This is a genomic window from Salinivibrio sp. PR932 (genome assembly GCF_001996125.1).
GTDB classification, from domain to species: domain Bacteria; phylum Pseudomonadota; class Gammaproteobacteria; order Enterobacterales; family Vibrionaceae; genus Salinivibrio; species Salinivibrio proteolyticus.
The window spans coordinates 1-57671 of sequence record NZ_MUFM01000001.1 but is presented as its reverse complement, the minus strand read 5'-3'; the positions used below and the strand labels follow the sequence as shown (position 1 = coordinate 57671).

Annotated in this window: 47 protein-coding genes, 4 tRNA genes and 1 pseudogene (1 of these 52 running past the window's edge); 18 read left to right on the top strand and 34 right to left on the bottom strand. The window is 49.8% G+C overall.

The annotated features are described in order from the left end of the window. Both BZG84_RS00255 and BZG84_RS00250 read left to right on the top strand, forming a co-directional pair. Positions 1–2934 carry the 3' portion of a bifunctional diguanylate cyclase/phosphodiesterase gene (locus BZG84_RS00255; RefSeq protein WP_077479300.1) on the top strand. It extends 15 nt beyond the left edge of the window, so the window shows 2934 of its 2949 coding nt (coding positions 16–2949); its start codon lies off the left edge, out of view; its stop codon occupies positions 2932–2934. A gap of 118 nt (positions 2935–3052) precedes the next feature. Beyond that, the gene (locus tag BZG84_RS00250) at positions 3053–5125 is read left to right on the top strand and encodes an alpha-amylase (RefSeq protein WP_077479301.1); all 2073 of its coding nucleotides are present in this window, start codon (positions 3053–3055) and stop codon (positions 5123–5125) included. Between the two features lie 43 nt (positions 5126–5168). Here the strand turns inward: BZG84_RS00250 and BZG84_RS00245 are convergent. The 3 genes from BZG84_RS00245 to BZG84_RS00235 form a co-directional block, all read right to left on the bottom strand. Further along, positions 5169–5245, bottom strand: a tRNA-Pro gene (locus BZG84_RS00245). Positions 5246–5352: 107 nt separating this feature from the next. Further along, a complete protein-coding gene (locus BZG84_RS00240; RefSeq protein WP_077479302.1) occupies positions 5353–7227 on the bottom strand; it encodes a DUF3413 domain-containing protein in 1875 nt (624 codons plus the stop codon). A 42-nt stretch (positions 7228–7269) separates the two neighbouring features. Continuing rightward, positions 7270–7488, bottom strand: coding sequence for a YejL family protein (locus BZG84_RS00235; RefSeq protein WP_069590037.1), 219 nt, complete (start codon positions 7486–7488; stop codon positions 7270–7272). A gap of 77 nt (positions 7489–7565) precedes the next feature. Between BZG84_RS00235 and yejK the strand changes: the two genes are divergently transcribed. From yejK to BZG84_RS00215, 4 genes are all read left to right on the top strand, one after another. Beyond that, positions 7566–8582, top strand: coding sequence for a nucleoid-associated protein YejK (gene yejK, locus BZG84_RS00230; protein ID WP_077479303.1), 1017 nt, complete (start codon positions 7566–7568; stop codon positions 8580–8582). A gap of 218 nt (positions 8583–8800) precedes the next feature. Beyond that, on the top strand, positions 8801–9781 hold the full coding sequence (locus BZG84_RS00225) for a TRAP transporter substrate-binding protein (protein ID WP_077479304.1): 981 nt from the start codon (positions 8801–8803) through the stop codon (positions 9779–9781). A gap of 71 nt (positions 9782–9852) precedes the next feature. Beyond that, positions 9853–10425, top strand: coding sequence for a TRAP transporter small permease (locus tag BZG84_RS00220; RefSeq protein ID WP_077479305.1), 573 nt, complete (start codon positions 9853–9855; stop codon positions 10423–10425). Then, positions 10422–11813, top strand: coding sequence for a TRAP transporter large permease (locus BZG84_RS00215; RefSeq protein ID WP_077677911.1), 1392 nt, complete (start codon positions 10422–10424; stop codon positions 11811–11813). The genes BZG84_RS00220 and BZG84_RS00215 overlap by 4 nt, the downstream gene beginning before the upstream one ends. Before the next feature lie 100 nt (positions 11814–11913). Here BZG84_RS00215 and nhaC read toward each other — a convergent pair whose 3' ends face one another. Then, a complete protein-coding gene (gene nhaC / locus BZG84_RS00210; RefSeq protein WP_069590047.1) occupies positions 11914–13341 on the bottom strand; it encodes a Na+/H+ antiporter NhaC in 1428 nt (475 codons plus the stop codon). Positions 13342–13886: 545 nt separating this feature from the next. On the opposite strand from nhaC, the gene asd reads away from it, so the two are divergent. Beyond that, a complete protein-coding gene (gene asd / locus BZG84_RS00205; RefSeq protein ID WP_069590083.1) occupies positions 13887–15008 on the top strand; it encodes an aspartate-semialdehyde dehydrogenase in 1122 nt (373 codons plus the stop codon). A gap of 166 nt (positions 15009–15174) precedes the next feature. Here asd and sodB read toward each other — a convergent pair whose 3' ends face one another. Continuing rightward, positions 15175–15759, bottom strand: coding sequence for a superoxide dismutase [Fe] (gene sodB, locus BZG84_RS00200; protein WP_069590049.1), 585 nt, complete (start codon positions 15757–15759; stop codon positions 15175–15177). A gap of 283 nt (positions 15760–16042) precedes the next feature. Between sodB and BZG84_RS00195 the strand changes: the two genes are divergently transcribed. Further along, positions 16043–16381, top strand: coding sequence for a Grx4 family monothiol glutaredoxin (locus BZG84_RS00195; protein WP_069590051.1), 339 nt, complete (start codon positions 16043–16045; stop codon positions 16379–16381). Between the two features lie 84 nt (positions 16382–16465). On the opposite strand, the gene BZG84_RS00190 is transcribed toward BZG84_RS00195, so the two are convergent. The 3 genes from BZG84_RS00190 to rnt all read right to left on the bottom strand — a co-directional run bounded on the left by BZG84_RS00190 (position 16466) and on the right by rnt (position 20563). Then, positions 16466–17788, bottom strand: coding sequence for a Na+/H+ antiporter family protein (locus tag BZG84_RS00190; RefSeq protein WP_077479307.1), 1323 nt, complete (start codon positions 17786–17788; stop codon positions 16466–16468). Between the two features lie 313 nt (positions 17789–18101). After that, positions 18102–19409 (bottom strand): outer membrane protein transport protein, encoded by a 1308-nt coding sequence (locus BZG84_RS00185; RefSeq protein WP_077479308.1) that lies wholly within the window; start codon positions 19407–19409, stop codon positions 18102–18104. 476 nt (positions 19410–19885) lie between these two features. Continuing rightward, positions 19886–20563 (bottom strand): ribonuclease T, encoded by a 678-nt coding sequence (gene rnt / locus BZG84_RS00180; RefSeq protein ID WP_077479309.1) that lies wholly within the window; start codon positions 20561–20563, stop codon positions 19886–19888. Positions 20564–20740: 177 nt separating this feature from the next. Between rnt and motY the strand changes: the two genes are divergently transcribed. Then, entirely contained in the window at positions 20741–21598 is an 858-nt protein-coding gene (gene motY / locus BZG84_RS00175; protein WP_232112026.1) for a flagellar protein MotY, read from the top strand. An 86-nt stretch (positions 21599–21684) separates the two neighbouring features. On the opposite strand, the gene gloA is transcribed toward motY, so the two are convergent. From gloA to BZG84_RS00120, 11 genes are all read right to left on the bottom strand, one after another. Next, the gene (gene gloA, locus BZG84_RS00170) at positions 21685–22101 is read right to left on the bottom strand and encodes a lactoylglutathione lyase (protein WP_069590061.1); all 417 of its coding nucleotides are present in this window, start codon (positions 22099–22101) and stop codon (positions 21685–21687) included. A gap of 44 nt (positions 22102–22145) precedes the next feature. After that, on the bottom strand, positions 22146–22787 hold the full coding sequence (nth, locus tag BZG84_RS00165) for an endonuclease III (RefSeq protein WP_069590063.1): 642 nt from the start codon (positions 22785–22787) through the stop codon (positions 22146–22148). Positions 22788–22799: 12 nt separating this feature from the next. Then, positions 22800–23498 (bottom strand): electron transport complex subunit E, encoded by a 699-nt coding sequence (locus BZG84_RS00160; RefSeq protein WP_077674220.1) that lies wholly within the window; start codon positions 23496–23498, stop codon positions 22800–22802. Continuing rightward, the gene (rsxG, locus tag BZG84_RS00155; protein WP_077479312.1) at positions 23498–24133 is read right to left on the bottom strand and encodes an electron transport complex subunit RsxG; all 636 of its coding nucleotides are present in this window, start codon (positions 24131–24133) and stop codon (positions 23498–23500) included. Before rsxG ends, BZG84_RS00160 begins: the two co-directional genes overlap by 1 nt. After that, positions 24130–25209 (bottom strand): electron transport complex subunit RsxD, encoded by a 1080-nt coding sequence (gene rsxD / locus BZG84_RS00150; protein ID WP_077479313.1) that lies wholly within the window; start codon positions 25207–25209, stop codon positions 24130–24132. The genes rsxG and rsxD overlap by 4 nt, the downstream gene beginning before the upstream one ends. Before the next feature lie 5 nt (positions 25210–25214). Continuing rightward, positions 25215–27752, bottom strand: a complete 2538-nt coding sequence (rsxC, locus tag BZG84_RS00145; protein WP_077479314.1) for an electron transport complex subunit RsxC — start codon at positions 27750–27752, stop codon at positions 25215–25217. Beyond that, positions 27752–28327 (bottom strand): electron transport complex subunit RsxB, encoded by a 576-nt coding sequence (gene rsxB / locus BZG84_RS00140; protein WP_077479315.1) that lies wholly within the window; start codon positions 28325–28327, stop codon positions 27752–27754. The genes rsxC and rsxB overlap by 1 nt, the downstream gene beginning before the upstream one ends. Beyond that, positions 28324–28908 (bottom strand): electron transport complex subunit RsxA, encoded by a 585-nt coding sequence (rsxA, locus tag BZG84_RS00135; protein ID WP_069590073.1) that lies wholly within the window; start codon positions 28906–28908, stop codon positions 28324–28326. Before rsxA ends, rsxB begins: the two co-directional genes overlap by 4 nt. 696 nt (positions 28909–29604) lie before the next feature. Beyond that, a tRNA-Asn gene (locus BZG84_RS00130) sits at positions 29605–29680 on the bottom strand. 133 nt (positions 29681–29813) lie between these two features. Beyond that, positions 29814–29889: transfer RNA gene (locus BZG84_RS00125), tRNA-Asn, on the bottom strand. A 141-nt stretch (positions 29890–30030) separates the two neighbouring features. Beyond that, a tRNA-Asn gene (locus BZG84_RS00120) sits at positions 30031–30106 on the bottom strand. Between the two features lie 652 nt (positions 30107–30758). Here BZG84_RS00120 and uvrB point away from each other — a divergent pair. The 3 genes from uvrB to BZG84_RS00105 all read left to right on the top strand — a co-directional run bounded on the left by uvrB (position 30759) and on the right by BZG84_RS00105 (position 34914). Further along, positions 30759–32786 (top strand): excinuclease ABC subunit UvrB, encoded by a 2028-nt coding sequence (uvrB, locus tag BZG84_RS00115; RefSeq protein WP_077455456.1) that lies wholly within the window; start codon positions 30759–30761, stop codon positions 32784–32786. A gap of 305 nt (positions 32787–33091) precedes the next feature. Continuing rightward, entirely contained in the window at positions 33092–34537 is a 1446-nt protein-coding gene (gene luxO, locus BZG84_RS00110; protein ID WP_232112025.1) for a quorum-sensing sigma-54 dependent transcriptional regulator LuxO, read from the top strand. Between the two features lie 17 nt (positions 34538–34554). Beyond that, complete coding sequence (locus tag BZG84_RS00105) at positions 34555–34914, top strand: Hpt domain-containing protein (protein WP_069590917.1); 360 nt, start codon at positions 34555–34557, stop codon at positions 34912–34914. On the opposite strand, the gene BZG84_RS00100 is transcribed toward BZG84_RS00105, so the two are convergent. The 3 genes from BZG84_RS00100 to BZG84_RS00090 all read right to left on the bottom strand — a co-directional run bounded on the left by BZG84_RS00100 (position 34876) and on the right by BZG84_RS00090 (position 37187). Further along, positions 34876–35778, bottom strand: coding sequence for a YvcK family protein (locus BZG84_RS00100; protein WP_077479316.1), 903 nt, complete (start codon positions 35776–35778; stop codon positions 34876–34878). The genes BZG84_RS00105 and BZG84_RS00100 overlap by 39 nt on opposite strands. 241 nt (positions 35779–36019) lie before the next feature. After that, on the bottom strand, positions 36020–36592 hold the full coding sequence (locus BZG84_RS00095) for an LON peptidase substrate-binding domain-containing protein (protein ID WP_077677910.1): 573 nt from the start codon (positions 36590–36592) through the stop codon (positions 36020–36022). A gap of 190 nt (positions 36593–36782) precedes the next feature. After that, positions 36783–37187 (bottom strand): MerR family transcriptional regulator, encoded by a 405-nt coding sequence (locus BZG84_RS00090; protein WP_069590921.1) that lies wholly within the window; start codon positions 37185–37187, stop codon positions 36783–36785. Positions 37188–37773: 586 nt separating this feature from the next. Here BZG84_RS00090 and BZG84_RS16305 point away from each other — a divergent pair. From BZG84_RS16305 to BZG84_RS00070, 5 genes are all read left to right on the top strand, one after another. After that, entirely contained in the window at positions 37774–37938 is a 165-nt protein-coding gene (locus BZG84_RS16305; protein WP_157893162.1) for a hypothetical protein, read from the top strand. A 645-nt stretch (positions 37939–38583) separates the two neighbouring features. Continuing rightward, the gene (locus tag BZG84_RS00085) at positions 38584–40254 is read left to right on the top strand and encodes an ABC transporter substrate-binding protein (protein WP_077662214.1); all 1671 of its coding nucleotides are present in this window, start codon (positions 38584–38586) and stop codon (positions 40252–40254) included. A 121-nt stretch (positions 40255–40375) separates the two neighbouring features. Continuing rightward, on the top strand, positions 40376–41296 hold the full coding sequence (gene oppB, locus BZG84_RS00080; RefSeq protein WP_069590926.1) for an oligopeptide ABC transporter permease OppB: 921 nt from the start codon (positions 40376–40378) through the stop codon (positions 41294–41296). A gap of 10 nt (positions 41297–41306) precedes the next feature. Then, positions 41307–42218 (top strand): oligopeptide ABC transporter permease OppC, encoded by a 912-nt coding sequence (gene oppC / locus BZG84_RS00075; RefSeq protein ID WP_069590927.1) that lies wholly within the window; start codon positions 41307–41309, stop codon positions 42216–42218. Positions 42219–42368: 150 nt separating this feature from the next. Beyond that, positions 42369–44480 carry a methyl-accepting chemotaxis protein gene (locus BZG84_RS00070; RefSeq protein ID WP_077677909.1) on the top strand — a complete coding sequence of 704 codons (2112 nt, stop codon included), beginning with the start codon at positions 42369–42371 and terminating at the stop codon, positions 44478–44480. A 16-nt stretch (positions 44481–44496) separates the two neighbouring features. Here the strand turns inward: BZG84_RS00070 and BZG84_RS00065 are convergent, their stop codons facing one another. The 5 genes and pseudogenes from BZG84_RS00065 to BZG84_RS00045 all read right to left on the bottom strand — a co-directional run. Beyond that, the gene (locus BZG84_RS00065) at positions 44497–45645 is read right to left on the bottom strand and encodes a ribosomal protein uL16 3-hydroxylase (RefSeq protein ID WP_077662212.1); all 1149 of its coding nucleotides are present in this window, start codon (positions 45643–45645) and stop codon (positions 44497–44499) included. Positions 45646–45754: 109 nt separating this feature from the next. Beyond that, a complete protein-coding gene (purB, locus tag BZG84_RS00060; protein ID WP_077480783.1) occupies positions 45755–47122 on the bottom strand; it encodes an adenylosuccinate lyase in 1368 nt (455 codons plus the stop codon). Between the two features lie 25 nt (positions 47123–47147). Continuing rightward, on the bottom strand, positions 47148–47792 hold the full coding sequence (gene hflD, locus BZG84_RS00055) for a high frequency lysogenization protein HflD (RefSeq protein ID WP_069587346.1): 645 nt from the start codon (positions 47790–47792) through the stop codon (positions 47148–47150). 13 nt (positions 47793–47805) lie between these two features. Further along, complete coding sequence (mnmA, locus tag BZG84_RS00050) at positions 47806–48915, bottom strand: tRNA 2-thiouridine(34) synthase MnmA (protein WP_077480811.1); 1110 nt, start codon at positions 48913–48915, stop codon at positions 47806–47808. A 437-nt stretch (positions 48916–49352) separates the two neighbouring features. Further along, positions 49353–49985, bottom strand: a pseudogene (locus BZG84_RS00045) (pseudouridine synthase); the annotation flags it as partial. Positions 49986–50124: 139 nt separating this feature from the next. Between BZG84_RS00045 and icd the strand changes: the two are divergent. Further along, a complete protein-coding gene (icd, locus tag BZG84_RS00040; protein WP_069587345.1) occupies positions 50125–51375 on the top strand; it encodes an NADP-dependent isocitrate dehydrogenase in 1251 nt (416 codons plus the stop codon). A gap of 81 nt (positions 51376–51456) precedes the next feature. On the opposite strand, the gene pseI is transcribed toward icd, so the two are convergent. From pseI to BZG84_RS00005, 7 genes are all read right to left on the bottom strand, one after another. Next, the gene (gene pseI / locus BZG84_RS00035) at positions 51457–52506 is read right to left on the bottom strand and encodes a pseudaminic acid synthase (protein WP_077480787.1); all 1050 of its coding nucleotides are present in this window, start codon (positions 52504–52506) and stop codon (positions 51457–51459) included. Next, on the bottom strand, positions 52490–53068 hold the full coding sequence (gene pseH / locus BZG84_RS00030; RefSeq protein WP_077480789.1) for a UDP-4-amino-4,6-dideoxy-N-acetyl-beta-L-altrosamine N-acetyltransferase: 579 nt from the start codon (positions 53066–53068) through the stop codon (positions 52490–52492). The genes pseI and pseH overlap by 17 nt, the downstream gene beginning before the upstream one ends. Beyond that, positions 53059–54135 carry a UDP-2,4-diacetamido-2,4,6-trideoxy-beta-L-altropyranose hydrolase gene (gene pseG, locus BZG84_RS00025; RefSeq protein WP_077480791.1) on the bottom strand — a complete coding sequence of 359 codons (1077 nt, stop codon included), beginning with the start codon at positions 54133–54135 and terminating at the stop codon, positions 53059–53061. The genes pseH and pseG overlap by 10 nt, the downstream gene beginning before the upstream one ends. Continuing rightward, a complete protein-coding gene (gene pseF / locus BZG84_RS00020; RefSeq protein WP_077480793.1) occupies positions 54132–54836 on the bottom strand; it encodes a pseudaminic acid cytidylyltransferase in 705 nt (234 codons plus the stop codon). Before pseF ends, pseG begins: the two co-directional genes overlap by 4 nt. Positions 54837–54839: 3 nt before the next feature. After that, entirely contained in the window at positions 54840–55985 is a 1146-nt protein-coding gene (gene pseC / locus BZG84_RS00015; RefSeq protein WP_077480813.1) for a UDP-4-amino-4,6-dideoxy-N-acetyl-beta-L-altrosamine transaminase, read from the bottom strand. Positions 55986–55997: 12 nt separating this feature from the next. After that, positions 55998–56993: a UDP-N-acetylglucosamine 4,6-dehydratase (inverting) gene (gene pseB, locus BZG84_RS00010; RefSeq protein WP_077662204.1), complete on the bottom strand. Its 996-nt coding sequence runs from the start codon at positions 56991–56993 to the stop codon at positions 55998–56000. Between the two features lie 88 nt (positions 56994–57081). Continuing rightward, entirely contained in the window at positions 57082–57396 is a 315-nt protein-coding gene (locus BZG84_RS00005) for a HigA family addiction module antitoxin (RefSeq protein WP_077480797.1), read from the bottom strand. Positions 57397–57671 lie beyond the last annotated feature (275 nt).

Genomic DNA, 57671 nt, shown 5'->3' with positions numbered 1-57671 from the left:
CCCTCGGCGCTAGACTCTGTCGCCCGTCGTTCGGCCCGAGTAGGGTTTATATACAATATACTGATTTCTATTATGGTCTTCGTGCTTGTTGTCGCGTCAGTGGAGTTCTGGCTATACCAACAAGAGCATGATAAACAGATAGATAAAGTGCGCGCGGCATTATTGGCCTATCGGTCTCGTATAGAGCTTAACGTGACACAGAACATGGATTTAAGCTACGGCCTAGCAACCTATATCAGTTTAAATCCTGAGCTTACCCAAGAGGCATTTGCCGAGTTCGCGGCGCAATTGATGTCTCAATCTACCCATATTCTTAATTTTGGTGCCGCGCGAAATTGGGTGATTAGTCATGTCTATCCGGAGTCGGTGGGCGAAACTCTGCTTGGTACGGATTATCATGATATCCCGGCACAACTGGAAAGCGTGCGTAACGCCCATGCCTCTGATAAACCCGTCATCTCAGGGCCTGTTGAGCTGCTGCAAGGTGGAACAGCCTTAATCGCGCGACAAAGCATTACCAATGCCCGTAAAAACCTGCCGTGGGGCGTGCTTTCCACGGTGCTAGACATTGAGGCGTTGTTTACCGATAGCTTTACTCAAGGGGAGCGGTTACCCGTTCAAGTTGCCTTAGAAGGGCGCCGACGGCTGACTGAGCCTTTCAAACCTATTTATGGTACGCCGCAAATACATACCCAAGATCCGGTTATCTTGACGATGAGTTTACCATCAGGTCAATGGCGTTTACTTGGGATCCCTGAAGATGGCTGGCACGGTGTGCGTTGGCACCCGAAAGTCTGGCTAATGGGAGTGATTGTACTCGGCTTTTGGCTAGGAGGACTCTACGGTCGTTATAATGCTGGCCGCAGCTTTGCACAGTCAATTGGTCGGGTTGTAGATGATAGCCATCGTTTCCGCAGTATCTTCAAGCGTCATGATGCCGTGATGCTACTGCTGGATGCCAAAAGTGGCGACATTGTCGATGCCAACGACAGTGCGCAACAGTTTTACGGCTATGATCATGCGACGCTGACATCCATGCGGATCAGCGATATTAATACCCATACCGAGAGTGCGTTGCGTCAAAGCCTTTCCCAAGCGCGTCAGCGTGATAAAAACTACTTTATCTTCTCTCACCGTTTGAAAAGCGGTGAGGTGCGTCAGGTTGAGGTGCACTCTTCACCCATCACCATAGGTCATGTCAAATTACTCTTTTCCGTGATCCATGATGTTTCAGAGCGACTTGAGGTTGAGCGTAAGCTGATGCTCAACGCAAAAATCTTCGAACAATCGAGCGAAGGGGTACTGGTGACGGATGCAGACGCCAAGATTGTGGCAGTCAATGGCGGCTTTAGCGCCATTACCGGCTATCAAGAAGAAGATGTTCTAGGAAATGATCCGTCCATTCTTAACTCGGGGCGTCATGATAAAGCCTTTTTCCGCGCAATGTGGGAAGAGGTTGCCCAACAAGGCCGATGGAAAGGAGAAATATGGAATCGGCGCAAAGATGGGGTGGTATATCCACAACTGCTTTCTATCAGTGTGGTGAAGAACGACGCCGGTGAGGTGGTGAATTATGTTGGCGTCTTTTCAGATATCTCCAAGCTGAAAGATTCAGAGAAAAAGCTGATTGATCTCGCGCACTATGATGCACTGACCGGCTTGCCAAATCGCTTACTATTGGCATCTCGCACTAGACAAGCACTCAAGATGCCCATGGGGGCTCATGGCAAACTGGCTCTGATGTTCCTCGACCTTGACCAGTTTAAATTTGTTAATGATAGCCACGGACACGCCGTGGGCGATGAGCTGCTAAAGCTGGTGAGTCAACGCTTGTATGGTTTGTTAAGAGAAGGGGACACCTTAGCGCGACTGGGCGGGGATGAGTTCGTGGTCCTGCGTTTAATTCACAGTGACAAAGCCGCATGCGTCAGTTTGTCCGAAGACATTATTCAGGCGATGAACCGCTTGTTTGTGCTCAGCGGGGGGATTGATGCTCAGATCGGTGTCAGTATCGGTATTGCCCAATACCCAGACAATGCTGCTAATACCGAAGAGCTGCTGACCTTTGCCGATTCTGCGATGTACTTCGCCAAAAAATCGGGTCGCAACACGTATGCGTTTTACAATGATGCGCTAACCGTCGAAGCCAACAATAAATTGCGCTTGGCGGTCGAGCTACGGCAATGCGTGCAAAACGAAGAACTTGAGCTTTTCTATCAGCCACAAGTGGATCTTGTGACCGGTAACATTATTGGTGTCGAGGCACTATTGCGTTGGCACCATCCTGAACGGGGCGTGCTTTCGCCGTTTCATTTTATTGATGTGGCTGAAGAGCGCTCGATTATTCACGACATCACGCAGTGGGTGGTGGAAACCGGGTGTCGTCAGTTAAAACAGTGGCAAGATGCGGGATTGATGGTCTCGTTGGCGGTAAATATCTCACCACGCAATCTGGCCGATATTACCTTTACGCAGGTCGTTGCCGAAGCACTGGAAAAAACGGGCGCCGATCCGCGCTTTCTCGAGTTGGAGATCACCGAAAACACCCTGATTGAAAATCAAGCCAGTGCACTGAAAGTGTTAGAGCAGTTGCGAGAAAAAGGGGTGGGGATTGCGATTGATGATTTCGGGACTGGGTATTCGTCGATGGCCTATTTAAAACGATACCCGATCTCTAAGTTGAAAATCGACCGACACTTTATCAAAGATATCCAAAGTGAAGCACCGGATGAAGAGGAAGTGGCGATCGTGTCTGCGATGATCGCGATGGCCGATAGTCTCGGCATGGGCGTGGTGGCAGAAGGGATTGAAACCACTCACCAACAAGCGATATTGCGTGAGCTAGGCTGTACCTTCGGACAAGGCTTTCTGTATAGCCGCCCGGTGCCCGCAGACGAGATCGCCGAGCTATTCGGCATTGATGAGAGTCTCTGAAAACCGATTAACTCCGCCCTCTATGGTTAGCCCTCACACTTTTGGGGTTGAGAGCCAAGAATGATGTTATGACCTTGCTGTTTTTTTACCCTATGAGAAAACGGCAAGGAGCACGATCATGATCCCCTTATTCTCTTGGCGGCGCATTGCACTGGCTGTGTCGGTTGCCTGTTCAGCTTCGGTGTCTGCAGCGCCACATATCACAGTTTCAACCTCAACCACGCAAACGGATGGGCCGCTTACTGACCAGCATCCCACTGTTTTCTCATTGGGTAAAAATATTTACAAGGTCTCGGTCAGTGGGCTTGATGGTGAATGTGAGGCGACCTCACCCACGCGTGTAAAGTTTAACACGCCAATTCCTTTGTCGTGCCAAGCGGAGAGCCACTTTGAGGTCAATATTCGCTTTGCCGGTGACTATGGTTTCTATTTTGAGCCTAGCACCCACACACTGAGTATTAAGCGAGAACCTAAAAAAACCGCGACCGTGTTTAAACGGCCTTTGCCCGATGTGCAATGCCAAGTTTATCGCGGTGGCCCTGTCACCCTTTCTGTTGGTGAGGCATTCGCGGATGGCACACAACTGACAGAAGCGCTCAGTGGTCAGGTTGTTCGTGTTCGTGACCATCAGGTGACGCTGACCCCAGCATCAAATAGCGGTGGATTGATATTGTTAGCGCCGACCGAGCGCGAACCTCAGGCATTTACCTACCGCAATGCCAATATTTACTTTGTGATGGTTGATCGCTTTCACAATGGCGATCCAAGCAATGATCACAGCTATGGTCGCCATTCCGATAATCAACAGAACATTGGTACTTTCCATGGCGGTGATTTGCAGGGAGTGCTCGAGAAGCTCGATTATATTCAATCACTGGGTACTGACGTGATTTGGCTGTCACCTATTGTCGAGCAGGTACACGGCTTTGTTGGGGGTGGCAGTAAAGGCGCGTTTCCTTTTTATGCTTATCACGGCTACTGGGCGCGAGACTTTACCCAAGTAGACCAAAACTTTGGCGATGATGCGGTGCTGAAAAAACTGGTAGAGGCCGCACATCAACGTGGCATGAAGGTCTTTCTTGATGCAGTGCTTAACCATCCTGGTTACGCCACTTTAGCGGACTTACAACAAGATGGTATTAAGGTGGTCAATGCGGATGCATTACCGGCAAAATGGCAAGATTGGCACCCCAAAAAAGGGCAAAGTTGGCATGACTTTCACCAAGCGGTGGATTATCAAAGCGCAAACTGGCAGCACTGGTGGGGTAAAGATTGGGTACGCGCGGGACTACCGGGCTATGATGCACCGGGCTCCAGCGATCAAACCCTGACCTTGGCAGGGCTTCCCGATTTTAAAACCGAATCGACCAAGTCAGTGACGCCGCCTCAGTGGTTGCTCGACAATCCTGGCACACGTGTAAAAGTCCAAGATGGCTATACGGTTAGTGATTATTTACTTGAGTGGCAAACTCAGTGGGTTGAACGCTTTGGGATAGATGGGTTTCGTGTCGATACGGTTAAACATGTCGACGGTGAGATCTGGCGAGCGCTTAAGCAAAAAGCCAGTGCCGCTTTGGCATCTTGGCGACAGAAGCATCAGCAGTCCGGTGCGCCTTTTTGGATGATGGGAGAAGTGTGGGGCCACAGTGCTTATCGTAGCCCTTATTTCGATCAAGGCTTTGATGCGCTCATCAACTTTGACCTGCAAAAACAGATGGACAAAGGCGCGTACTGTCTCAGCCAAATGGAAGAGACGTATAATGCTTACGCCCAAACGATGCAAAACGAAGCGGATTTTATTCCAGTGAGCTATATGTCGTCACATGATACCGAGCTGTTCTTCAGTCGCTTCAAAGATATGGCGATGCAACGCGGCGCGGCCAATGCACTCTTGCTCTCACCTGGGGCTATTCAAGTGTATTACGGCGATGAGGTTGGCCGAGACTTGGGTCCCTATGGAGATGATTTCCATCAAGGCACGCGTTCTGACATGGTGTGGTCACGTACTCCAGAGCAACAGCGTTTGTTAGCCCATTGGCGTAAGGTCGCTCAGTTTAGGCAGCAGCATCCCGCCGTAGGCGCAGGGATACATCGGGCCATTGCCCAAGACAATGCTTATGTCTTTTCCCGACAGCTAGGTGATGACACCATCGTTGCCGCCTTTGTCGGTCGAACCACAAGCCAACCGTAGAAATGAAAAAGCCCGCCACTCGAAGAGTGGCGGGCGAGAAGATTGGTCGGTCTGACTGGATTTGAACCAGCGACCCCTGACACCCCATGACAGTGCGCTACCAGGCTGCGCTACAGACCGACTAAGCGCTATATTACGAATCACCCTCACAGCTGTCAATTACTCAACGGCATTGTTTTCCTGTTTTTCAATCGTTTGGCTATTAATGCGCCACTTCGAGACTGAAATTAACGGTCATGCTCTTCTGGATGGTAGAAACGCTTCAACTCATGCATGACTTGCATCAAAACAGACAGCTGCGGCTTACCTTCCGGTAAGGGGGTATAGTGTTTGTCATACACTTTATAATTACCGAATTTATCCACTACCGTGGTCTTTTGTGGTTGGACGACCACGATATCACGGCTATCCCCAGCAATAACCCATTTACGCGGGCGATTTTTCAACTCGAACAAATTGGTCCCACTGCTATAGTTTTCAGCCGGTGAACTCACCGACAGCATGGACTCCATCAAAGTGGGAGCCACATCTAGGTGACTACTGTAATTCGTAATTTGTTCTGGGGCTTGGTTTGGCCAATGCATGACCAAGGGCACTTGCAACTGATAACGGCTGTAATTGGTGTTGGAGCCCCAGGTATTTAAACCGGTTTCGTTAAACTCCATACCATGGTTGGACGTGATCATAACCACAGTGTTTTCGAGCTGGCCCGATTGTTTCAAGTCGTCCAATAAAGCGCCAAGCTGGTCATCGATATAGTGCGCGGCGTTGTTGTAACTGTTTTTCAATACCAGCGCCGTTTGGGTATCGACGCCTGCCATCGCGCTATCTAATGACGGTTGGAATGGCTGTGGATAGTCACCGCTTTGCTCGTATTCACTTACGGTGGCGAGCTCCAGATAACCAAACCAAGGCGATGTATCGCGTGCCGCAAGCCATGCTTGCATCTGAGAGACTGCTTCAGCATCGGCCCGCCAAGCGGGAAGATCAGGCTGATCATCGCTTTGTAAGTCGGCGCTAAAGATGCTTTGATAATAAATTGGATTGGTAAAGCCATCGCCACTAAATAGCCCGAGCTGGTAGCGACGATTATTCAATGTATTCATGAGCACCGGTCGCAGGCCTTCGGTGCGTGCACTTTGTGCATAGCTGCCGGGAAGACCATAGAAGAGCCCAAACAGCCCTGCCATGTCGTCATTGCTGCTGCTGAAGTGATTTTTAAACCACAGGTTGTCATTGGCGAAGTGGTAAAGATGCGGCATGGTCACTGGATTGAGCATGTCGGCACGCAGCCCCTCGATCATTACCATCAATAGGTTTTTCTGATATTTACTCGCATCAGGTGCAAACGCGAGTGGCTCCAGCGGATAGCGAATAACCTCGCTATTTTCCTGACCCCGCTGTTCGCGGAGACGTTGGTATTCTTGTCTATCCAGCAAGCCATATTTTTCCATAAAAGTCTTCGCCGTCATCGGGTAGGAGACAGGGAAGGTCGAGCGTTGCGCAGTCACGGGACTATAGATAAAAGCGTCAGCCCAAATATGGATCAGATGGCTAGAAATAAAGCAGATTGCAAACACGGTCGCGACCGGGATCCCGATGCGCTTGCGCGTCAGTTTACGAAGTTTACGCCACACCCATTCTGACATGATTAATTGGAGAATAAAGATAGCTGGCACGGCAACAAAGAGGTATTGCCAGTGTGCATTCATGTCAGTTTTTTCGCCGCTTAACAACAGCTCCCACACCAAGGGGTTAAGATGGAGGTGGAGGGTTTCGTAGGCATAAATATCGAGCAGCAACACCATCATACCCGTGGTCGCCACCAGTACGGCAAACAAGCGCATTAAGCGCTGTGAGGGAATGATAAAACTCGCCGGGAAGATGACCAGTATGTACAACGCAAACACAAGAAAGCCAAAATGGCCGACCCAGTTAAAAATCAGGTACGTTTGTCCTAACAGTGTTTCGGGCCATCCTGACTGGCTGATATAGCGTGTGCCAAGCAACATAGCGGCAATGATGTTAAAAAAGCTAAACCAATGCCCCCAGCTAATCAGCTGAGATACTTTGTCACGATACGATGTTCCGCTATCAACCATACGTCTTTATTCTTCTCTTTTAAGATGCTGCTGCACGGTGCGTTATTGTTTGTCGATAGAAGACAACAACGCTTGGGCGAATTTCTCGGCAAAAGCCTGACGTTGCGCGGCAGGAATATTCTGATTCAGGATATTGGTGGCGACGTTACCGACCACCATGAGCGACAAATCTGTTGACGCATCGTGTTGTTCTAACACGTTGACAACATCACTGATGATGCGTTCCACTTGTTTGTCGTCATACTTTGAAGTTACAGGCATAAATTCGTCTTGTCGTAATAAAACCAAAGCTGCGTATAATAACCCACACTTTAGTCTTACTGAAAATCTTTTCAATCATGAGCCTCACGCTTTCTAACGTAATATTGCATCAAATCGTTAAGCAAGATGATGATTCGCTTAACGTTCATCTTCGTGACGGACCGTTACCGCTCAACGATCAAACTGACAATCTGATGGCCGATGTACATCGGGTATATCACGCAAAAGCAGGCAAAGGGTTTGCTTTATTTGACACTGACAGTGAATTTCAGCAGTGGTTAAAGGAATATCGTGACCAAGCCCTCGACTTTCTCACTTTTTCTGAAAAAGCTGTCGAACGTTTGCGTAATGAACTTGCTAAGTATCCTTTTGCCGACAGCGGTACATTAATCATGGCGCATTATCGTGCGCTTGCGACCGATTATCTGTTTATTGGCGTGGTCGAATCTAAGCACAGTTTGCGGGTGACGGAAGAGCTTGACGTCAACGCGACTGAGTATCTTGACGTGAGTAAGATGGATATTGCGGCGCGGATCGATCTCTCCACGTGGGAAACGGAAGCCGACTCCAATCGATATTTGTCCTTCATCAAAGGCCGAGTCGGGCGCAAAATTGCTGACTTTTTCCTCGACTTCTTGCAAGCGCAAGTGGGCATGGACAGTAAACAGCAAAACCAAGTGTTGATGCAGGCCGTGGAAGATTACTGTGATGATGCGCGTTTGGAAAAAGAAGAAAAGAACGCGTATCGCAAGCAGGTCTTTGATTATTGTAATGATCAACTTAAATCAGGAGATGAAGTGGTAGTGAAAGAGCTTGCTCAAGAACTACCGCCGACGCCTGACGGTGTTGATTTCTACCAGTATGCCAATCAACAAGGTTATGAGCTTGAAGAGCAATTTCCTGCCGATCGGACTACGATGCGAAAGCTTACCAAATTTGTAGGGGCTGGTGGCGGCCTATCGGTAAACTTCGATGCCATGCTGTTAGGTGAACGCGTCTTCTATGACCCAGACACCGATACCCTGACTATCAAAGGCACCCCCCCTAATCTGCGTGATCAACTGCAGCGACGATTAACCAGTCGCGACGACTAATCATCAAGACCAAAGTGATCGATGAGGCTAATCAGTAATGGGTGAATTTCCACCCATTTCTTTTTGGTCCGATCCCGTTTTCGTCGATCCACGCTGAATTGTTCCTGCTTCCTTGTTCACAGATTGACCTTGAGCGCCTAAAACGTAAACGAAACGTTATTTAAACGTCACTCAAATGTCATGAGTGACCTCACTGGCACAAGGAAAGAGGTTGAACAATGAAAAAGCTGACATTGTCTGCAATTGCACTATCGATCACGTTAGCGAGTGCAGCTCACGCTGCCCCTGAAGTGATTAAGTTCTCCCACGTGGTGGCAGAAAACACGCCCAAAGGACAAATGGCGCTGCATTTCCGAGATCTTGTCGCTGAGCGTATTGGTGACAAATACGAAGTGGAAGTGTATCCAAACTCGCAATTGTTTGGTGACGGCAAGGAGATGGAAGCGCTCCTACTTGGTGATGTCCAGTTTATTGCCCCTTCTTTATCTAAATTCTCCAAGTACACCAAAAAACTCCAAGTCTTCGATTTGCCATTTTTGTTTGAGGACATGGAAGCGGTTGACCGTTTTCAGCAATCAGATGCGGGGCAATCGTTGCTGCAGTCGGTCAAAGGTAAAGGCATGATCGGGCTGGGCTATTTGCATAACGGCCTCAAGCAATTGTCTGCCAGTGAGCCACTGCGGGTACCGAGTGATGCGTCTGGTAAGAAATTCCGCATCATGAGTTCGGATGTGTTGGCGGCACAATTTGATGCGGTAGACGCAGTGCCGCTTAAAAAGCCCTTCTCGGAAGTCTTTACCCTTCTACAAACCCGAGCCATCGATGGCCAAGAGAATACCTGGTCAAACATTTATTCGAAGAAGTTCTTTGAAGTTCAGCCTTATATCACAGCATCAAACCATGGTGTGCTTGATTACATGGTTACCACCTCGGCGGAATTTTGGATGCAACTCCCAGATGCTGACCGTGAAGTGCTGAAAAAAGCGTTGGATGAGTCAGTGGCTTATGGCAATCAAATTGCGCAACAAAAAGCAGATGATGACCGCCAGAAGATCATTGACTCAGGACGCAGCCAAATTCTCACTTTGACCGATAAAGAGCGCGGTGAGTGGGTCGAAGCCATGCAGCCAGTGTGGCAGCAATTTGAGGATGAGATTGGCGCTGACTTGATTCAAGCGGCGGTACAAGCCAATCAATAATATCTAGCCGGGGATGCCCCGGCTTTTGTTTTATCTCCGGTCTGACCGGGTTCATCCGTAGGGAGTGTAGGATGATCAAGTTCTTGCATCGATTCGAAGAAACCGTCATTGGATTGCTACTGGTCGCGACGACCTTGTTGGTCTTTGTTGAGGTGGTGCTGCGTTTCTTCTTTAACGAAGGCTTACTTTGGGCACAAGAAGCCACCTTGTATTTATCGGCCTGGATGGTGCTGATTGGCGCGTCATGGGGGATCCGAGAAGGCGCGCATATTGGGGTAGATGCCTTGGTGAAAACATTTTCACCGTCACTGCAAAAGACAGTGACCTTAATTGCACTGGCGCTCGCCATGGTGTACTGCGTGCTGTTTTTCTATGGCAGTTGGGTCTACCTGAGCAAGATGAAGCTGATTGCGATTGAAATGGAAGATATTCCGATAGAAAAGTGGAAAGCCATGCTGTGCTTGCTGATCGGGTTCGCTTTGCTTGGACTGCGCATGATCACTGTGGCTATCGAAGTCATTCAAGGTAAGCGTCTTGGTTTTGGCTTTGCTGATGAAGCGAAGGAGAGCATGCATCTTGCTGAAGAGGGTGTTGAGGGTATGTCAACAAGCCGTTCAGCGGAAGGCAAGGAGGAATCAAAATGACCATTGCGGTTTTGTTTGGGTTATTGTTTTTGTGCATGTTCATGGGCATGCCCATTGCCATTGCGCTGGGATTATCGAGCGTCAGTACCATTTTACTGTTCTCCAATGATTCCCTTGCCTCGATTTCTCTGAAACTTTTTGAAGCGACGACACACCATTACACGCTGTTGGCGATTCCTTTTTTCATCCTATCTTCTGCCTTTCTCTCAACTGGAGGAGTGGCGCGTCGGTTAATTAATTTTGCGGTTGATTGCGTTGGCCATGTACGTGGTGGATTGGCGATGGCATCTGTCATGGCGTGCATGCTGTTTGCGGCAGTCTCAGGTTCATCGCCTGCAACGGTTGCAGCCATTGGCTCGATTGTGATTGTGGGGATGGTAAGAGCAGGCTATCCAAAAGCGTTTGCCGCTGGGGTGATCGCCAATGCGGGCACCTTGGGGATATTGATCCCTCCGTCAATTGTGATGCTGGTATATGCGGCGGCAACGGAAGTATCTGCCTCGAAGATGTTTATGGCAGGCTTTATTCCGGGCTTAATGATGGGCGGGATCCTGATGGTCGCGATTTACATTGTCGCACGCATTAAAGGCTTACCCTCGCAGCCTTTCCCAGGCGTTAGCGCAGTGCTTGGCTCAGGGGCGCGAGCGATGGGCGGACTCATGCTTATCATCATTGTGTTGGGCTCTATCTATGGTGGCATAGCCAGCCCGACTGAAGCGGCTTCAGTTGCGGCTGTGTACGCATGGTTGGTGAGTGTGTGGGGGTACCGTGATATCGGACCGCTGAAAGACACCCCGTGGCGTTTTGAGGGCGAGTCATCAATTCGTGCTTGGGGACGTAATATCGTCCAGCTGCCTTGGGTGATGATACGCTCGGTAACCGATAAAGAAGTGGCCCATGTGGTAAAAGATGCTGCCAAGGTTAGCATTATGCTGCTCTTTATTATCGCCAATGCGATGTTGTTTGCCCATGTGCTGACCACTGAGCGCATTCCACATACCATTGCCGAAAGCATTGTGGCATGGGGGCTGCCTGCGTGGGGCTTTTTAATCGTGGTCAATATCCTCCTATTGATTGCGGGAAACTTTATGGAGCCGTCGGCGATTTTGTTGATTATGGCGCCGATTTTATTCCCCATCGCCATGCAGTTGGGTATCGACCCCATTCATTTGGGGATCATTATGGTGGTCAATATGGAAATCGGGATGCTGACCCCACCGGTTGGGTTGAACCTATTTGTGACGGCGGGGATTACTGGTGAGTCCATCGGTTGGGCAATCAAGGCGGCGCTGCCTTGGCTAAGCTTGCTACTGGTGTTCTTAATGCTGATTACCTACATTCCGCAAATTTCGCTCTTTTTACCTGAGTACCTCGATTCATTGCGCTAGCGAGAGTTGAGTGCTGGTGATGCAAACAAAGAAGGCGCCGAGTCGGCGCCTTCTTTGTCTTCAGATTGCTCGCGGCGAGCGTGCCGCGTGACAAAAAAGATTATGCTTTCTCTGCAGCAGGCGTCATGGTTTCCGCCGCAGTTTGTTTGTCATCTACTTTGTCAACAAACCATCCCATGTAGCTGGTTACGATGGTGACAGCGATACACACAAAGCTTAACCACATAAACGGGGCGTAAGACAGGGTTGCAACACCCAGAATGCTGGCCATGTAGATACCATTGTCACTCCACGGCACCATGCCTGATGTCAGCGTGCCACCGAACTCAGCATTTCGTGATAGGTTTTTGCGTTGATAACCTAAGCGGTCGTAGTTTTTGGCACAGATTTTTGGTGTCAGGATCAGTGATACATACATCGCTGAACCAAAAATGTTCCCCATAAACGCCGTACCAATAGTTGAGGTGGCGAGGCTACCTGCGCTGTTAACGCGACGCTCAAACAGATTTGCGATGGTATGTAAAACGCCGACTTTTTCCAGCAATCCGCCGAAGCCAAGACCAAACACGATCACCGCAACCGAGCCCAGCATCGATTCCATGCCGCCACGGTTTAAGATGGCATCAATAAAGTCGACGCCCGAGGAGATATGAAAAGGCGCCCATGCGGTGTTGATTGCCTGCACGGGAGTCATGTCTTGCAGCATCACCGCCCATACAATACCGAGTAACGAGCCAAAGCTAATTACAGGGAACGAGGGTAGACGCATCGCAAGCAATACCAACACCGCCAAAACAGGAATGAAAGAGAGCGGCGTGATCACAAATTGATCTTCCATGGCCAACATCACGGTCTCAACTTGGCCCATGTCCACGTTGCCCGCGTAGTGCCATCCTACAGCGGTAAAGAGAATACCGGTGATGATGTAGCTGATAAGCGCAATTGGCAGCATGCCTTTAATGTGCTCAACGATCTCAACGCCTGACATTGATGAGGCCAAAATCACCGAATCTGAGAGCGGCGACATTTTGTCACCAAAGTAACAACCAGAAAGCACGGCGCCTGCGGTCATGGGGGCGGGAATACCTAAACCTTGCCCAATGCCCATCATGGCGATGCCGGCTGTACCTGCCGAGCCCCAAGAGGTTCCGGTAGCCAATGCGGTGAGGGAACAAATCAACATGGTCGCAAGAAGGAAAATAGAAGGGTGAATTGCTTTCAGACCATAGAAGATAATGGTTGGAACGATACCACCTGCAATCCATGTACCGACTAAGGCACCGACCGAAAGCAGAATAAGCACAGCGCCTAAACCATTTGAGATCCCTTTCGTGGCAGCAGCCTCAAGGTCTTTATATTGATGACCGAGTTTTAGGCCTAATACCATGATCACGAACCAGCCGATAAACAGGGCCAATTGGATCGGGAGATCGAGTTTTGCCGTAAATGAAAACGCTAGCGCGAGAAATATACCGAGCGAGAGAATCACTTGAAAGACTGATGGCAGTCTTGCTTGTTGTGTTGTCATAACCTTAACCTTCTTCACGTCGCACTCCTTGCAAAGCCGTGGGGCGAACGTATCGACATCATTATTGGAAGGTGGACCTAATGTGATAACGCGACTACTCCCTGCGCAATTTAACCCCTTTAACCAGGGCTAAACTCACATCACTCTCCGTGTGTCAGTATCCTATTCCGTTTGTGAGGCGACATACTCTAGCTAACACCACAAAGAGATGGGAAACATTTTTGCCAGTAATGTGAGTCTTCCGCGAATTAGGTTGCGATTACCGTATCCAGGTTAACTCTAGGGAAAGAGTTGGTTTTAAATTAATTAAAATATGGTTTTTATTTTGTTGCTAGTTGTGTGTTTTTTCGTCGCACGTACGTTAAATGTCTTCATACACATCTGTCTGGATTCCTTTGGTTTGATGAGGAATTGAACAGTTAATGACCTTGACCTGACTATCGTAAATCGACGTGTTAGTATCAAAAGCGTTTTTTCACTGACCGAACCGTGCTTATCTGGTTAAGCGTTTGGTTCAGTCACACAACATGGAGTGTGAAATTATGATGCGAGTAGGTTTAATTGGCTGGCGTGGCATGGTGGGATCTGTGCTGATGCAGCGTATGGTAGAAGAAAAAGACTTTGACCATATTGAGCCTGTCTTCTTCAGCACCTCACAAGTTGGCATCGCGGCCCCGAATTTCGGCAAAGATGCGGGCATGCTTAAAGATGCTTACGACATTGAGGCCCTTAAAACCCTAGATGCTATTATCACCTGCCAAGGCGGGGATTACACCAACGCGGTTTATCCTAAGTTGCGTCAAGCTGGCTGGAAAGGCTACTGGATTGATGCAGCCTCATCATTGCGAATGGCAGATGATAGTATCATCACCTTGGATCCGATTAACTTTAAACAGATTCAAGCAGGGATCCACGGCGGTACACGCACGTTTGTGGGCGGTAACTGCACCGTTAGCTTAATGCTAATGGGCCTAGGCGGTCTTTACCAATCAGGTTTGGTCGAGTGGATGACGGCGCAAACCTATCAAGCCGCGTCTGGCTCTGGCGCCAAGCATATGCGCGAGCTGATCAGTCAAATGGGCGTGATTAACGATGCGGTCAACACCGATCTGGCCAGTCCCGCGACCTCGATTCTCGACATCGACCGTAAAGTCGCCCAGACCCTTCGCTCCGATGATTTCCCTGCCGATAACTTTGGTGTGCCACTAGCGGGCTCACTGATCCCTTGGATTGATGTGAAACGTGATAATGGTCAGAGCAAGGAAGAGTGGAAAGCGACTGTTGAAACCAACAAAATCTTAGGTCTACAAGACAATCCAATCCCTATCGATGGCACTTGCGTACGTATTGGTGCAATGCGTTGTCACAGCCAAGCCTTAACGGTGAAGCTGAAAAAAGCAGTACCAATGGATGAAATCGAAGAGATGATTGGTTCGCACAATGATTGGGTGAAAGTGGTACCTAATGAACGTGAAGTGACCATGACTGACTTGAGCCCAGCGAAGGTGACTGGCACATTATCGATCCCGGTAGGCCGCCTGCGTAAACTGGCAATGGGTGATGATTTTCTTAATGCCTTTACGGTGGGTGACCAACTGCTTTGGGGGGCGGCTGAGCCACTGCGTCGCTCGCTGCGCATTATCTTAGCGGAAACCGCGCAAGATTAATGATGGCTATTTCGCCAAACCAAGCCGCCAATTTGGGCGGCTTTTTATTGCCCACCATTTAAGGATCGTCGCCAGCTCACTGTCGCCAGTGTGTCATACTGAATATGAACCATAAAAAAGGAGGCGATATCCGCCTCCTTCTGACTGGGTATGTGACGTTAGGTCATTAAGCGGCGAAGTTTTTCGCGACAAATTCCCAGTTGATCAGTTTCCAGAACGCAGCCATGTAATCTGGACGTACGTTACGGTAATCGATGTAGTAAGCGTGTTCCCAAACATCAACAGTCATCAGTGGCGTTTCACCGTCGTGAGTCACTGGTGTTTCGGCATTTGAGGTGTTCACGATTGCCACAGAACCGTCCGCTTTTTTGACCAGCCAAGTCCAGCCAGAGCCAAAGTTGTTCACTGCTGAGGTAGTGAACTGAGTTTTGAACTCTTCGAAAGAGCCAAACGCTTTGTTGATTGCGTCTGCTAGCTCACCAGTTGGCTCGCCACCACCGTTCGGGCTTAGGCAATGCCAATAGAAGGTGTGGTTCCACACTTGAGCTGCGTTGTTGAAGACACCGCCTGAAGAGGTTTTGATGATGTCTTCAAGTGATTTACCTTCGAATTCAGTCCCTTCGATCAGACCATTGAGCTTAACCACGTAAGTGTTGTGGTGTTTGCCATAGTGATACTCGAGGGTTTCTTTTGAAATGTGTGGCTCTAGCGCGTCTTTCGCGTAAGGCAGTTCAGGTAGTTGGAATGACATTGCTTATATCTCCGTTTTTATATGGGGAGTGCTTCCTGTAGTCCGACACCGACATTCTCTAAAGAGGGAATGTTCTCAGCTGATACCGCTGTAAAACATGACCCCATGGCGGTGTGGCTACTCTTTTTCGTTTTGCTCCGCCTAGTTTAGCAAGTTTTTACTTTATTAAAAGGATGGCGGCAAAATTTTTGTTGCTAATCCCACAATGGATTTAGGCATTTTTTTCCAATCGGTTAGCAAGTAGAATCAAGGGTAAGACTCAAAGACAGTGTTCGAGGAAGCAATGGAAACGATTGATAAGATTAAGCAGCAAATCGAAGAAAATGCGATTCTGCTGTATATGAAAGGCTCTCCTAAGCTGCCAAGTTGTGGTTTTTCATCACAAGCATCACAAGCGCTGATGGCATGTGGCGAAAAGTTTGCTTATGTAGACGTACTCCAAAACCCAGATATCCGCGCTGAACTCCCCGTTTATGCCCAGTGGCCAACCTTTCCACAGCTTTGGGTTGAGGGTGAATTAGTCGGCGGTTGTGACATTATTTTGGAAATGTTCCAAAAGGGTGAGTTACAGCCACTCGTCAAAGAAGCGGCAGAGCGTCGTGACGCGAGCGAAAATGAGTGATTGAGAAGACACACATTCGCTGAAGTACGCAAAAAGCCACGTTGAGAAACGTGGCTTTTTTATCGCTGACAGAGGCCTTTGCGATTACAGCACCATCGCCGCTAACCAGCCAAAGGCAATCAGAGGTAGGTTATAGTGGATAAAGGTAGGAACCACTGTATCCCAAATATGCTCGTGCTGTCCGTCGGCATTGAGCCCTGATGTTGGACCTAAAGTCGAGTCGGATGCCGGGGAGCCCGCATCACCAAGCGCGGCAGCCGTGCCGACCAATGCGATAGTCGCCATTGGTGAGAAACCAAACGCCAAAGACAATGGCACATAGATGGTTGCGATAATCGGAATGGTCGAGAACGATGAGCCAATGCCCATGGTCACCAACAAGCCAACGACCAACATCAGAAACGCGGCTAGCGGCTTGTTGTCGCCAATTGAGCCAGATAAGGAGCTGACGAGCGATTCAACGCCGCCGGTGGCCTTCATCACCGCCGCAAATCCCGCCGCCGTGATCATGATAAAGCCGATCATGGCCATCATGTGGACCCCTTTGGTGAACACATCTTGGGTGTCTTTCCAGCGGATCACGCCGCCAAAGGTAAATACCATAAAGCCTGCTAATGAGCCCACAATCATTGAGCCTGCCATCAACTGAACGCTTAGGGCGGCGATAATTGCGACGCCAGCGACCCAAAGATTACGAGACTCAACCTGATTGTTTTCAGGTTCGGCATCGAGAATTGCGCCTTCCTGATACTGCCGTGGCTTGCGATAGCTAATAAAAGTGGCGATCAGTAAGCCCACGACCATGCCAGCGGCGGGAAGCAACATTGCGGTTGGTACTTGAGCGGCAACCACATCGAGGCCATTTTCATTCAGGTTTTTGAGCAAAATGTTGTTCAAAAAGATGCCACCAAAGCCAACGGGTAACACCATATACGGCATAATCAAACCGAAGGTCAGCACACAAGCTACCAAACGGCGATCGAGCTTTAAGCGTTGGAACACATGCAGTAACGGTGGGATCACAATAGGAATAAATGCAATGTGTACGGGGATCGCGTTCTGAGACGAAATGGCGAGTAAGCCGAGTAAAATTAAGACAAGATACTTGAATGTGGTTGTCGCAGCGTCGGTTGGGCGTGCATTGAGTTTACGGATGACCGCATGGGCGAGCACATCTGTGATCCCCGAACGGCTAATTGCTACGGCAAATGTGCCAAGCATGGCATAACTTAGAGCAATAGTGGCGCCACCACCTAATCCACCTTCAAAGGCGCTGATGGTGTCTGACAAGCTCAAGCCGCCAACCAATCCACCTAAGACGGCGCTAAATGTCAACGCAACCACGACATTGACGCGCATTAGCGCCAGTGCCAGCATGACACAGACCGAAATAACTACCGGGTTCATGAAAACTTTCCTGTTATGGGCATTGTGACTGCAGCTAAGCTGCGGGGTCTATCTATGGTTTTGTAATTAAGCCACCCAGTTTGCGCAAAAATTTGTCTGTGTCGAGGGGGAATCGACTTTTTTTGTTATTTTATTTCATCAAAAAAAGTGAAGGTCGCTAAAGCGCTAAAAAATTGGCTTGCCAGTTTGTTTGGTTGTCTACCTATTTGGCAGGTTGATTTCTGCAGCAGAAAAGATTTTTATTACTTCGACACGAACAAAAAAACGGCCAACATAAAGCTGGCCGTTTGATACGAGTATTTGCTGATTGAGGTTAGAACAAGTAGTTCAGCTGCAACCCGTAGATATACGCGTCACCACCGGCTGAGAAAGCAAAGCCATCCTCGCTTCCGTCTACCTGCTCTCCGTCCAAGTACGCAAATCCAGCATCAATAGAAAGGTTGTCATTTGCAGTATAGGTTGCACCTAGACTCCACCAATGACGATCAGAGTCAGGAATGCTCAGTGTGCGATCTTTAGCGTTTACAGGACTCTCGTCATACGCATAACCCGCTCGGAACGCCCAGTGGTTGTCCATGGTATAGGTGGCACCCAACGCATAGCGCCAGCTGTTATCCCAGTTTTCATCTTTTTGCAAACACTGCCCGGCGGTGCCGTCATTACAGTTTGATGGAGAGCTAGTCGCCTTTAACTCTTGGAAGCTATCCCATCCGATATACATAGCACTATAGTGTAGTGCGATCTGTTGGTTAAGCTGGTGGAAGCCTGAAAACTCAATGATTTCGGGGAGGTTTAGCTCAAGTTCGCCTGATACTGATTGTCCAGGCTTGCCTACAGAAGCTGTGGCTAGCCCTTCATAGTTACCCTCAAGGGTAATATCAGACTGTGAACGATAAGAAAGTCCGAAGCGATTATCTTCGTTAACTTCCCATAGAGCACCAAGGTTCCATCCAAAACCCCAGCCATCACCTTTGAGGTGCGCGATGCGATCCGTTGCTGAAGATGTACCAGGCAATGAGGGTGTTCCCGCAGCGGCACCAGCAAATCGATTCAACTCTGCATCTGCATAAATTGCGCTAATGCCCGCGCCGACACTCCATTGTTCGTTAATTTTGTATGCGATGTTAGGGTTGAAATTCATCGTGACGAGTGCTGTATCCCCAGCACCCACACCAGCCGCAAAATCTTTAGGATATTCGGTAGATAGGCCAAAATTAGAGAAGGCGGAAAAGCCAACAACAATTTGGTCATCGATAGGATGGATTAAATGGAAGCTAGGTACGTACTCGGTTGGCGCTATATCTTTCGCTTCTGTAGACATTCCTAGAGCTTCTAGAGCTGCTTTTGATACTGCACCATTGTTTGCGCTTTGAACGTCCGCATGCACATCTGGGTCAATGATACTTAAACCACCCGAAAACGCGGTGGTATTGAAGCGGGTTAGGGCGGCAGCGTTTCGTGCGCCGACTGCGGCATTATCCGCAATCGCGGCTTCACCGGCAAAGGCTCGCCCTAAACCGGATACCGAGGTCTCTGACACTTGGAAGCCGGCACTATGAGCTTGCACGGCTAGCAAAGATAAACTGGTTGCCACTAGCGATTTTTTAAATAGTGATGACATAGCGCGCCTCACTCCTTGATTATTTAGCTTCTTGTCCTTTAGGGCCGCCCCCTTCCGTGCCCATGTTCTCTGGGCTACAAAAGTGGTCGGATGTTATTCACACCTAATAGTGGCACCGATTTGCCATTTGTTAAAGGGAGGTTTCAAAAGGGAAAGCTAAGTGATATGCGAGAATTGTTAGCATGCGTTTGTATTGGACGTTTTAAGTAAAAACTCTACTCAATGATTTATTAAAATACTTATTGATTTTACGCCTTTTTTCTTGCTGTGCTTTGTTGCGCATGCTTTGTGTGCCTGTTTAAATTCTCTTTGTGGAAGCGTTAAGGTTAGGTGACAACCAGATCGCAAAAATGTGATGGCAAACATATTGTTAACAAAATGAATAGGGCGTATTTAAAGCTTAAGAGCCTAAAGTCGAGGGAAGGTGTCTGGGTGAAAAAAGCGACCCGATTGGGTCGCCTCATGCATGGATAATCTTAGGTCTCCGATGCCGTCGATGCATCGCTGTTCTCGGACGTGATGGCTAGTGGCCAGCCGCCTAGGCGTTTCCAGCGATTAACTATCTCACAGAAGAGCTCTGCGGTGCGCTCAGTATCATAAAGGGCGCTATGTGCTTCTTTATTGTCGAATGCAATCTCAGCGGCTTGGCAGGCTTTTGCTAATACCGTTTGTCCGAGCGCAAGCCCACTGAGTGCCGCTGTATCAAATGTCGCGAAAGGATGGAAAGGGTTGCGCTTTAATTGCGCGCGTTCAGCGGCGGCCATGACGAAGCTATGATCAAAGTTTGCATTGTGGGCGACCATGATCGCGCGCTGGCACTCTGCCGCCTTTTGCTCTTTACGGATCAGCTTGAAAATCTCGCGCAGTGCTTCTCCTTCATCAACCGCGCCACGCAGTGGGCTAAATGGGTCTCGAATGCCAGTAAATTCGAGCGCCGCTGGCTCAAGGTTTGCGCCTTCAAATGGCGTGACATGAAAGTGAATGGTTTTATCTGGTGTCAGCCAGCCTTGTTCATCCATTTTTAGGGTGACGGCGCAGATTTCTAACAAAGCATCGGTTTTTGCGTTAAATCCTGCGGTTTCTACGTCCACAACAACAGGAAAATAGCCGCGGAAACGGGCTTTAAGGCTATTTGGATCGAGATCTTGGCTCATGCAGTCGTCACTTTACTGGGAAGAATAAAAGCGTGATTATCGCAAATCGCGGCGTTAAGCTAAAGTCGGCGTGACTCACGTCGATATCTTAAGTTACACACTGCGCTAAAGCGTAAAGAGAGTATGATGCGAAAATCGGTTTTTAGGACAATGAGTCGCCCGTCGGTGTTCGGGATAATGGTTGCAGTCAGCGGGCTATGGCTGGCCTTACCCGCATGGGCAAACAAGCTTTACGTCGCGCCGTTAGGGGAATCCAACTGGACGGTCACCATAGATACGCCGATTGAGTGTCGCTTGGAGCACATCATTCCTCGTTATGGGCAAGCCTCATTTACCTCTCGCGCCAGTAAAGAGATGAATTTAGACTTTGAACTCGATATGCAGCGTCCGATGGGAAAAACCGCAGACGTTTCTTTGCTCTCTATGCCCGCAGACTGGATGCCTGGTGAGCCGGCGAAATATATGGATCAACTGAAGTTCTTCAAGCAATTTGATGGTTATGTTGGCGGACAAACGGCATGGGCGATGCTCAGTGAGTTAGAAGATGGGCGATTCCCTACCTTTAGCTTTCAAGATTGGCAACGACAACAGCAGCGTGTTGATATTGCGCTGTCTGCGGTGGCGTTTGGTGCGCCATATCATGAGTTTAGCCGTTGCTTAAATAGCCTACTGCCGTATGCGTTTGAAGATATTTCATTTACGGTGCTGCGGTATCAAGAAAACAGTGATGAACTGACGAAAGCGAGTATGCAGCGCCTGACACAGATCGCAGAGTTTGTTCGTTACAGTGATGATATCGATCTTATCCTTGTGGCAACGTATTCGGACTCCCGCGGAACACGTGCCGCTAATCAGCAAATGTCTGAACGGCGCGCCAAAAAGTTACGCGACTATTTTACGTCTCTTGGACTTCCTGAAGATAGGATTACGGTGGAAGCCTATGGGGAGCGACGTCCAATTGCAGACAATAACGACCCGATTGGACGAAGCAAGAACCGACGCGTGGTGATCTCTTTAGGACGGACCTTGCTGTAGCCCTGATTGAATGTCAAAAAGCCCAGCATGACCGCTGGGCTTTCTATTCTCACCACGGCGTAAATCGTGGTAATTAACCGCGTGAGTTAGCCGTTTAGGCCGGCAGACGCGCTTTTGTTCTGGATCAGCTCGAGCTTGTAACCGTCTGGGTCAGTCACAAAGGCAATTTCAGTACTGCCACCTTTTACTGGACCTGGCTCACGGGTAATGTTTCCACCAGCCTGACGGATTTGCTCACAGGTCGCGTAGATGTCGTCGACACCAATAGCGATATGACCAAATGCGTTGCCATGATCATAGTCGCTCTCGCCCCAGTTATAAGTGAGCTCAATCACCGCCCCTTCAGATTCATCACTGTAGCCGACAAAAGCCAAACTATATTTGTATTGCTCATTTTCATTGGTGCGCAGTAGGCGCATTCCCATCACCTCAGTGTAGAACTTGATGGCACGATCAAGGTCTCCTACACGGATCATGGTATGTAAAATTCTGCCGTTCGACATGACGTTGCTCCTTTTTTCGTTTACCAGTCACTAACCTGTAGCGGTTAGCTTTCGGGGTAGACTTTCTCTTTGTATTCACACAGATCTTCAATGATGCAACTCCCGCAGCGCGGCTTGCGCGCCAGGCAGGTGTAGCGTCCATGCAGAATAAGCCAATGATGAACATCAACTTTGAATTCTTTTGGCACCACCTTGAGCAGCTTTTCTTCTACGTCGTTCACGTTTTTGCCCACGGCAAACTTGGTGCGATTCGAGACGCGGAAAATATGCGTATCGACCGCAATAGTGGGCCAACCAAATGCCGTATTGAGTACCACGTTGGCCGTTTTACGCCCGACACCGGGAAGGGCTTCCAAGGCTTCTCTGTTTTCAGGCACTTCGCCTTGGTGTTTTTCGACCAAGATGCGACAGGTTTTAATCACGTTTTCTGCTTTTGAGTTAAACAGCCCGATGGTCTTGATGTACTGTTTAACGCCTTCAACGCCTAAATCCAGTAACCCCTGTGGTGTATTGGCTACCGGATAGAGCTTTGCCGTGGCTTTATTTACGCTCACGTCTGTTGCTTGTGCTGAGAGTAACACTGCAATAAGCAACTCAAAAGGAGTTGACCAGTTCAACTCCGTTTGAGGGTTAGGGTTATTGTCTCTCAGTCGTTCTAGTATCTCTTGACGCTTTTGTTTGTTCATCGTGCTACTCAGTTACTGATTCCCTGTGATCCGCGCGCGCTCGATAACAGGTTTTTGGTCTTTTTCTGTTTTGCTGGCCAAGTGCTTATCAATAATATTTTTCAGCGCAATGAGAAACCCGACCGCAAGGAAAGCGCCGGGGGGCAAAATGGCGAGCAAAAAGCTGGTGTCAAATTGAAAAATCTCAATCCTGAGCGCAGCGGCCCAGTCCCCGAGCAATAGGTCAGCACCATCAAATAAGGTGCCGTTGCCCAGTATTTCGCGGATGGCGCCAAGAATCACGAGAGCGGCTGTCATTCCTGTCCCCATCCAAAAGCCATCACTGATTGACAGTCCCACCGGGTTTTTAGAGGCAAAGGCCTCTGCACGACCAATAATGATGCAGTTGGTGACGATTAATGGGATAAAAATCCCTAGTGATTGGTAAAGGCCAAAGGCATAGGCATTCATCACCAACTGAACACAAGTTACCAAAGAGGCAATGACCATCACGAAAATCGGGATACGGACCTCTTTGGGTACCCAATCTCGAATCACAGATACAATGAGGTTTGAGCCGACGAGAACCGCGAGGGTCGCCACCCCCAATCCGAGGGCATTGGTGACGGTTGCTGATACTGCTAACAGCGGGCATAGGCCTAAAAGTTGTACGAAGGCTGGGTTGTTACTCCACAAGCCGTTTTTCATCAACTCTTTATGGGCGGTGTTCATCATTGACCTCCACAATTAACGGGCTGATTGATCAGTACATCTTGATTCTGGCTGACAAACCAAGCTGCCTTTTTCACCGCTTTTACCACGGCTCGAGGCGTGATTGTCGCGCCGGTAAATTGGTCGAATTGTCCGCCATCTTTGCGCACGGCCCACCGATTATCGTTCTCTGCCGTCACTTTTTTACCCGCAAAGCTTTGAACCCAGTCTGAAACACGAATATCGACTTTATCACCCAGCCCTGGTGTTTCATTGTGGGCAAGAACACGCACACCCAATACGTTATGGCTGGTGGCATCCATCCCAATGAGCACGCTAATCGCGCCATTGTAACCATCGGGAGCAATGGCTTGAATGGCCACTGCGGTGACTGTGTCATTTTGGGTGGCAACGTAAAAAGGCTGTGCTTCGTCGGTACCTAATGCATCGGTATTTTGAATCAAGCGACAGGTCTTGTGTAAGGCGTTGTCGTGCATCGATTCAGGGATCACTTGGTTCAGGGCCTTCGCCAACTGTCTTTGTTGTTGCTCTTGAATCGTGTCTTCGGTGAGCGCATGTGTAATAGCAACTAACGCGGTGGAGAGCAGTGCCGCTATCGCAAGGATCCCACCGTGTTTGCGAATGGTTTCAATCATGATTGTGACTTCTTCTCTGCACGTTTATGGGTGTGGCCATAGGTACGTGGCTTGGTGTAATAATCAATCAAAGGGACGCACAAGTTGGCGATAATCACGGCGAAAGCCACACCGTCTGGATAACCGCCCCAAGTACGAATTAAGAAAACCAATACCCCAATAATACCGCCGAACCACAAACGCCCTTTATCAGTGGTGGAGGCAGAAACTGGATCCGTGGCGATAAAAAAAGCGCCGAGCATGGTTGCCCCCGACAAGAGGTGAATGAGCGGAGAGGCTAATTGGTCGGGCGCGATCAAATGGCCGATTAAAGCGCATGTCAGCAAGGCGGAGAGCATGGCAACTGGAATATGCCAGTTGATGATGCCACGTTGAATTAGCACCAATCCGCCCACCAAATATAGGGCATTTACCCATGCCCACCCTTCGCCAGCAATGGCACTGAAAATAGGCTGTTGAAGCGCTTCGCTGACCGTTTTACCCCCAGCGAGTGCTGTTTTAATCGTATCGAGAGGCGTGGCCATAGTGACGCCATCAGCGGTCATGCGTAATTGGTTAACGCTAAAGCCGTCTAAGGTGAAACCACTGAAAATTGCAGATAAAGCATCGCCTAAGGTGAGTGGATAGGCGGCGAGACTCTCTGGCGGAAGCCAAGTGGTCATTTGCACAGGAAATGAGATCAAAAGCACCACATAGCCAACCATGGCAGGGTTGAATAGATTCTGTCCCAAGCCGCCATAAATATGCTTCGCTACAATGATTGAAAACAGCGTACCAATCACGATGACCCACCAAGGCGCGAGCGGTGGAATGGCCACAGCGAGCAGAAATGCAGTGAGTAGCGCACTATTATCACGCAAATAAGCAAGCGGGGGGCGTTGACGAAGTCGCATAACGACCGCTTCAGCTGCCCATGCTGTCGAGATGGCAAGTGCCAACTGAATGATGACTCCCCAACCAAAGAAGTACCACTGGGCCGCCAAACCAGGTAGTGCACACAGAAGGACTGTAAGCATGATTTGACTGGTTGAGCGCTTGTTGTGGGCGTGCGGAGAGCTAGCAATAAAAAACGCCACGGCAATTATTCCTTATCTTCACTGGTTTGTTGGGCAGCTTTTCTCGCTTTAGCGCGCGCAACGGCGGCTGCGACAGCTGCTTTCTTGTCATTTTGTGGCTCAGCGGATGGTGTAGACGCTTGATGACTCGCCTCACTATCCGTTGATTCTTGCTGTGCTGCTTTACGCGCTTTGGCACGGGCAACGGCTGCTGCGACTGCAGCTTTTTTATCACCCGCATCAGTGCTGTCTGGTGTCGCGGAAGCGGGTTCCGCAGGCGCATCGGATTGCTCAGCCGCTTTGCGTGCTTTGGCGCGGGCAACGGCCGCTGCGACTGCAGCTTTTTTATCACCCGCATCAGTGCTGCCTGGTGCCGCGGAAGCGGGTTTAGCAGGCGCATCGGATTGCTCAGCCGCTTTGCGTGCTTTGGCGCGGGCAACGGCCGCGGCCACCGCCGCTTTTTTATCTCCTGTATCGGTGCTGTCTGACGTAGCGGAAGCGGGTTTAGCAGGCGCATCGGATTGCTGTGCTGCTTTACGGGCTTTAGCACGGGCGACGGCTGCGGCCACCGCAGCCTTTTTATCACCCGCATCGCTGCTTTCCGGTGCCGCGGAAGTGGGTTCCGAAGGCGCATCGGATTGCTGTGCCGCTTTGCGCGCTTTGGCACGGGCGACGGCCGCTGCGACCGCCGCTTTTTTATCACCCGCATCGCTGCTGTCTGATGTCGCAGAAGCGGGTTTCGCAGGCGCATCGGATTGCTCAGCCGCTTTGCGTGCTTTGGCGCGGGCGATGGCAGCGGCGACTGCATCTTTCTTTTCGCTGTTTTGCTCTGCGTCTACAGGCGTTGCGGCAGCTTTTGCTGCTTTTCGCTCACGAGCCTGCTGCTTGCGTGCCTCTCGCAGCTTCATCATTTCGCTGTTGTCGGGTGTTTCTTGTCCCGCCTTAGCGGCTTCCGCTTGTTTTGCTTTAGCGCGAGCAATGGCTGCTGCAACGGCAGGTTTTACGTCACTGTTTTGCTGGGCGGCTTTTTTCGCTTTAACACGCTCAACAGCAGCTGCGAGCGCATCATTGTTACCTGCATTCTGCTGAGCGGCTTGCTTACGGCGTTCTGCAGCTTGGCGGTGTCGCTCTTCACGCTCTTGCTTTTCGCGCTCCATACGTGCTTTTTTAGCCTCAAAGCGCTGACGTGCGCGCTCGGCGGCCTCTTTCTCTGCTTCTATTTCACGTATTTCAGCTTTTGCTTGGCGATAGTATTGCACCAAGGGGATTTCGCTTGGGCACACGTACGCACAAGCTCCACACTCGATACAGTCAAATAAATCGTAATCTTGGCATTTGTCGTAGTCTTGATCTTTGGCGTACCACTGCAATTGCTGAGGAAGTAAATTAACAGGGCAGGCATCAGCACAGGCGCTACAGCGAATACAGGCCATTTCCTGTTGAGCTGGGGCGATTTCTCGGCGAGTGGGGACCAATATACAGTTAGTGGTTTTGGTCACAGGAACCTCGTCATGAGGTGCCGTAAAGCCCATCATAGGGCCGCCGATAATCACACGGGGTAATTTTTTATCTTGCTTGTAGCCATGCTGGGCAAGCAAAAACGCAATGGGTGTACCTAATAATGCCCAGCGGTTCTGCTGCGTTTGTAACGTTTTCCCTGTAAGGGTGACCACACGTTGAATCAAGGGCTCGCCATCGATCACCGCACGCTTAATCGCGTAGGTCGTTCCGATGTTTTGCATCAGCACACCAATACTGGCGGGAAACGCTTTGGCCGGTACTTCCTTACCCGTGATCAGTTTGATCAGTTGCTTTTCACCACCTGATGGGTACTTGGTGGGCACCACTTGAATTAAGATCTCTTGCTCAGCTTGTGCTGCCGCTGCTTTTAATGCCGCGATGGCCTCGGGTTTATTGTCCTCAATACCAATCACGGCAAGTTTTGGTTTGACAATATGCATGAGGATCTGGGTGCCGGTGATGATTTCGTTGGCACAATCTTGCATCAAACGATCATCTGCCGTGATGTAAGGCTCGCACTCTGCTGCATTGATAATCAGGATCTCGGTGCGGGCGACGCCACTTTGTAATTTGCGTGCAGTCGGGAAGCCTGCACCTCCCATGCCGGCAATACCCATGGCACGAATGTGGTTGATCAGCTGTTCTGGAGCTTGTTCGCGATATTGCCGTAAATGTGGCTTTGGTCCCCAAGTATCTTTGCCATCCGGTGCGATAACCACACATTGATCCGATAAGCCCGATGGGTGCGCGATGGTTCTCTCTTCAATCGCGATCACTTTTCCTGACGTTGGGGCATGGATGGGAACGCATTGCTGCATATCGGCTTCGGTCAGTGGTTGGCCGGCTAAGACCTGATCGCCAACCTTGACCAGAAGTTTACCCTTGCTGCCAATGTGTTGTTTAAGCGGAAGCACCAAGGTTTCTGGCATGGCTACCGGTAGAATGGCACTGTGATTGGACTGTTTTTTGTTTTCAGGAGGATGAATGCCGCCATGGAAGTCCCAAACTTGGCCGTGTTTGATTTGCTCAATAAGGCTTGACATCAAGCTTGTGCTCCCTGTTTATTTGTTACGTCAACCACAGGAATTTGTTCCAGTTTCCACTTCCAAGTCTCCGGTGTGTCTTGTACCGGAATCATTTCAATACAATCCGTGGGGCAAGGGGCTACACACAGGTCACAACCGGTACAGTCTTGCTCGATAACGGTATGCATCGCTTTTGTGCTACCCACGATGGCATCCACTGGACAGGCTTGGATACACTTGGTGCACCCAATACAGTCTTCTTCGTGGATAAAGGCGACTTTTTTGACGCTTTTTTCTTCGTCATGCGCCAGTTCTGTTGCTTCGACCCCCATCAAGTCGGCTAAGTTCTCAATGGTTTGTTGGCCGCCTGGCGGGCACTTATTAATATCGTCGCCGTTTGCAATGGCCTCGGCATAAGGACGGCAGCCCGGATAGCCACATTGGCCGCATTGGGTTTGGGGTAAAATCGCGTCAATTTGATCCACGATTGGGTCGGCATCCACTTTAAAGCGGATCGATGCAAAACCGAGGATGGCACCAAAGATGGCTGCCAGTGCCGCAAGAACCACAACGGCAATAACAATTCCACTCATGACAACTTCACCAATCCTGTAAAGCCCATAAAGGCGAGAGACATTAACCCGGCCGTGATCATTGCCACGGAGGCGCCACGAAATGGAGCGGGTACGTCAGCGGCCGCAATACGCTCACGCATGGCAGCAAAAAGCACCAGCACCAGCGAGAAACCACAGGCCGCGCCGAACCCATAGATGATGGACTCGATAAAGCTGTGTTGTTGCTTGATATTAAGCAGTGCGACCCCAAGAACGGCACAGTTCGACGTAATTAAAGGCAGGAATACGCCGAGCAAGCGATACAGAGTGGGACTGGTTTTGTGCACCACCATTTCGGTAAATTGCACAACAACCGCGATGACCAAGATAAAACTCAGTGTTCGCAGATAACCCAGCTCAAGTGGGACCAGTATATAGGTTTCAACCAAATATGAGCTCACCGAGGCAAGGGTCAGTACAAACGTCGTTGCGAGACCCATACCTATTGCAGTTTCCAGTTTTTTTGAAACGCCCATAAATGGACACAGGCCCAAAAACTCCACCAGTACGAAGTTGTTGACCAATACCGTGCCCACTAAAAGCAACAAATACTCAGCCATGCTGTTTAATCATTTAATGTTTTTGTGATCTGCCTATTATCGGCCTTTGGCGCGGCTATAACAACCGCTGTAAAGCAGGGTTTTTGTGTTGGCTCGTGTAAGGACTGCGTAACGGACCATCACAACGCTTACTTGAGGGTAGTGGATGGAACAATAAGACGATCAGTTTTGTGGTGGTGCAAAAAAGCGCAGCGGCTTGGAGAGTGATTGAGAAAGTCCTGCGACATAATCTGCGCAGCAGATAGGATAAACACTTACAGACAGTATCGATGTGATAAAGAAGGTGGCTCCCCCTGCGGGAGTCAACGGGGACGCCTAGTCCTGCGACATAATCTGCGTAGCAGATAGATTAAACACTTACAGACAGTATCGATGTGATAAAGAAGATGGCTCCCCCTGCGGGAGTCAACGGGGACGCCTAGTCCTGCGACATAATCTGCGTAGCAGATAGATTAAACACTTACAGACAGTATCGATGTGATAAAGAAGATGGCTCCCCCTGCGGGAGTCAACGGGGACGCCTAGTCCTGCGACATAATCTGCGCAGCAGATAGGATAAACACTTACAGACAGTATCGATGTGATAAAGAAGGTGGCTCCCCCTGCGGCAGTCAACGGGGACGCCTAGTCCTGCGACATAATCTGCGCAGCAGATAGGATAAACACTTACAGACAGTCTCAATGTGATAAGTAAGGTGGCTCCCCCTGCGGGACTCGAACCTGCGACATACGGATTAACAGTCCGCCGTTCTACCAACTGAACTAAGGGGGAACAGATTTTTTGATATTGGCTCCCCCAACTGGAGTCATCGGGAACGCCTAGTTGGGTACGCCTAGCCCAGTGACATATTCCGCATTGCGGAACGATTAGCTTGAATAACTAAGTCTGTCATCGGACATAAAATTGGCTCCCCCAACTGGACTCGAACCAGTGACATACGGATTAACAGTCCGCCGTTCTACCAACTGAACTATGGGGGAATTGCTTTTCAAGAATAACGTTCACCATGTGATGAAAAGTGGCTCCCGCTCGGTACTCAACGGGGACGCCTAGTCCTGCGACATATTCTGCGTAGCAGAAGTGGTACAGGTAATGCGCAACGCATAGCTTTTCACAAAAATTGGCTCCCCCTGCGGGACTCGAACCTGCGACATACGGATTAACAGTCCGCCGTTCTACCAACTGAACTAAGGGGGAATTGCCTTGAAAGCGGGGCGAATCTTAGCGAGCAGATTTAGGGGTGTCAACGGGATGCAGTGAAGAATTTTGACCTTTTTGACTGAATGCTGAAAAGGTAAACGCTATATGTTGACAATTCGCACAAAACGGTAAGTTTTGCAGCTTTGGCTTGCATGGTATGTCTTGACTTGTGAGAAGGCAGAGTACGCAAGGCCTCTGTAGAGTTACCCACAAAATCTGTGGATAAGTGTGTGTGCAGATCTTGAGGAAATCATTATAGTGTTGATTTTATGCAATTGATCATAATTAAACTTATATGGTTAACCTATAGAGTACTGAAATTTCGCGATTTTTAATTTTTGAAGAGTGATGAAAACGAAGAGCGGTGCGTGTTTATGCACGGTATGAAAAATAAACGATGAGTGAATAGCGGGGATAGATTATCGAAAACATCGATGATTTTGCCTAGATACTGGCGTTTTGAAAGTGTCTTTAGCGGGGATTTCCTAAAGCGGATAGACAGTCTATCTAGGTCGTTTTTTAAGGTCAACGTTTATGGATAAAAAAGATCGATTTGTCGTTCGCTTTGGTAAAATGGCTCGACAGATTGACTCGACAAAGTGAGTCCGGACAATAGCGTGATTGGCTTGTGGCCCAAAAGGATAGCTTGATGAGTAAAACATTTTCTCTTCGTTCTTCATTCCAACCATCCGGTGATCAACCAGAAGCAATCAATAAATTATGTGAGGGGTTGGAAGCTGGGCTTGCACATCAGACCTTGTTAGGGGTCACGGGGTCGGGAAAAACCTTCACCATGGCGAATGTGATTGCTGAGCTTAACCGTCCGACCATGATCCTTGCCCCTAACAAAACATTAGCGGCGCAACTTTATGGAGAGATGAGAGAGTTTTTCCCTGATAATGCGGTTGAGTATTTTGTTTCCTACTACGACTACTATCAGCCGGAAGCCTATGTGCCCTCTACCGATACTTTTATTGAGAAAGATGCATCCATAAACGATCACGTAGAGCAGATGCGACTCTCTGCCACCAAGGCGCTGATGGAGCGACGCGATGTGGTAATCGTGGCCTCTGTGTCGGCTATTTACGGTTTGGGGGATCCCGATTCTTATTTAAAAATGATGCTGCATATTCGCCGAGGCGACTTGCTCGATCAGCGTACTATCTTAAAGCGGCTCGCCGAGCTTCAGTATACGCGCAACGATCTCGCGTTTGAGCGTGGCACGTTTCGGGTGCGCGGTGAAGTCATTGATATTTTCCCCGCCGAGTCTGATCAAGATGCCATCCGCGTTGAGCTATTTGATGATGAAGTTGAAACCATTAGCGTGTTTGACCCCTTAACTGGCCAAGTCAGTGCTAGAGATATTCCGCGGTGTACGATTTATCCCAAAACGCATTATGTCACACCACGAGAGCGGATTTTGGATGCGGTCGAGAAAATCAAGGTTGAGCTTGCTGAGCGGAAAAAGTATCTGCTCGACAATAACAAACTTCTTGAAGAGCAGCGCATTACTCAGCGGACGCAGTTCGATATCGAAATGATGAACGAGTTGGGTTATTGCTCAGGGATTGAAAACTATTCGCGCTATCTGAGTGGACGCGCTGAAGGTGAGCCGCCTCCGACGCTGTTCGATTATCTGCCTGCGGATGGACTTTTGATTATCGATGAGTCGCACGTGACTGTCTCTCAAATCGGGGCAATGTTTAAAGGCGACCGCTCAAGAAAAGAAACCCTCGTGGATTATGGCTTTAGGTTGCCATCAGCACTTGATAATCGTCCGCTAAAATTTGATGAGTTTGAAGCCCTGGCACCGCAAACGGTCTATGTCTCCGCAACGCCGGGTAATTATGAGCTTGAGAAGTCCGCGGGAGATGTGATTGATCAAGTAGTGCGTCCTACCGGCCTGATTGATCCTGAGATTGAGGTACGGCCTGTCGCGACGCAGGTCGACGATTTGCTTTCCGAGGTTCGAGCACGCCGAGAACGTGACGAGCGGGTGTTAGTGACTACGCTCACCAAACGCATGGCCGAAGATCTGACTGAATATATGCAAGAGCATGGTGTTCGCGTTCGGTATCTTCATTCTGATATTGATACGGTGGAACGTATGGAAATCATTCGTGACTTACGCTTGGGGGAGTTCGACGTATTGGTCGGGATTAACTTGCTTCGTGAGGGACTCGATATGCCAGAAGTCTCACTGGTCGCTATTTTGGATGCCGATAAAGAAGGCTTCTTGCGCTCGGAGCGTTCTTTGATTCAAACCATTGGGCGGGCGGCGCGTAACCTCCATGGTAAAGCGATTTTATATGGCGATAGTATTACAAAGTCGATGAAGCGCGCGATTGATGAAACCGAGCGACGTCGAGCTAAACAAATTGCCTATAATAATGAACATGGCATCACCCCGCAGAAACTGAATAAAAAAGTCATGGACGTGATGGAAATGGCGGCGGGCAAACGCGTGAAGAAAGGTAAGCCAGCCATGAAGTCGCTTCGCGCTGTGGCAGAGCCGGATGCAGATTATACACTGCAATCGCCTCAAGCCATTGATGCTCAGATTAAGAAGCTGGAAGGACAGATGTATGAAGCGGCGCAAAACTTAGAGTTCGAAAGCGCGGCACAATTACGCGATCAAATTCAAGTGCTGCGAGAGCAGTTTATCGCGAATAGCTAAATAAAAAAAAGCCAACCTAAAACGACAGGTTGGCTGTAGTGTTTCAGTGAGCATGTACTCACAAACAACGTCAGTTGGCTAGGTGACCCCAAAAGGGTCATCCTCTATTATGCATTCAGCGTGCCAACTATTATAATGCGGCTTTACATGGACAAACCGTGTGGTTTTAGTGAGTTGTTATCATTAAGCTGCAAATGTGATTGCATAATGCAACGCATTTCGCATACGCTCGTGCGATCATCATGAGCGTGACGCATAACAATTTCATCGATTATGGGATGCGAGACGCCACCCTCGGAGGACAAATGCCAACACTATCAAACAGTAAACGCATACTGATGGTAGAAGACACCGCGTCAGTGGCTGCCCTTTACAAATCTTACCTAAACCCACTTGATGTGGAGGTAGAGATCGTTGGGACGGGTCAGGAAGCGCTGAATTTCTTTGCACAACAGGGTGATCAGCTCGCGCTAATTATACTCGATCTTCGGTTACCGGATATGTCGGGGATCGACGTATTGGCTCATGTCCGTGCGAACGCGCCAAGTTTGCCGGTGATCATTATGACCGCGCATGGGTCTATTGACGCGGCGGTGGATGCGATGCGCAATGGTGCCAACGATTTTCTGATCAAGCCGTGTGAAGCAGATCAACTTAGGGTGACGGTGAATAAATCACTCAAGCCAAAAGTAGCGAGTCAATCGCAGTCTGAACGGCAAGAGGGAGAATATCATGGCTTCATCGGTCGCAGTTTACCCATGCAAGCGGTCTATCGGGTTATAGAATCGGCGGCGCCCAGTAAAGCCACCGTCTTTATTACCGGGGAAAGTGGTACGGGTAAAGAAGTGTGTGCTGAAGCCATCCATGCGGCAAGTACGCGCAGCAATAAACCCATCATTGCCTTGAACTGTGCGGCGATTCCTAAAGACTTGATTGAAAGTGAGCTATTTGGTCACGTGAAAGGCGCGTTTACAGGTGCAGCGGCTGAGCGTGATGGGGCAGCTGAGTTAGCGGATGGCGGCACCTTGTTTTTGGATGAAATTTGCGAAATGGATTTGGATTTGCAATCCAAATTGCTGCGATTTATCCAAACCGGCACATTTCAAAAAGTGGGCTCTTCTAAAGTAAAAAAAGTGGATGTCCGTTTTGTGTGCGCCACAAATCGTGATCCTTGGATAGAGGTTCAGCAAGGAAAGTTTCGTGAAGATTTGTACTACCGACTCCATGTGATCCCTCTCGCGCTTCCACCATTAAGAGACAGAGGCAGTGATGTCCTAGAAATAGCCAATGCCCTGTTGGCGCTGTTTTCTGCCGAGGAAGGAAAAGACTTTTGTCGCTTCAATGAAGCCGTTGTAAAACAATTGCTTGAGTATGATTGGCCCGGAAATGTTCGCCAACTCCAGAACGTAATCCGCAATATAGTGGTGCTGCACAATGGTGAGGAAGTCACTGCCGAAATGCTTCCGCCTCCTTTCGCGCGCGCATCTGGTGTCGAAATTGCATCGTCCCATCCGGACACTCGGTCAGAGGTGGCACTGCAAACGTTGACGGCACGCGAACAGAGTGATGATAACCTGACTGCAATCAGTAAATCGGATATCGAACCGCTGTGGAAAACGGAAAAACGTGCCATTGAAGTTGCGATTGATGCCTGTAATGGCAACATTCCGCAAGCAGCAGGGTTATTGGAAGTTAGCCCCTCGACCATTTATAGAAAATTACAAGCTTGGCAAAAAACTGCGGCGAATTAATGATAGGAAGCGGATGTATGGCCACCACAGTGAACACTGAAACATTACGTCGACTGGCTTTGGAAGTAGGGGAAGATACTGTTACCGTTCTTTTAACGGTATTCAGCGATGAGCTTTCCCAATATCATTCTCAGCTTTCAGGCTCACCGTCTATTGAACAGGTACGAGAAATTAGTCATGCGATTAAAAGCAGCGCCGCCAGTTTTGGCGCAGACGATCTAGCGGAAATGGCCCGTGAGTGCGAATCTCGTGTCCGTCAAGGACAAGATGAATGGATGTCGCATCATTTAGATGAGCTGACCGATATGCTACGCGGCACAGCATCGACATACCGTGACTTAGCTGTTGAGCAGGACTTCATCAATAGCTTGACGTAGTTTGTCTCTGTCATGACGCCAACTGTGATTTGAAGAGGCCAATTGGGCCTCTTTTTGTTGATAACGTTCAGCTAAATTTGCCTCTGCCGTTTCACCCAACACCCAGTCGATTTGTCGTCCGCCCATCGCTCGTTCACACCATGCCAGCATGGTAGCCAAGGGCATCGCGCCTGCAGGTCCCAATTCTTTACCGAGGTTACGAATAAAGACGATTTTGGCCTGGCTATGTTTGAGAGCGCGACTGAGTTCAGGAACCAGTAATGGGGGCATGACGCTGGTCAGAAAGCTTCCTGGTCCGAGCAAAATGACATCCGCCAACTCAATCGCTTCAACGGCCTCGCGAGTCGCCGGCACTGTCGGTGATAAGAATAGTCTTGAGGGAGGTTGCGGGAGCTCATCAATATGGGTTTCCCCAGCCACCGTCTCCCCATCTGCGGTCAGCGCAGCGAGATCAGACGGGTGCTCTGACATAGGGAGAATATGTGTTTTTACATTCAGCAAATCACGGATCAACTGAATGGCTTCGAGCGGACGAACCGATAGGTTATCTAATGCGGTTAGGATCAAGTTCCCGAGGTTGTGACCGTTTAATTCCCCTTTACCTTTAAAACGGTACTCAAAGAGCATGGAGCCGACAGACGGTTCCGTGATGAGTTGATTGAGACAGTTACGCATATCTCCCCATGCTATCCCGCCTTGGCAAGCACGGATGCGGCCCGTCGAACCGCCGTTATCTGTGGTAGTCACTATACCCGTGACACGACTGCCATGCTCGCTTAGCGCCGACAGCACGCGGCCAAGTCCGTGTCCGCCACCAATGGCGACAATGCGGGTTGTTCGATCAGAAAGAGGCGATAAGGTCATGAGTAACCGTTCGATGTGCTATGTACGTAAACGCTGAGTTTACTGAATAAGTGACCGAAAGTGTAAAAGTCAGGGCAGGGTTTTGTGAATTGGCAATAAAAAAGGGTAACTGTGGTGGTTACCCTTGCCTATAAAACCACCAAATTAAGTGAATAGGCCAAATCGCAAGGCAGCACTAAAAAATAGGGGGATAAAGGGGTGACGCTCGACACGTCACCGCTTTTGCGTTTGTTTGGCCGCGTTAATGCGGATCTTGCATCATGCTAAGAAGGTAATCCCGCGTGGTGCCACAAGAGTTGTTGGCCATCAGCTGCTGTTTCTCTGTAGTAGGAAGTGGCAGCAATTCTAGCCAACGCTGACACAGCCAGCTCAGGTTAGAAAACTCGGTTTGGCGGTGCATTTTTTGCAACTCTGGATACCGTTCAAACATCGACTGTAATCGCTCGACAAGGGGTTGGCTTTGGTCGTCTACTTGACAATCCGGCCAGCGAGGCAGTGCGCTCACAGAAGCAAACAGCATCTCGCTCTGTTGTTGGTTAAAAGTTTGGATCGAAAAACGTGCAGTGCCGCGGGCGGTGACAACTAAGCATCCATCTTCCTGGCTGGTGGTGAAGTCTTCGATATCGACAAAGGTGCCAATATTGGTGTGTTGCCATTGGCTGTTGCTGTCCGCCATACACACGCCCAACGGTAACCCATGCTTCATGGCGAATACGAGCGTATTCAGCGCATTACCCGCAGGGATACGAAGCGGAATTCTACCTCCAGGTAGAATGTGGCGGTCGTTAAACAAAATCGGTGTAGATTGAGCCATAATGCACCCCCTGACGAGCAAATAAATCGGTCTAGTAATCTAGATACTGCAAAAGGGGTGCCTACTTTTCTAAATGCCCATGTATCCTAGTAAGGACAAGGGAAGCCGGTGTTTTTAAGACAAGTAGAATCGGTTTAGTCGCATTTTGCGACGCAAATGTATGAGCTTTTGTACTATTCTGCAATGACGCTTATGAAGACGGTTGGCGACTCCACTTGCTGAGTTGACGATAACACTGAGTTTCGGCGCGATTGAGCTCGTCCATGATGGCTTGGATGTCTTCTTGTTGTTGCTGCAAGCGACGTTGACGTTGCTGAATGGCCTGAATCATTTGTTGGAGTGCGCGTGGTGTGTTTTTTTCCGCGTCGTACAGTTCAAAAAGCTCTCTCATTTCTGCCAAAGAAAAGCCGAGGCGTTTTCCCCTCACAATAAGAGACAGGCGTAAATAGTCTTGATATCGATATAAGCGCTGCTGACCTTTACGCTCAGGCGCGATTAATCCTTCAGCTTCATAATAGCGAATGGCTCGATGTGACAGGCCAAAGAGTGTTGCCAGTTCAGAAATTTTGTAGCGATGGTTGACCGAGGTTGCCATGGCATCAATGTCCCTATTGTTGCACGTTGCTGCATAGTAACCGAGCTCAGCGACATCGCAAGGTATGGCGTCGGTATTTTTGGATAAAAAAATAGCCTCCGAGGGAGGCTATTAATTATTTACTTTCACTCGCAACTGTTAGCTGTCGCGTTGTGGTTTTTTACCCTTATTTGGGTTGTAACCATGACGAACGCGCGCGCACAGTGGGCGAGAGGTTGAACCTTGTGGTCTCATTGTCAGTTGTAGCTCTTTGTCGGAAGTGAAAACTGTGATGGTGTCGGGAACAACTCACCATCACGTGTATGATGGGCTAGATGTAATCGAATAACAATCTTATTTGCTCAAAAAAGCAACGATATTGGTATTTGGTCTAAACAGAGACTTATTATCATTTAATGTTATTAAAACAATCCGGTAAGCGGTCGATAACGCGCGGTGGAGTATCCATTGACAGTGTTTTGCTTTTCCTGTGACAAAGGTGTAGCTTAAATGTTGCACAAGCGGTTTGTACTCAAACGCCTTTTAGGGCGCCAATCGCCTTAGTTTGAGTGTCTGTGCCGAATGGCTACTTGTTCAGGAGGACACAATGAAGCACAAGCGCTATAGCAATAAGAAAATCAAAGAAATGATCCACGACGCAGTACCACAAATGGAAAAAGCCCGGGAAGAAGGGCGTTCTTTATACGATCAGGATAGAGACTCGGCTCAGGAGGACCATCCCGCTTTCGAAACCGATGAAGCCAAAAAATAGGATTTGATATCTTTGACCTAGCCAGCGAAATTCGCTGGCTTTTTTATATCTAGGCTGAGGTGAAGACTCACTGCTCCTAACTAACATGTTGATGAATATGTTATTTATTTGGTCGCTCCTATCAGCGCTGAGAGCGGTTGTTTTGTGACCGTGGTACCTCTCTGACATTATGGTAAAGCGTTAGGGTTGAGTTTTATTGACAAATAGCGTTTAGTGGCATCATTTACATATGAGTAACATTTTCGGGTTTGAGCTGAGTGTGATCATCTGCAGATAAATAGTGTCACAGCGGTTTGTCTGTTTTCCGAGCGGAATGATAGTCACAAATGATTAGCCAGTACGCAGAAACAGTATAAATGGAAATTTATTCGGTTTTTTAATTCTTTCTGTGAATAAAGTGCTACTTATTACAGCTCATACCAGATTATTGTTCTCATTTGTCGTTTATATCTAGTTAAATATGAGTTTTTATTGCCGTTTTATGGCAAAATACTTCAGTGTTGTGGCAAAACACAGCGCTGATTGGTAATGTTTTGCCATTAATCCGCACAGGTCGGTGAGCAATACGTGTTTAGGCACGAAGGACGCTTTATCCCCTGTGTTGATTGTCACGGATGCATATAGCGATTGTTATGGAGTTACACGATGAAGCTAAACACGATCACCCGAACCCTCTTTATGGGCGCTGGCCTATCTCTGGCTCTTACAGGATGTAGTGAACCAGAGCAAAAACAAACCTCCCAAACGAGCCCTGAAACGAAAACCGAAGCGCCTGCTGGTGAGCCAAAACTTGCTGAAGTGCAAGAGTTGGTCCGTGGTAATGGTGCTGAAGTCGCTTCACTTGACCCGCACAAGACCCAAGGTGTGCCTGAATCTCACGTCATTCGTGATTTGCTGGAAGGCTTGGTTAACCAAGACGCCGACGGCAATGTGATCCCTGGGGTTGCAGAGCGCTGGGAAAACGAAGACAACAAAGTGTTCACCTTTTACTTGCGTAAGGATGCTAAGTGGTCAAATGGCGATCCTGTCACCGCACACGACTTTGAATACAGCTTTAAACGTGTTGTCGATCCGAACACCGCGTCGCCATACTCGTGGTATGTCGCTTATACCCATATGCTCAATGCCAAAGACATTGTTGATGGCACCAAAGACAAAGACACTTTGGGTGTGAAAGCGCTCGACGATCACACACTGCAAGTCACCTTAGATACCGCGGTGCCTTACTTGGTGAAAATGATGGGTCATACCACCATGAAGCCTGTGAACCAAAAAGTCGTTGAGAAGTATGGCGATCAGTGGACAAAGCCTGAGCACTTTGTGGGCAATGGCGCTTATGTCGTTGATAACTGGGTAATCAATGAGCGCATTGATCTCAAGCGTAACGAACAGTATTGGGATAATGAAAACACGACGTTAGATAAAGTAACTTTCTTACCCATTGAAAACCAAGTCTCAGAAATGAATCGCTTCTTGGCCGGTGAGATTGATATGACGTATGAAATCCCCAACGAGCATTTCCGTCGTCTTAAACAGGAGCACCCTGAAGATCTTTCGATCGTCGGTAACCTGTGTAGCTACTATTACCTGTTCAACACCAAGCGCGAACCCTTTGATGACGTTCGAGTGCGTAAAGCCTTGTCTTACGCCATTGACCGTAATGTCGTGACTGACGCGCTACTGGGTCAAGGCCAAAAGCCTGCTTACTTCCTCACGCCGGAAATTACTGCAGGTTTCTCACCAGAGTTACCGGCTTATGCGAAAATGACTCAAGAAGAGCGTGATGCAGAAGCAAAACGTCTTCTCAAGGAAGCGGGTTTTGACGAAAGCAATCCACTTGATTTCTCATTACTCTACAACACCAGTGAGAACCACAAAAAACTGGCCGTTGCGATTGGTCAAATGTGGAAAGACAAGCTGGGTGTGAATGTAGAGCTCAACAACCAAGAGTGGAAAACCTACCTGAGCACCAAGGATGAAGGTGACTTTGATGTGGCACGCGCAGGTTGGTGTGGTGACTATAACGAAGCCTCTACCTTCTTAACATTGATGCGCAGCACCAATACATCAGGCGGTGTGCATTACGACAGCAAAGCCTACGATGCCATCATGCAAAAAGCGATGGAAACCACGGATGATGCTGAGCGTGAGCAACTGTACCTAGACGCAGAAGCGCAAATGGCGAAAGACATGCCTATCGCGCCTATCTATCAGTATGTTAAAGCGCGTCTCCTTAGCCCGAAAGTGGGCGGGTTCCCTGCGAATAACGCTGAAGAGAAGATCTACTCTAAAGATCTTTACATTAAAGCGGAATAAACCCCTGACTCACAGCTAACTAAGGGAGTCGCCATCGGCGGCTTCCTTGGCTGGCTGTCGCTGTCTGTGAGGTCTATTCAGACAGCGCTCGCTGTGATTCTCAAAACGATACGGTACAGCTATGTTGAAATTTATCGCTAAGCGAATTTTGGAAGCCATTCCAACTTTGTTGGTATTGATCACTGTTTCCTTTTTCTTAATGCGGTTTGCGCCCGGCAACCCTTTTTCAAGTGAGCGTCCGTTACCCCCAGAGGTAATGGCCAACATTAATGCTAAGTATGGCTTGGATAAGCCGGTGTTCGAACAATACACCACCTACCTTGGCAATATTTTACAGGGTGACTTTGGGCCCTCATTTAAATACATCGATTTTTCGGTGAACGAACTGATCGCGGGGGCATTTCCAGTCTCTGCCCAAATCGGCGCATTGGCGTTTTTGTTCACTTTAGTGTTTGGGGTCACGATTGGCACCATTGCGGCGCTCAAGCAAAACACCTGGATTGACTATGCCATCATGTCGACAGCCATGCTTGGGGTGGTAATGCCATCATTTGTTCTCGCTCCAGTGTTAATTTATATCTTCTCGATTAATCTCGGTTGGCTTCCTGCTGGTGGCTGGCAAGGTGGTGGCTGGCAATTCATGATCCTACCCATGATAGGCATGTCGCTGCTTTACGTGGCAACATTTGCGCGTGTTACTCGAGGCAGCATGATTGAAACCTTGAACAGTAACTTCATTCGTACCGCTCGCGCGAAAGGACTGAGTTACCCCAAAATTATTGTTAAACATGCACTTAAGCCGGCGATGCTACCGGTTGTTTCCTACATGGGGCCTGCGTTTGTGGGGATTATTACCGGTTCGGTTGTAATTGAAACCATCTTTGGTTTGCCTGGCATCGGTAAGTTATTCGTGAACGCAGCGTTTAACCGCGACTATTCACTGGTACTGGGCTGCACCATCTTAATTGGTACGCTCACCATTCTGTTTAACGCTATCGTCGATATCCTGCTGGCGTATATCGATCCTAAGATCCGTTACTAGGGGTGACATAATGCTGACGAAAAAAGAAAATATTGACGCCCTCGAGAGCTTCTCTGAACAAGTCGATGTGAAGGGTCGAAGCTTATGGCAAGATGCTGCGGTGCGTTTTCGACGTAACCGCGCGGCGATGGCAAGTTTGGTCATCCTGTTTTTGATTGGCCTTAGTGTGATTATTGGGCCGCATCTAAGTGCCTATGCCTACGATGCGACCGATTGGTATGCTATTCATGCCGCGCCATCATTTGGTATGGAAGGGCATTGGTTTGGTACCGATGCGCTAGGACGTGATTTGTTTACCCGCACCATGATGGGCGGACGCATTTCGATTATGGTCGGTGTCATGGGGGCACTCGTCGCGGTGTTGATTGGTACGCTATATGGTGCCACATCTGGCTTTATTGGCGGCCGCACCGATGCTGTCATGATGCGTTTGGTCGAGATCCTCCAATCGATTCCATTCATGTTCTTCGTGATTGTGTTGGTCACCTTCTTTGGCCGTAATATCGTGTTGATCTTCGTTGCCATCGGCTGTATTGCATGGCTAGACATGGCGCGTATTGTGCGTGGTCAAACCCTAAGCTTACGCAGTAAAGAGTTCGTCGAAGCCGCGCACGTTTCAGGGGTTAGTACGCGCCATATTATTACGCGCCATATCGTGCCAAACGTGCTCGGTATTGTTGCGGTTTACTCGACTTTGCTTGTCCCCAATATGATTTTGTTTGAATCATTCCTGAGTTTCTTGGGACTCGGGGTGCAAGAGCCGATGACTAGCTGGGGGGCGTTGTTGCAAGAGGGTTCTCAAACGATGGAACTCGCGATTTGGCAATTGCTTTTCCCTGCGGCCTTTATGGTAATGACACTGTTTTGCTTTAACTATGTCGGTGATGGTTTACGCGATGCGTTAGACCCGAAAGACAGGTAAGTCATTTAGGGTTCTTACCGTAAAAAAGCAAAAATATGGGAAGCGCAGGTTTATCGCCTGCGCTTTTTTGTTATGGTTTAGTTGCAAGTGTTTCAAGGATGAGAATAGCGCTGGCATTATGCGAGTGCGTTGTAATGACAAGGAGCTGTCATGAAATCCCTTTCGATCCAATGGAAAGTCACGCTGGTGGCTGGCGCCTGTGTCGCCATTACAGCAGCAGCGCTGCTGAGTTTTTCGTCGTACGTGAATCAGCAATTCCACCAAACCGTTAGCACTGCGAGTACGCAGAGCCTAAAACAATCTGCACAGCGCTTAGCGACAAGCCAAGCACAAGTGCAAGCCACCCATGTTCAACGTTCGCTTGATGAGGCGGTGTACCGCGCACAAATGCTGGCCCAAAGCGTGGTGTATTTACAGTATAACGCGGAGCAAAATTTTACTGACAGTGGTGAGCTTCGCGGCTCGATTAATGAACTCGTCCGTCGCTCTGTTGTGAACTTCGACAGCGTGCAAGCAGCATTTGTCGTGTTTAAGCCCAATGCACTTGACCAAGAGGATGAGTTTTACCAATTAGACAGTGAACGTGGCGCCAATGCCGCAGGCCGCTTTGCCAGTCTATGGCAAAAGCGTGGTGACCAGTTGACGCCATCAGTGCTGAGCGAAGCGCAAATTAGCGATACCGCCCGCACCGCCTCCGGGCAGCCCAGCAATTATTGGTATCAATGCCCGCTTAGCCAAGGCACAGCCTGTGTGTCCGCCCCCCAAAGTGATAGCGAAGGCTTACATGTTACGATTTCCTCACCGCTGATGCGTGATAGTGATGTGCTCGGTGTGCTTGGGATTGAGATCCAATTGAATGACCTACAAGCCTTGATTGAGCAAGCGGACCAAGCACTCTTTGACGGCCGTGGGCATATTAGTGTGATCAGTCAGCGCGGCCAGTTGGTGGCAACCGATGAGCCCAATGCATTCGGGAGTGATATCTCGCAATTGCGTTATTCGCCATCTCGGCTGTCTGAGTGGATAAGCGCAGGTGACGCGAAGACGCAGTGGCAGCAAGGCCAATTAATGACCTATGTGCCGATTGCGCTACCCAGTGCAACATGGGGAGTGCTCATTTCGCTGCCGGAACAAGCATTGCTGGCGAGTGCGACACAGCTAGCATCGCAGATAACTGCGCAACGCGCGCAAGCCGCCACAACTGAGCGGACCTTGGGCGTGATTGCCATTCTACTGGCTTTAGTCGTTGTGAGTATTGCTGCACGGCAAATCGTTAAACCATTGCGCCTTTTAGCCGCTCGGTTAGCGGAGATTGCGGATGGTGATGGCGACCTGACTCAGCGCATTGTCCTCAAAAACCGCGATGAAATTGGTGTATTAGCTGGGCGGTTTAATCGCTTTCTCGATAAGCTCCAGCCCATCATGGCAAACGTGATTGATAGCGTTAAAGAAGCGGAACACACCGCTAAAGAAGTATCACGCGTGGCGGCGCAAACTCGAGATGGTAGTCGTGAACAAGTCTCAAGCTTGGATGCGGTGGCAACCGCCTCGGAGCAAATGACGCAAACGGCGACGCAAGTCGCCCGCCATACTGAATCCGCGCTAAGCGCGGCTAGTGCCGTGAATACAGCGACGGCGTGTGGGGAGGCGATTGTCACAACCTCGTCTGAAGCGATGGCGCGCTTGGTCGAAACGCTCAATGGCGCCACGCATGATGCGCAAGCTTTACATAAAAGCAGCCAAGACATTACCGAGATTTTAACCGTCATCGATACCATGTCAGAGCAAACCAATTTGCTTGCGTTAAACGCGGCTATTGAAGCGGCACGCGCGGGAGAGCAGGGACGAGGATTCGCGGTGGTGGCAGACGAAGTCCGAGAATTGGCCCAGCGAACCAACCAGTCTATCTCGCAGATCCGTACCGTTATTGACTCGCTGCAGTCAGGGGCTGACTCCGTTGTCTCTGCTATTCACGATGGTAATCAACTGGCAGATCATACCGCGGAAAAAGTGCAAGAAACCGTAACCAGCTTAGATCAAATACGTGCGGCGATGCAGGAGATGATGGATCTAAATAGTGAAATAAGTGCCGCGGCTGAGCAACAAAGTGCCGTCTCAGGCGATGTCACCCAAAACGTGACGCATATTCGTCAGCGCAGTGATGAACTCTTGTCGCATGCTGAATCTACCGCCAGCATAGCTAGCCAGCTTGAAGGGTTAGCAGGCCGCCAGCGTGCGCTCACGGCCCAATTTAAAGTATAACCTTGATGAGACGCGGTTACTCTGGTGCTTCCTCAAGAGGGTACCAGTAGCCGCGATTGACCCAAAGCGTGAGCATCGGCCAAAACAGGTTATTGTCGGCGGCGTTGCCGAGGGTTTCCCAATCAATAAAGCGTTGATTACACAACGCTGGAGTAAGCGATGCACACTCCGCGGGTAAATCAAAGCTTTCACCGAGCATAAAAATCATTTCAGGCTGGTCTGGGTGGTAAAACGCACGTAAGCCACTGAGTTTTTCTAAGCAAAGCCCATCTTGCATGGCGGCTTTGAGGCTATCAGGCTGCCACTGAGGATCGGGGCTGAGCAAGTCGAGCTCGTGTCGAGCCTGAGAGAGAAACTCGCCAATCCAGCGCTTTTTACGGGTTTCGTCGTGCATTAACGCCATCATCATCTCATCCATTTGCGCGAGATGTTGTGGATCCAATGCTGCCGGCGCGTCGGGTTGCGCTTGCATGGCTGGCCAATGGAAATGATGGTCGCCTGCTTCATCGACGATAACTTGGTCGGCATAGCTACTCAATAGCTCGCGGGCTTTTGGTGAGCGATAGCCAATTGAGTAACTGAGCGAGGGCGCTAGCGTATCCCCTTCATGCGGAAAGCCTGGTGGGATATAAAGAATATCTCCCGGCTCTAGCACCACATCGATGATGGCATCGAAGCCGGTAATTTGCTTCAAACCTGTTTCCAAATTGGCTTCTTGATACTGCCCTTTGGGCCCCACACGCCAGCGACGACGCCCTTGGCCTTGCACAATAAAGACATCATATTGATCAATATGAGGACCAACGCCGCCATGCGGTTGGGAATAGCACACCATAAGATCGTCGAATAACCACTGAGGCAGTGTCGAAAAGGCACTGGCTAACTCGCGGGCGCCCGGGTGCCAGTGGTTGGCTGCCTGAACAATCAGTTGCGCGTGAGTATCAGGAAAGTCACTAAAATCCTCAAACGGTCCGTGGGCAACCTGCCATTGACCATTCGCGTGTGTCACCATGCGAGAATCAATATCGGCTTCCATCGCCAAGCCTGCGACTTCCTCTGGGTCGATGGGATCCTCGAAATCTATAAAGCCTTGACGGATAACGGTAGGCGCTTGGTGCCAATAGGTGGACATAAAGTCGGCAATGGAAAATTGAAACTGATACATAGCATCACAGGTTAAGAAATTTGCGGCAGTATAACGCGCTGAGCGGGGCGGTGCGAGGGGATAAAAAACGGCCCCCAAATGGAGGCCGTGAGGTATGGGAGCGTTTTGCTTAAAGTTTGTCTGTGAGCTTGACCGCATCACCAATATAATTGGCAGGCGTCATTTGCTTAAGACGCGCTTTTTCATGCTCTGGCAAATCAAGGCCGTCGATAAACTGGCGCATGCCTTCACCGTCGACACGTTTCCCGCGCGTAAGCTCTTTCAGCTTCTCGTACGGCTTCTCAATGCCATAACGACGCATTACGGTTTGAACAGGCTCTGCCAGTACTTCCCAGTTTTTGTCCAGTTCAGCTTCGAGCGCTGCTTGATTCACTTCCAGTTTGCTGATCCCTTTAAGGGTCGAGGTATAAGCAATCAAGGTGTAGCCTACACCCACGCCCAAGTTGCGCAGCACGGTGGAGTCAGTCAGATCACGCTGCCAACGAGAAATCGGTAGCTTTTGGCCCAGATGAGAGAAAATCGCGTTCGCCAACCCTAGGTTGCCTTCCGAGTTTTCAAAATCAATCGGGTTCACTTTATGTGGCATGGTCGATGAACCAATTTCGCCCGCAACGGTTTTTTGCTTAAAGTGACCGAGTGCAATGTAGCCCCAGATATCGCGGTCAAAATCGATCAAGATAGTATTAAAGCGCGAGACGGCATCAAAGAGCTCGGCAATGTAATCATGCGGCTCAATTTGGGTTGTATACGGGTTCCAATCAATGCCGAGCGAGGTGACAAAGGCTTCGCTGTAGGCGTGCCAATCAATCTCTGGGTAGGCAGAGAGGTGTGCATTGTAGTTACCGACTGCGCCGTTGATCTTACCGAGAATTTCAGTGCTCGCGACTTGTTTGATTTGGCGCGCCATGCGGTAGGCAACGTTCGCCATCTCTTTACCCATGGTCGAAGGAGACGCAGGCTGGCCGTGGGTGCGAGAGAGCATAGGCACATCACGGAACTGTTGAGCCAGATCTTTCACCGCCGCTTCAAGACGCTTCATCTCAGGCAAGATAACGGTATCGCGCGCTTCTTTAAGCATCAGCGCGTGAGACAGGTTATTGATGTCTTCAGAGGTACAAGCGAAGTGGATAAATTCGTTAACTGCATTCAGCTCAGGGTTGTCAGCCACTTTTTCTTTTAAAAAGTATTCAACCGCTTTGACGTCATGGTTGGTGGTGCGCTCAATCTCTTTGATGCGCGCAGCGTCTTGCTCACTAAATTCAGCGGCAATGCGATCCAATAATGCATTGGCCTCATCACTAAACGCAGGCACTTCTGTGATGCTGTCAGTCGCAGCAAGCTTTTGCAGCCAGCGGATCTCGACGATGGTACGATACTTCAATAATCCAAATTCACTAAAAATCGATCGCAACGCAATCGTTTTCGTGCCATATCGGCCATCGACCGGGGAAACAGCAGTCAGCGCTGACAGTTCCATTTTTTGTCTCCTGAGTTCAATCTGATTAGGTACGGGCTAGAATGATTTTGGCCTGTTCAACCATGTTTTTACGGCCAAAGATGAGGTGTCTGCGTTTGCCGCCAACTTGACGCCATAATACAGCACTGCGGATCCCTGACAGCAAAATGGCACGCACGCGATGTTGAACACCGGTTTGTTGTAAATGCTGAGGGTCACCAGAAACTTGAATCCTTGGGCCCAGCGGGCTGATCACGTCGAGGTAAATGCTGGCAAGGTTACTGATCATCTGCTCATCGAGCAAATCGAAATGGCTGACTTGGCGCTCGATGGTTTCAATACGATCACCGAGCTGGGCCATCGCATCACGGCGACTGGCAAGCTTGCGCTCTAAAGCCAATAGGTTGATGAGATAGCGCGTCAGCTCAGTCCCATTACGGCCGTTATCGAGTTGATGGATCAGTGTTTCCAAGCCAATGCGTAGGCCGCGTTCGCCATCACCTGTGATTTCCCCCGCCTCGCCACGAAAGACGTCGAGGGTCGAGGAAGGATTGGTCACAATAATGCTGCTTAAACTGGTGCGCAGCGCATCTTGGTCGCAATAGCCCTGACGGGATACATCTTGCACCAACTTGGCTGCTTGACAAATGCTCGCAAAGGCGAGGGTGCGATCATAAATCGTCTCTGCCACTGATCACGGCTCCTTAAATGCGTTGCTCGATGATGCCACCGCCAAGACACACGTCGCCATCATAAAACACGGCAGATTGGCCAGGCGTAACGGCAATTTGCGGTTCATCGAAAGTGACTTTAATCGTGTCGTTATCGATAGGCGTGATAGTACATGATATATCGTGCTGACGGTATCGTGTTTTCACCGCACAGCGACGTGGCTCAGTGATAACTTCGCGATCGACCCAGTGCAATTGGGCGGCAATTAAGCCTTCTGAATACAAACGAGGATGGTCGTGACCCTGACCGACAATCAGTACATTGCGTGCGACATCTTTATCGACCACATACCAAGGCTCTTCGCTACCATTACCGCCTTTCATGCCGCCAATTCCCAGCCCTTTTCGTTGGCCGAGCGTGTGATACATCAGGCCTTGGTGTTCACCAATCACGTCGCCGTCCGTGGTTTCAATCGGGCCCGGTTGTGCCGGCAAGTACTTAGCAAGAAAATCAGTAAACTTGCGCTCACCAATAAAACAAATACCGGTCGAGTCTTTCTTTTTCGCGGTCACTAGGCCTTGTTCTTCAGCAATTTGGCGTACTTGTGGTTTTTCCAGTTCGCCCACGGGGAACAGGCTCCGCGCGATTTGCTCATGGCTCAGTGTATACAAGAAATAGCTTTGATCTTTATTGCCATCAAGGCCGCGCAACATTTGTGCTTTTTCGCCATTTTCTGGGAACGAACGGCGTACATAGTGACCCATAGCAATGTAGTCAGCGTCTAGCACTTCGTCGGCAAATTCGAGAAATGCCTTAAATTTGATTTCTTTGTTACAAAGAATGTCAGGATTAGGCGTGCGGCCTGCTTTGTACTCCGTTAGGAAGTGCTCGAAAACATTATCCCAATACTCAGCGGCGAAGTTGATGGTGTGCAGTTCAATACCCAGCTTATCGCAGACGGCTTGTGCGTCGGCCAAGTCTTCTGCAGCAGAGCAGTATTCTTCGTTGTCATCCTCTTCCCAGTTTTTCATAAACAGGCCTTCGACCTGATATCCCTGTTGTTTCAACAAGTAGGCAGAAACGGACGAATCAACACCGCCGGACATTCCGACAATCACTTTTTTGCTGCTGTTATCTGACATGGTGATCACAAATGCTGCTATCAATAAATGGACGCTGAGTTTAACAGAATCCATTCGTCGGATACAGATGTGATAAGGCTCACACGTTAGCCGTTTCCCAAAGTGAGTGGGTGGGTAGATGGTCGCGTGGCCTGTGACCGATCCGGCATATGTTAATACTTGGGATTGGATGCCGCGCAAAGACTTGTGAAGCCCTTAGGTTTATCGACCGACTCCCGCACGCAGACACACCGTATACCCATCCCTGGGGGCTCCGCCGCGCCATCCTTGGCGCGGAGGGTCTGTGTGCGAAAATCGGACGATGGTATGTTCAGGTATTCCTAGCGCTTATCTCGTTTCTTCGACGGTGCGCGCTTGGACGAGCGAGTGCGCCCACGTGGTGCTTTCCCTTTTGCGCCTTTGGGTTTAGGGGTGAATTGCTCAAAGCCTTTCGGGGGAGTCACTTCACGCCACTGGCCCGGCTGTAAATCTTCCAGTTGCCATGGGCCTAGCTGAGCGCGAATCAAGCGCAGCGTCGGGTGGCCGATATGCGCAGTCATGCGGCGTACTTGCCGATTTCGCCCTTCACGTAAAACCACTTTTAACCAAGTGGTAGGAATGTTTGCGCGATAACGAACCGGGGGATGGCGTTCCCAAACGGTGGGTGGTGCCATTTTGGTGACATCGGCAGGCAGCGTGAGGCCATCTTTTAATTCGACACCGTCGCAAAGTGCTTGGATTGCCTCTTCGCTGGGTTCGCCTTCAACTTGCACCCAATAGGTTTTGTCAGATTTGGAGGACGGCTGGGTCAGTCTTGCTTGTAAGGCGCCGTTATTGGTGAGGACCAGCAACCCCTCGCTGTCCTTATCAAGCCGACCGGCTGGATAGACATCTTTGACTGATACAATGTCGGCCAGTGTGCTATCGGCGGGTTCGCCACTGAATTGTGTTAACATATTATACGGTTTGTTAACGAGAATAACGCGTGTAGTGCGTGGGGATGAAGCTTGATTAGGCGGTGCTGTTGGCGTTTTTTTTGTTGTGTTTAAAACAGTGTTCGATGCTGGTTTGGCGCGGGGTTTCTTGGTCATAAGGACTGTCAAATAGATTAAACGGCAAATGAGACTTCCGTATTATACACGTAATAATCTGTTTGGCGTGTTGCCTGAATTCAAGTATCCTCAGTGCGCATCTTACACAAAGATAACAAATGGACGCTAGGAGATTAAAATGGAAAGTAAAGTAGTTGTACCGGCGGAAGGTCAGAAGATCACGCTCGACGGCACAAAACTGGTAGTCCCTAACCACCCAATCATCCCTTACATTGAAGGGGACGGCATCGGGATGGATGTTAGCCCTGCAATGATTAAAGTTGTTGATGCAGCAGTTGCTAAGGCCTACAACGGTGAGCGTAAGATTTCATGGATGGAAATCTACACCGGTGAGAAATCCACCAAGGTATACGGTGATGATCAATGGCTACCTGCTGAAACACTTGATTTTATTCGTGAATACAAAGTTGCCATCAAAGGCCCACTGACAACCCCTGTGGGTGGTGGTATTCGTTCTCTGAACGTAGCCCTTCGTCAAGAACTCGATCTTTACATCTGCGCGCGTCCTGTTCGCTACTTCACTGGCGTTCCTAGCCCACTGAAAAAGCCAGAAGACACGGATATGGTGATCTTCCGTGAAAACTCAGAAGACATCTACGCGGGTGTCGAGTTTAAAGCAGGCACCGCGGAAGCGGATAAAGTGATTAAATTCCTGCGTGAAGAAATGGGCGCCAACAAAATCCGTTTCCCAGAGCAGTGTGGCGTGGGTATCAAGCCAATCTCAGAAGAAGGCACCAAGCGCCTGGTTCGTGCGGCGCTTGAGTACACCATCGATAACGATCGCGACTCACTGACTATCGTCCATAAAGGTAACATCATGAAGTTTACCGAAGGGGCGTTTAAAGACTGGGCGTATGAAGTCGCCAAAGAAGAGTTTGGTGCTGAGTTGCTGGACGGCGGTCCTTGGATGACGATGAAGAATCCAAAAACCGGCAAACAAATTACCATCAAAGACTCCATCGCGGATGCGTTTTTGCAGCAAATCCTGCTGCGTCCGGCGGAGTATGATGTGATTGCCACCATGAACCTGAATGGCGACTACATCTCCGATGCACTGGCGGCGCAAGTTGGTGGTATTGGTATTGCCCCTGGTGCCAACATTGGTGACGGTGTGGCGCTGTTTGAAGCTACCCACGGCACGGCGCCAAAATACGCCGGTCAAGACAAGGTGAACCCAGGTTCACTCATTCTGTCTGCAGAAATGATGCTGCGCCATATGGGCTGGTTTGAAGCCGCTGATCTGGTGATCAAAGCAATGGAAAAAGCGATTGCGAACAAAACAGTGACCTATGACTTTGAGCGTCTGATGGAAGGTGCAAGCCTGCGTAAGTGCTCTGAGTTCGCAGATGACATGATTGCGCAAATGTAATCGCATTATCGCACGATGATAAAACCCGGCATGCTCGCCGGGTTTTTTGTTTGTGGTCTCGGGTATAACCCACTCAGGCTATCAGTCTATATCTTCCCACGACAACGGAGTGCCTTTGGTTAACGCGCGTGTTGCGCGCTTTCCGAGCACGGTATCATAGTGTTTCGGTGCTAAACCAAAGCCCGGACGAATACTGCGCACATTAGAGGGCGTCAGTGGCTCACCGGTCGCGATATCCTCACAGACGTACAAAGAGCGCCTAAATTGACGGTTGCTCGACTCGGCCTCTCGTGTGGTTAGGGCGCTTTCTCCTAACGCTTGCCACGCCGCGTGGGTTTGCTCACAAAGCGCACTGAGTGCAGGTGGCGTAAGCGAGAAAGCGGCATCCGGGCCTCCCGAATCTTCAGAGAGCATCACATGTTTTTCAATCACGCACGCGCCGAGTGCGATGGCTGCGATCGCGGCGGTGTTAGTCAGCGAATGATCGGATAAGCCCGCCAAGGTTTGATAGCGGGTGGCTAAGGTTGGAATGGTTCGCAGATGGCTTTGTTCAATCGGCGCAGGGTAGGCGCTGATACAATGAAGCAACACCAGCTCACGACAGCCGTTATCACGGGCGGTCGCCACCGCCTCGGCGATCTCTGTCTCGTCAGCCATGCCGGTTGAGATGATCATCGGTTTACCGGTTTGCGCGGCATAGCGAATCAAGGGCAAATCAATCGCCTCGAACGAGGCAATTTTATAGGCAGGAGCGTTAAGATCTTCGAGCAAATCAATCGCTGAGCAATCAAAAGGCGAGGAGAATAAGGTGATGCCTTCTTTTCTGGCGTGATCAAATAACGGCTTGTGCCATTCAAACGGGGTTTGTGCCCAGCGATATAGCTGGTGGAGACTATAACCATCCCACAGTCCGCCTTTGATCTGAAACTCATCGTGGTCGCAATCAAGGGTAATGGTATCGGCGGTATAGCTTTGCATTTTGACGGCATCGGCACCGCAGGCTTTGGCCATGGAAATGGTTTGTTTGGCAAGCTCAAGGCTACCATTATGGTTCGCCGACATTTCGGCAATGATATAGGGAGGATGCTGGGGACCGATCAAACGGCCTGCAATCTTAATGTCGTTGTTCATAAACCGCATCGATATTCAGTTTGGTTTGAAGGGCGCTGGCGCCTTGCTGCCACTCATCAGCGGACAAAGACAGGCACACAATCTCGACTGTCTTTCCCTCAGGTAGGGAAAAGGTGCGTTGCCGACTTTGCGGCGTTTCATGAAAGCCAAAGCGTTGATGTAGCCGAACTACCCCCTGATTATGACTGAGCACTTCACAGTTCAATTGGGTCACGCCCAAGGTTTCAAATGCTAAGCTTAATGCGCCAAACTCCATGAGCGCACCGCTCCCACGTGGTGCATCGGGGGCGGCATAGAAAGCCCAGATTGCACTTGTCCTATTCTCGCTATCGAGGTCAAGATTGACCACGCCAAGTGGCTTGTCCGGTTGGCCGTCTACGCGTTTGTAAACGATATAGAAATAACGGTGTGTGTTGGCGAGCATATGGCTGAACCATGCCTTGTGCTCATCATGACTAATTTCATGCTGGGTGTACATAAACTGGCGGACAGTGGGACGATTGCGCCAATGCCATAAAGTGTCACTGTCCGCGTGACTCACCGCTTTAAAAATCAGTTGCATAAGTGATGCTCCAAGGCCGCGACCACGCGCCCTGCGCCTTTTCCATCAGTGATCGCTGGTAGGGTAGGAAGCTGATGCCAGTTTGCCGCAAGGTGCTGCAGTGCAGATGCGTAATCTTGCCAGCGGGTGTGCTCACCGCGTCCTAAGTATTGATAGCCCGGCTGTCCGGCGAGATACTCGGCCATGGCGTGTTGGTTTTCCGCCACACATACCAAGGTACTAGGCACTCCCAAGCAGCTGCGCTCAATGGCAGTAACGCCGGCGGCTCCAAATGCGTAGCGTGCCCGTGCCATGTGGGCATCAAAGTCCGACAGTGCTTCCACCACACGAACCCCATCGGGGACAGGCGCTTTACACAATGCGTCGCGGTCTGGGTTGCGCCGGCCGGTGACAATTAACAGTGAGAAAGGCAGCCTCTCGATCTTCTGCTCTTGTTCTAGGTGTTTCACCGCGTCCACAAGCTTTCGGCTTTCACCGGTCGGATCCGTACCGGAGAAAAAGGCGATCACCTTATCTTCCCGCGGCGGCGGAGAGTGATGCAAGGCGGCAAATGCTGGACGCAATAGTGCATAGTCTGGTCCCAATAAGCATTGGGTCTGTGGATTTAAAAGCTTTGACGCGTAGCGCGTAGTCAGGTCAGGCCAAGGGTTTTGATCGAGCAAAAACGCGCAATCGTGGGGCCTATTGGCTAAATCATCAACCACCATCACCGGACAGCCCAATTGGGTGTGAATCGATTGTTCCCAGTGGGCATTGAGGGCGTAATGATCCACCACCATCAAATCCACCGGCTGGTTAGCCACGTATGCGGTTGTCTCTTCGGCATCTTGCTGCTGGCTCACACCAAGCCAGTCGGTGTTACTAAGCGAGTTTTTGGGGGCAGGCAACACCGCCACCGTTAAGCCTTGCTCTTGGCTGACCGCTATCAAGTTACCGGGCAGATCGCGACATACCAAGGTTACCTGATGACCCGACGTTTGTAGCATGTTAGCCAACACGTGCATGCGGCTGACGTGCCCGGTGCCTATCGCTTGGGAGGCATCGACTCGAATGGCAATATGGCTCATAGCAAGGCTTGTTGCTCCAACAGTTGATACATTAGTTCAGCGCGTAGCCAGTCATCTGGCTCATCAATGTCTTGCACGCGGTAATGAGGGATCAACACAGCTTTCGAGTGGGGCGCAAAAACCGGCTCGCGCGCTAAAAACGCACTTGGCGTGCCCCAGTAAAACATTCCCGCATCGTGGTACGCCGGTTGTAGGTCTTGTGAGCGCGTAGTGAAGTGCTCCGGCCATAACATGCTGACACTGCCATCGGCATCGACATGAATACTGCGCTGAATCGGAAAGGCGTAGCGGGTGGCGGCAAAACTGTATTTGACGGTGTCGCCGTCCAGTAACGCTAAGCCTTGGCGCAAGTCATCCGCGGTGACAAAGGGTGTGGTAGCATACAGGCAGCATACCGCGTGCAAAGGCGTTTGCTGTGGCGACTGATTAAGCCACTGGATCGCATGCTCAAGCACATCCAAGGTCGTGGCGTGATCACCGGCAATCTCTGCGGGACGTACAAAAGGCACCTCAGCCCCTGCATCGCGCGCCACACTGGCAATGTCCTCGCAATCGGTGGAAACCAAGACGCGATCGAATAGCCCACTTTGACGTGCTGTCGCAATGGCATAGGTAATAATGGGCGCCCCGTTAAACCGTTTGAGGTTCTTGCCCGGAATGCGTTTGCTGCCACCGCGGGCGGGAATAATACATACATTCATCGGTCACGCATCCTCAATGGCTTTTTGTAGCGCAGCAATCACCGTATCTTGCTGTTGCTCGGTTAAATCGGGGTAAAGCGGTAAAGTGAGTGCCCCCGCGTAATACTGCTCGGCAAGCGGGAAGTCTCCGGGCTGGAAGCCCTGTGCCTGATAGTAAGGTTGCGTATGCACAGGAATATAGTGCACGTTCACGCCAATGCCTTGCACACGCATAGCCTCAAAAACGGTGCGGCGTGTGTCGGCGTGATCAAGCTCAATCAAATACAAATGCCATGCCGACTCAGGATCTAAAATGGGTCGCTTAACGGGCAAATCCGCCAGCGCTTGGTGGTAGCGTTCAGCGAGTGCAAACCGTCTGGTGATAAAGGAACGAAGCTGGGTTAATTGTGAACGGCCAAGCGCGGCATGAATATCCGAGAGGCGATAGTTCATCCCCAATGCATGCTGTTCATACCCCCAAGGTGGCAGGGCAGCGTGGCTGTCTTCTGCATCACGGGTGATCCCGTGGCTACGCAACTGACGCAGCGCTTTCGCCAATGTGGCATGTTGGGTGGTGGCAACCCCGGCTTCTCCCGCGGTAACCACTTTGACCGGATGAAAACTAAATACGCTAATATCGCTGTACTGGCATCCACCCACCGCCGCGCCTTGATAGTGGGCACCCATAGCATGTGACGCATCCTCAATAATGGCCACCTGATAACGCCTAGCGAGCGCGGCAATCTCAGCCATTGGTGCACTGGCACCGGCCATATGTACCACCACCAGCACCTTGGGTAAGGTGTGAGTAGCAGCCGCTTGCGCCAGTTTTTTCGCGAGCTGCTGAGGGCATAGGTTACGCGTGTGCGGGTCGATATCGACAAAATCCACTTCGGCACCACAGTATCGACCACAATTGGCTGACGCGACAAAGGTAATGGGCGAGGTCCATAAACGATCGCCTGGGCCTAACCCTAACGCCAGACAAGCGAGATGCAGGGCAGATGTGGCGCTATTGACGGCGACCGCATGCGCAGCCCCGGTGAGTTCGGCGACGGCGGCTTCAAAAGCCGGAACTTGCGGGCCTTGGGTCAGATAATCACTTTTTAGCACCTCAAGCACAGCGGCGTAGTCTTGCTCACTAAGATGCTGCTTTCCGTATGGGATCAACGCCATACTCCTTTACTGCTCGGCGTCGAGTTGCAAAATGGCCTCGACGGTTAACACATCTGGGTTAGTGCCTGATTGATACTCAAAGCCCTCTGGCACGGGCTGTCCTTTTTCGCCCAACGCATTTTCTCGGTAGTCATAATCGGCGTCGTAGAACTTAATGGTTGGGCAAATCACGTAATGTTCGGCAAATTCGAGCGTCAGATGGGCATCGTCAGCCGGACACATCACTTCATGCATTTTCTCGCCGGGACGAATGCCTATTACCTTGACGGGCGTGTTCGGGGCATAGGCGCTGGCGAGATCCGTCAGACGAACCGATGGGATCTTAGGAACAAATATTTCTCCGCCATACATGCGCGAAAAGTTTTTCAGCACGAAATCCACCCCTTGCTGCAAGGTAATCCAAAAGCGGGTCATTTCAGGGTGAGTAATGGGCAAATGATCCGCGCCTTCCGCTGCCTTTTTCTTAAACAAAGGCACCACAGAGCCGCGCGAGCCGACCACATTGCCATAGCGCACTACCGAAAAACGTGTCTTTTGGCCCCCGGTCATATTGTTAGCGGCGACAAACAATTTATCTGAACACAGTTTGGTGGCGCCATAGAGATTATTGGGGCTGGCGGCTTTATCGGTCGAGAGCGCAATCACCTTTTCCACCCCGTTGGCAATCGCAGCGCGAATCACATTCTCTGCGCCGTGAATGTTGGTCTTGATACATTCCATCGGGTTGTATTCGGCGGCAGGTACCTGCTTGAGTGCAGCAGCATGAATCACATAGTCAATGCCTTGCATCGCTTGCATTAAACGATCGCCATCACGCACATCGCCGATAAAATAGCGCATGCAAGGGGCGTTAAAGGTTTGCTGCATTTCATATTGCTTGAGCTCATCGCGAGAGAGCACCACGAGGCGACGTGGTTGATAGCGTTCAAGCAGGGTGCGGACATACTTTTTACCAAAAGAACCAGTACCGCCGGTGATCAGAATGGATTTGCCGTTAAACATAGGACGCCTTGTCACTAACTGTCGGGAATACAGGCAGTTTAACTGATCTGAGCAGGATTTGGCGATCTGCTAGGGCCATGACGCGCGATTAAGCGACATCAAGCGGTTTTATTTTTTCTACCTCGTGTTTAATTGATTGCGACGCCTCCCAAAGATCAACGGCCCTTTGCCCATTGAGCCAAAACTCAGGCGAGTTACCAAACAAACGTGCGAGACGAAGCGCCAGCTCCGGGCTCACGGCTTTACGCTCATCCAATACGGCAGTCATCGATTGACGAGAAACGCCCAAAGCGTCAGCCAATTGTTCTACGCTTAAGCCGTAATCAGGCAGAAAGTCTTCGCGCAACATGGCTCCGGGATGCGTCGGTTGGCGTTTCATTCCAGCTGTGTTGAAAATCGTCATCACTGTTACCTCATTAGTGGTAGTCGCAATCGTGCCTGCGTTGTCTATCTAAATATAGCGATATCCACGGTATCTACCCCGAACTATTTTAGGATCGGCCTATATGATCACAGCCAGAGGTGATCGTCAAACCGATCCTTTTTTGGTTAAAAAATGTTCGCGATCTCGCCCTGGGAGTGTATCCGATCAGATGCTAGCTTATTAATTTAGTTTAATCGAATTAAAAAATAAATAATCTAGAATTATTTACAAACCCAAAATTCTATCGATTACAC

Excerpts from the sequence above, each read along its gene's own strand:
- BZG84_RS00250 (WP_077479301.1), top strand. The coding sequence starts at position 3,053 with ATGATCCCCTTATTCTCTTGGCGGCGCATTGCACTGGCTGTGTCGGTT.
- BZG84_RS00240 (WP_077479302.1), bottom strand. The coding sequence starts at position 7,227 with ATGGTTGATAGCGGAACATCGTATCGTGACAAAGTATCTCAGCTGATT.
- BZG84_RS00235 (WP_069590037.1), bottom strand. The coding sequence starts at position 7,488 with ATGCCTGTAACTTCAAAGTATGACGACAAACAAGTGGAACGCATCATC.
- yejK (WP_077479303.1), top strand. The coding sequence starts at position 7,566 with ATGAGCCTCACGCTTTCTAACGTAATATTGCATCAAATCGTTAAGCAA.
- BZG84_RS00225 (WP_077479304.1), top strand. The coding sequence starts at position 8,801 with ATGAAAAAGCTGACATTGTCTGCAATTGCACTATCGATCACGTTAGCG.
- BZG84_RS00220 (WP_077479305.1), top strand. The coding sequence starts at position 9,853 with ATGATCAAGTTCTTGCATCGATTCGAAGAAACCGTCATTGGATTGCTA.
- BZG84_RS00215 (WP_077677911.1), top strand. The coding sequence starts at position 10,422 with ATGACCATTGCGGTTTTGTTTGGGTTATTGTTTTTGTGCATGTTCATG.
- nhaC (WP_069590047.1), bottom strand. The coding sequence starts at position 13,341 with ATGACAACACAACAAGCAAGACTGCCATCAGTCTTTCAAGTGATTCTC.
- asd (WP_069590083.1), top strand. The coding sequence starts at position 13,887 with ATGCGAGTAGGTTTAATTGGCTGGCGTGGCATGGTGGGATCTGTGCTG.
- sodB (WP_069590049.1), bottom strand. The coding sequence starts at position 15,759 with ATGTCATTCCAACTACCTGAACTGCCTTACGCGAAAGACGCGCTAGAG.
- BZG84_RS00195 (WP_069590051.1), top strand. The coding sequence starts at position 16,043 with ATGGAAACGATTGATAAGATTAAGCAGCAAATCGAAGAAAATGCGATT.
- BZG84_RS00190 (WP_077479307.1), bottom strand. The coding sequence starts at position 17,788 with ATGAACCCGGTAGTTATTTCGGTCTGTGTCATGCTGGCACTGGCGCTA.
- BZG84_RS00185 (WP_077479308.1), bottom strand. The coding sequence starts at position 19,409 with ATGTCATCACTATTTAAAAAATCGCTAGTGGCAACCAGTTTATCTTTG.
- rnt (WP_077479309.1), bottom strand. The coding sequence starts at position 20,563 with ATGAGCCAAGATCTCGATCCAAATAGCCTTAAAGCCCGTTTCCGCGGC.
- motY (WP_232112026.1), top strand. The coding sequence starts at position 20,741 with ATGGTTGCAGTCAGCGGGCTATGGCTGGCCTTACCCGCATGGGCAAAC.
- gloA (WP_069590061.1), bottom strand. The coding sequence starts at position 22,101 with ATGTCGAACGGCAGAATTTTACATACCATGATCCGTGTAGGAGACCTT.
- nth (WP_069590063.1), bottom strand. The coding sequence starts at position 22,787 with ATGAACAAACAAAAGCGTCAAGAGATACTAGAACGACTGAGAGACAAT.
- BZG84_RS00160 (WP_077674220.1), bottom strand. The coding sequence starts at position 23,498 with ATGAACACCGCCCATAAAGAGTTGATGAAAAACGGCTTGTGGAGTAAC.
- rsxG (WP_077479312.1), bottom strand. The coding sequence starts at position 24,133 with ATGATTGAAACCATTCGCAAACACGGTGGGATCCTTGCGATAGCGGCA.
- rsxC (WP_077479314.1), bottom strand. The coding sequence starts at position 27,752 with ATGTCAAGCCTTATTGAGCAAATCAAACACGGCCAAGTTTGGGACTTC.
- rsxB (WP_077479315.1), bottom strand. The coding sequence starts at position 28,327 with ATGAGTGGAATTGTTATTGCCGTTGTGGTTCTTGCGGCACTGGCAGCC.
- rsxA (WP_069590073.1), bottom strand. The coding sequence starts at position 28,908 with ATGGCTGAGTATTTGTTGCTTTTAGTGGGCACGGTATTGGTCAACAAC.
- uvrB (WP_077455456.1), top strand. The coding sequence starts at position 30,759 with ATGAGTAAAACATTTTCTCTTCGTTCTTCATTCCAACCATCCGGTGAT.
- luxO (WP_232112025.1), top strand. The coding sequence starts at position 33,092 with ATGCCAACACTATCAAACAGTAAACGCATACTGATGGTAGAAGACACC.
- BZG84_RS00105 (WP_069590917.1), top strand. The coding sequence starts at position 34,555 with ATGGCCACCACAGTGAACACTGAAACATTACGTCGACTGGCTTTGGAA.
- BZG84_RS00100 (WP_077479316.1), bottom strand. The coding sequence starts at position 35,778 with ATGACCTTATCGCCTCTTTCTGATCGAACAACCCGCATTGTCGCCATT.
- BZG84_RS00095 (WP_077677910.1), bottom strand. The coding sequence starts at position 36,592 with ATGGCTCAATCTACACCGATTTTGTTTAACGACCGCCACATTCTACCT.
- BZG84_RS00090 (WP_069590921.1), bottom strand. The coding sequence starts at position 37,187 with ATGGCAACCTCGGTCAACCATCGCTACAAAATTTCTGAACTGGCAACA.
- BZG84_RS16305 (WP_157893162.1), top strand. The coding sequence starts at position 37,774 with ATGAAGCACAAGCGCTATAGCAATAAGAAAATCAAAGAAATGATCCAC.
- BZG84_RS00085 (WP_077662214.1), top strand. The coding sequence starts at position 38,584 with ATGAAGCTAAACACGATCACCCGAACCCTCTTTATGGGCGCTGGCCTA.
- oppB (WP_069590926.1), top strand. The coding sequence starts at position 40,376 with ATGTTGAAATTTATCGCTAAGCGAATTTTGGAAGCCATTCCAACTTTG.
- oppC (WP_069590927.1), top strand. The coding sequence starts at position 41,307 with ATGCTGACGAAAAAAGAAAATATTGACGCCCTCGAGAGCTTCTCTGAA.
- BZG84_RS00070 (WP_077677909.1), top strand. The coding sequence starts at position 42,369 with ATGAAATCCCTTTCGATCCAATGGAAAGTCACGCTGGTGGCTGGCGCC.
- BZG84_RS00065 (WP_077662212.1), bottom strand. The coding sequence starts at position 45,645 with ATGTATCAGTTTCAATTTTCCATTGCCGACTTTATGTCCACCTATTGG.
- purB (WP_077480783.1), bottom strand. The coding sequence starts at position 47,122 with ATGGAACTGTCAGCGCTGACTGCTGTTTCCCCGGTCGATGGCCGATAT.
- mnmA (WP_077480811.1), bottom strand. The coding sequence starts at position 48,915 with ATGTCAGATAACAGCAGCAAAAAAGTGATTGTCGGAATGTCCGGCGGT.
- icd (WP_069587345.1), top strand. The coding sequence starts at position 50,125 with ATGGAAAGTAAAGTAGTTGTACCGGCGGAAGGTCAGAAGATCACGCTC.
- pseI (WP_077480787.1), bottom strand. The coding sequence starts at position 52,506 with ATGAACAACGACATTAAGATTGCAGGCCGTTTGATCGGTCCCCAGCAT.
- pseH (WP_077480789.1), bottom strand. The coding sequence starts at position 53,068 with ATGCAACTGATTTTTAAAGCGGTGAGTCACGCGGACAGTGACACTTTA.
- pseG (WP_077480791.1), bottom strand. The coding sequence starts at position 54,135 with ATGAGCCATATTGCCATTCGAGTCGATGCCTCCCAAGCGATAGGCACC.
- pseF (WP_077480793.1), bottom strand. The coding sequence starts at position 54,836 with ATGAATGTATGTATTATTCCCGCCCGCGGTGGCAGCAAACGCATTCCG.
- pseB (WP_077662204.1), bottom strand. The coding sequence starts at position 56,993 with ATGTTTAACGGCAAATCCATTCTGATCACCGGCGGTACTGGTTCTTTT.
- BZG84_RS00005 (WP_077480797.1), bottom strand. The coding sequence starts at position 57,396 with ATGACGATTTTCAACACAGCTGGAATGAAACGCCAACCGACGCATCCC.